This window comes from Novosphingobium resinovorum, assembly GCF_027922145.1.
Classification (GTDB): Bacteria; Pseudomonadota; Alphaproteobacteria; order Sphingomonadales; family Sphingomonadaceae; genus Novosphingobium; species Novosphingobium resinovorum.
Window position 1 is genome coordinate 175,496 of sequence record NZ_BSFC01000002.1, and the last position, 57,406, is coordinate 232,901.

Consider the following 57,406-nt stretch of genomic DNA (forward strand, 5'->3'; position numbering starts at 1 on the left):
GCTTACTCGGCCCTGGATTGCTTCGCTATGCTCGCAATGACGAGGTGGGGGTGCCAAACGGGGAGGGCGCCGCAAAGGCGCCACGAGGGATGCGAAAGACAAGTCTTATCATCGCCGGGCTGATGGCCTCGGCCTCGCCGGTTCTGGCCGAGGAAGCGCCCATCGTCGTCACCGCGCCGGGCGGCGCCATCGACCTCGACGAAGCGCGCGAAATCGACCCGCAAGCGCTCGACATCGCGGGCAAGCGCGATCTCGGCCGCGCGCTGGAACGCACCGTGCCGGGCCTGACGCTGGCCGAATCGACCGGCAACCCGTGGCAGGCAGCGATCACCTGGCGCGGGTTTTCCGCCTCGGCGCTGCAGGGCGCGGAGCAGGGGATGGCGGTCTACCTCGACGGGGTGCGCTTCAACCAGCCGTTCGGCGACGTGGTGCTGCTCGACGTGGTGCCCGAGATGGCGCTGGCGAACGCGCAGCTCAATGACGCCAACCCGGTGCTGGGCCGCAATGCGCTGGCGGGCTCGCTGCTGCTGACCACGCATGACGGGTTAAGCCTCTCCGGCCTGCGCCTGCAGGCGGACGTGGATACGGTCGGCAGCGTCGGCGGCAGCGCTTCGCTGGGGCTGGGGGACAAGGCCGACAACCTCCTGATCGTCGCCGAGGCGCGGCATGACGACGGCTGGCGCGTCGCCTCGCCCTCGACGCTCAGGCGCGTGTTTGCCAAGGGCGTCCACGATGCCGGGACATGGGGGATCGAGGTGCAGGGCCTCGCCGCCGACACCGACCTCACCGGCAACGGCGTCGCGCCGGTCGAACTGCTCGATGCCAAGTGGAACGCGGTGTTCACCACGCCCGACGTCACCCACACCCGCTTCGCGCGGCTGGTCGCCGCACCGTGGATCGCAGCGGGCGAGACCGGGCGCATCGAACTGCGCGCGCACTGGCAGACCCTCAACCGAAAGAGCGCCAACGGCGACCTCGCCGACTTCGGGCCTTGCGAGGACGATGCGGGTTACCTCTGTCTAGGTGACGACGACGAGTTCGAGGAGCCCTTGCTGGCCAACGGCGCCCGCGTGGTGAACGACCCGGCGGTGGACGACTACGCCGTGTTCAACCGCGGCCGCGAGCGCACCCGCAGCGGCGGCGCCATGCTGCAGTGGCTCGACGAGCGCGAGACCGGGAACGGCACTCGCCGCTTCGCCGTGGGCGCTTCGTGGGAACGCGCGCGCACCCGCTTCACCGCCACCACCGAACTGGGCGAACTGGAGGAGGACCGCTCGGTCGAGGGCCTCGGCCTGCTGCTGACCTCGGAAGAGGGCGGCATCACCCCGGTCGACGTCGTCACCCGCATGAGCGACCTGGCGCTTTTCGCCAGCGCCGAAGTTCCGCTGACCCCCGCGCTGACGGTCGAGGCCGGGGCGCGCTGGTCGCGCAACACGGTTAGACTGGACGACCGGCTGGGCGACGCGCTCGACGGCAGCCACCGGTTCAGCCGCCTCAACCCCTCGATCGAGTTCGATTATGCGCTGGGGGCGGATGTGCATGCGACGGCGGGCTTCGCGCTAACCAGCCGCAATCCGACGCCGGCGGAACTGTCCTGCGCCGATCCGGAATCGCCCTGCACGCTGGCGAATTTCTTCATCGCCGATCCGCCGCTCAAGGCGATGACTGCGCGCAACTGGCATGCCGGGCTCTCTGGCGGGAGAGGCGCGCTGTCGTGGCGGGTGAACGGCTGGCGGTCGGACACGAAGAACGACATTCGCATGATCGCCTCGGAAGTGCGCGGACGGGCCTATTTCGCCAACCTCGGCGAATCGCGGCGGCAGGGGATCGAGGCCTCGGCCGACTGGCGACAGGGCGGCTGGCGGCTGTCGGGAAGCTATGCCTTTACGGATGCGAAGTTCCGGCAGGATTTCGCGGCTTCGAGCCCCTCCAACCCCGAGGCGGACGAGGACGGTCTGGTCGAAGTCCAGCGCGGCGATCGCCTGCCGGGCGTGCCGCGCCATTTGGTGAACCTTTACGCAGGCCGGGCAGGCAGAGGCTGGGAACTGGGCTTGGCGATGCGCGCGCGCTCCGGGCAGGTGCTGGTCGGCGACGAAGGCAACGACAATGCGAAGACCCCGGCCTACGCGGTGTTCGACATGATGGGCCGGGTGGAAGTCGCGCCGGGGATCGAGCTGGCGGCGGAACTGCGCAACATGTTCGACCGGCACTACGTCACGATGGGCACGTTCTCCGAGATCGACGAGATCGAACTGGCCGAGGCGCCCGGTGCGGACAATCCGCGCGCCTATGCTCCGGGTGCGCCGCGCAGGCTGACGGTGTCGGTTCGGGCGCGGTTCTGAACTGCGCCTCGCCTACCTCGTCCTCACCCCCCACCTCGTCATTGCGAGCGTAGCGAAGCAATCCAGGGCGGTTTGCGCGACCCTGGGTTGCTTCGCTACGCTCGCAATGACGAACGGCGGGAACCACCGGGGCGCCCTGCGTGCTACGCTACAACCTCGGCAGCAACCGCGCCTCAAGCCCCGGATAGAGATGCGAGACGCTGCGCTGCAATTCATAGCGCGCGGCCTTCAGTCCGGCGAACCGCGCGGGTATCGGCAGTTCTCCCGCCTCGGTCATGTCGAGCCCGTCCGACACCGCCTGCGTCAGCGCGGCCTCCAGCCAGTCCAGCCAGTCACGCGTCTGCGCGATGGCGCCGCCGTCCCGGTCCAGCGGCCCGTGCCCCGGCAGCAGCAGCCTATGCTGCACCGCCGTCAGCCGATCGAGCGCCGCCCGCCACTTCACCAGATCCGCATGCGGGGTCGAGGGCGCGCGGTCGTGGAACACGAGGTCGCCCGCCAGCAGCGTCCCCGTCGCCTCGTCGAGCAGCGCGAGATCACCCGCCGAATGCCCCTGCATCGCGAAGAGCCGGAACCTGCGCCCGCCGAACAGGGCCTCCCCCTCCGCCACGTCGCCGAGCGGCAGGACGACATGGGTGCCCTTCATCCAGTCCGACAGCAGCCGGTACATGGCATCGGAGAATCCCTCGCCGTCGCGCTCCAGATCGGCGCGGGTGGCGGGCAGGGCGTGGACGATGGCGGGGTCGAAGGCCGCCGCCCCCAGCGCATGATCGGGATGCAGGTGGCTGACGTAGACCCGCCCCACCGCCTTGCCCGTCACCGCCTGCGCCAGCGCGCCGAGCGCCTTGCCATGCTCCAGCGAGACGCCCGGATCGAACAGCACCGCGCCCGCGTCGGTGGCGATGATGGCGCTGTTGGCGATCATGCCGCCGTTGTCGAACAGGATCGGCGCATCGGCGCCGCGCACCATCCACACGCCCTCGGCGACGGGCTCGGCCTTGGGGGCATAGGCTCCGGCGAAGGTCTCGGCGCGGGCGGCGACGGGCAGCGCCAGCGCGGCGCCGATCAGGCTGCGGCGGGTGAGGTTCACCTGGCTGCCAGCGTCGCGCTGCGCGGGGTGACCACGCCGTCGAACTCCAGCCCCGAACTGTCGCGCGCGGCGACCGTGAGCGGCCCCTTCGCATCGTCGACGATGAAGGTGAAGGCGGGGTCTTCGGCCACCGCTCCGAAGACCTGGAGGTCGGCGAGCGGGGTTCCGGCCGAGGAGGTCACGGTCACCCGCTCGATGTTGTAGGCGGCGATGTTCTCGACGAGGCCGGTGTCCATCGGGTGCCGTAACGTCACCCTGAGGCGCGTTTGAGTGCCGCCCAGTGCCCATGCCGCACCGTGCATTTCGCCGAGGTGGTCGGCCCAGTCGCCCTTCACCCGGCTGACCGGCGGGGCCGAGCAGCCGCCGCCCGCCGCATCGATCCAGTTCCCCGAGACGTGCCACACCCCGTCCGCCGTCAGCACCGCCGCGCGCACCGGGGTGCGCTGATCGAGCTTGATCCGCGTCGCCAGAAACGGCGCGGCGGCGCGGGGGGCATAGTCCACCGCGACGGGAATCGGGTTGAGGTCGGCGAAGATCAGGATGCGCTTCACCTGTGGCAAGGCGCGCGCATCGACGGTGACGGGAAAGACGCGCTGGTTCTCTGCGATCTCGGGGATTTCGACCTTCACGGCAGGGTCGAAGCGTACCGTGGCGCCGCCGAACAGACGCTCGGCGTGATACTCCCACATCGGCGATTTCAACGGGTCTGCGGGCAGCGCGAAGGCGGCCGGGACCGGCGCGGCGAGGGTGGCGATGAGGGCCAGCAGGATCTTCTTGCGGATCATACCAAGGGCCAATGTAGGCCGGGCCTCGCCCGCGTCATATTGGACCTTGGGAGGAGCCATGGAACGCATCGGACGAAGGCTGGCGATAGGGCTGATTCTGGCCGGAATCTGCGCTCCGGCAGCGCGGGCCGCCGGCGATTTCGACGCAGATGGTTACCGCATTACTCGTTACCGCGCGCCGGTGGACCGGCTGCCCGCGCCCGCCCGCCGGATCGCGTTGGAGGACGCGCTCGGGCTGGACGAAGCGCTGTTCATCGACGTGCTTCCGGTCGAGTCCGGCCACCGTGACCCCGCGACCGGCCAGTGGCGCCTCAGCCAGCCGCACGAGACGGTGCCCGGCGCACTCTGGCACCCGGAAACGGGGCGCAGTCCGGTCGATCCGGTGCTCTGGCGCGGGCTGGAGCAGGCGGTCGCCGAGGCGCGTCGGCGGAGGCCGCGCCTGCCGGTGGTGCTGTTCTGCCGCACCGATTGCTGGATGGGCTGGAACGCCGTACGGCGTCTGGCGAAAGGCGGTGCGCGCCACGTCTACTGGCTCGCCGAGGGGATCGAGGGCTGGCATGCCGCAGGCCGCGCGCTGGTGCGGGCGGAGCCGGTGGTGGTGGCGCCGAGCTGACCGTCACCCACCATCGTCATTACGAGCGCAGCGAAGCAATCCACGGCGGTTTATGCGGCTCTGGATTGCTTCGCTGCGCTCGCAACGACGAACGGGGGGTAAGAAAAACCCGCCCGCCGCTGGGTCGCGGCGGACGGGCCTCCTTGAGAGTCGGTCGTGAAACTCAGCGCTGCTTCTTGAGGTAGTCGATGATTTCCTTGCGCTTCGCCGCGTCCTTGAGGCCGGGGAAGCTCATGCGGTTGCCCGGCACCAGCGCGCGCGGATTCTCCAGCCACTTGTCGAGCGTGGCGTCGTCGAGCGTCAGGCCCGACTTCTTCACCGCGTCCGAGAAGGCGAACTTGCCTTGGCCCATCTTGTGGCCATAAGTGCCGAACAGGTTCGGGCCGAGCTTGTCGGGCGCGCCCTTGGCGGCGTTGTGGCATACCGCGCAGCGTGCGAACGAGACCGGCGGCGCGGCCGGAGCGGCGGGGGCGGCCTCTGCGGTCGAGGTCAGCGCGGCCTGCCCGCCCAGGCAGGCCACCAGCGCCAGCACTCCCGCAACGGCGAGGCCCATGCGCTTCTGCCTGATGTTCATGTCGTGTCTCCCGTTATGCCTGTCCTGTGGCCTGTCGCTTTCGCACGGGGCATGGCGGGTCGATATTGGACTTTGGACCGGGCCGGTATTCGACCAAGGGGCATCGTACGAAGCGGCATCGTACCAAGGGTCACTTGTCCGCCTCCGCCCCGCAGGCGCAGTCTGGCGCCGGGCAAAAGGGGGAGCGGACTTGCTGAACGAGCACGAACTGCGCCGCATGGTAGTGAGCGAGATGCACTTGCGACGCTGGCCTCTGGTCCGCGCGCCGGCGTCGATCGTGCAGTTCGTGCGGCTGCTCGATCCGGCCGATCGCGAGGAGGAACTGGCGGCGATGCGCGCGCTGCCCTCGGCCGGGCCGATAGAGCCGTGCAGTCGGCCTCGCCATCTTTCCGGGACCCTCGCGCCGGGGCTCGCCTTCACATGGGAGCGGCACAGCGAGGCGAGTACGACGACGCTGTTCGTGACCGGCGGCGCGGCGATCCGGCCTGCTCTCACCGATGCGCTGGCATGGGCGGGGAGCCTGCCGGGCAAGGTCATCCGCGCCTCGCGCGTGCAGCTGGTCGAGGATGAGGCGGCGGCGCTGGCGCTGCTGCCCGAACTGGGCTTCGCGGCGGACGACCTCGTCACCTGCTACATCGGCGATGCGCCCGGAGAACGGCAGGCGCGGATCTGGTCGGACTTCCGGCTGCGCGAGGACGGCTTCGGGGTGATTCTCGCGGCGGCGTGCGGGATGGCGCCCATTGGCGGGGGCGGTGCGCTCTCGCGCACGGTGCAGCGGCTGCAGGAGTTGGGCAACTACCGCAACCTCGCGCTGCTCGGCCTGCCTGTTGCGCGTGAGGGCTGGCGCGCGCTCGACCGGATCGAGGCAATGCTGGGCGAAACCAACCGCGCCGTCGCTCGCCCCGAAGTCACCGACGACGATCTGCTGGAGGACGTGACCCGCCTCTCGATGGAACTGGTGGCGCAGGCCAGCGCCTCCGACTTCCGCATGAGCGCCACCGCCGCCTACGCCACCATCGTCGAGGAGCGGCTGGCCGAACTCAATATCGCCGCGATCCCGGGGCAGGTCTCGCTGGCGGACTTCACCCAGCGCCGCTTCCTGCCCGCCGTGCGGACCTGCGCCGCGCACCGCCGCCGGGCCGAGCAGCTGTCGCAGCGCACGTCGCAGGCACTGGCGCTGCTGAGGGTGCGAATCGAGACGCGAATCGAGAACCAGAACGGCCTGCTGCTCGCCTCGATGGAGCGCAGCGCTTCGCGCCAGTTGCGCCTGCAACAGCTGGTTGAAGGGCTCTCGGTCGTCGCGGTGAGCTACTACGCGCTCGGCCTGATCGCCAAGATGCTGGAAGGGCTGGAGGAACTGGCACCGCGGATTCATGCGCATGTGGCGACCGCGCTGCTGGCTCCGCTGGTGCTTGCAGGGGTGTGGCTGGCCATCCACCGGATGAAGCGGCGGATACTCGGCCCGGATACTGGGGGCTGAGGAAGGAAAATGACGCTGGATGAAAATAATCTGCAAGACTCACTTGCCGGGTCCGGATTCGTGCGCTAGTGGCGCGCTCCTGCCCCGGAGCGGATGCAAATCCAGCTCCAAGATTTAGCGGTCGTGGCGGAATTGGTAGACGCGCAACGTTGAGGTCGTTGTGGGCGAAAGCCCGTGGAAGTTCGAGTCTTCTCGACCGCACCAGGCAGTATTCGAACAGCACTGATCATAGCCTTCGGGCTCCCCTCGCAAGAGGGGGATCAGCTGTTCGTGTGCCTCCTCTCTCTACTCGTCATTGCTTCGCTGCGCTCGCAATGACGAACGTGGGGGACTGAGCTGGGCACGGGCATCATCCCAGCCGATGCTCCGGAATCACCAGCGAAACCCGCAGGCCCGGCTGCGCATCGGCGAACTCCAGCGCCGCGCCGTGGGCTTGGGCGATCGCCGCGACCATGCTGAGGCCCAGCCCGTCGCCCGGTACGCCGCCCGAACCCTTGCCGCGATAGAACTGCTCGGTCACCCGCCTCGCTTCGTCCGCCGCAAGGCCGGGGCCGTCGTCGCGCACGCTGAGGTCCAGCCCTTCCGGCCGCCGCGTCGCTGAAATTTCGATCCGGCGACCCGCTCCGGCATGCTTGAGCGCATTGTCGAGCAGGTTCGACAGCGCCTGGAACACGAGGTCGAGGTCGAGATCGGCCACCAGAGGCCGCCGCGCCGAAAGCACCAGTTCGATTCCCAGCCGCTCGGCCTCGGGCTGGTAGAACTCGGCCAGATCCTCCAGTAGTTGCACCACGTCGGTGCGTTGCAGTTCGAGCGGATGGCGCCCGTTCTCCAGCCGCGAGATGCGCATCAGTGCGGAGAGGATCTGTTGCAGCCGGTTCGCCTCGACGATCGCGTCGGAGGCCGCCACGCGCATCGTCAGGTCGTCGCCCGCCGCCTGCTCCAGCCGTTCCAGCCGCCCGATCAGCCGCGCCAGCGGTGTGCGCAGTTCGTGCGCCGCGTTGTCGGAGACGCGCTGCACTGCCTGGAACAGCGTCTCGATGCGCGAGAGCATGAGGTTCAGCGTCTCGCCCAGCCGGTCGAAGTCGTCGCCGCTGCCGCGCACCTGCACGCGGCCGGTGAGGTCGCCTTCCATGACCTGCCGCGCGGTCAGTGTCACCGCCTCGATCCTGCGGCCGATGGCGAGGCTCATCAGCCAGCCGATGCCGAGGCCGAGCACCACCGTCACGCCGAAGATCCAGATCGCGGCGAAGTGCAGGATCTCGGCCTCGCTGGTCAGTTCCTCGACGTCGCGGCCGACCAGCAGCCGGGTGCCGTCGGGCAGCATCTGGTCGAGCACGAGCGCGTCGTAGTCGATCTCCACGCCGTCGACGAAAGTGTCGGCCTCGATCAGAGACATGCGTTCGATCGAACGGGCGGGCCAGCCGGGCAGGTTGGAGGTGACGACATGGCCTCCGGGGGCCAGCAGGGCGTGGAACGCCTTGGCACCGTCCGAATGCTGCGCGCGGCGGTCGAGTGCTTCAGCCGTGGCGCCGATCCCGTGGGCCTCCTCGATGGCGCGCAAGGTCTGCGCCTCGCGCTCGACCATGTGGCGGGTCTGGTCCATCGGCACGACCACGCGCAGCCAGTACCCGGCCCCCATCAGCAGAGCCACCGAGAGGCAGAACAGCCCCGCATAGATCAGCGTCAGCCGGAACGAGAGCGAGCGCAGCAGGCGGCTCATTCGGCTCTCAGGGTGTAGCCGACGCCGCGCACGGTGTGGATCAGGTCGGCCTCGCCCTCGGCGGTGATCTTCTGACGCAGCTTGCTGATGTGCTGGTCGATGATGTTGGTCTGCGGGTCGAAGTTGTAGTCCCACACGTTCTCCAGCAGCATCGTGCGCGTCACCACCCGCCCGGCATTGCGCGCGAGATAGGCGACGATGCGCAGTTCGCGCAGGGTGAGGGGGATGCGGCGGCCCGCGCGCGTCACCGTGTGGCCGCCGAGGTCGATCTCGAGGTCGGCCACGCGCAGCACGCTGGCCGCTTCCGCCACGGGTGCATTGCGGCGCGCCAGCGTTTCCAGCCGGGCGAGCAGTTCGGACATCGCGAAGGGCTTGGCCATGTAGTCGTCGCCGCCCGCCCGCAGGCCGCGCACGCGCTCGTCGACGTCGCCCAGCGCGGAGAGGATGAGCACCGGCGTCGCGTCGTCAGTGGCGCGCAGGGCGGCGAGCACCTTGAGCCCGTCCAGCGTGGGCAGCATGCGGTCGAGGATGATCGCGTCGTAGCACTCGCACGTCGCCCGCACGAGCGCGTCGCGGCCGTCGGCGCAATGCTCGACCACGTGCCCGGCCTCGCGCACGCCCGCCATGATGTGCGCCGCCAGCGCGGCATCGTCCTCGACCAGAAGTATCTGCATGTGGGGTGAGCCTTATCCCGGAGAGGGCGCGGCGTCGAGTTGGGGTGAGTGCGGCAGGGCGGCGTGGGCAAATTGCTGCGGTGGCTGTTTACGCCCCAAGGCCGTCGTTCATATACCATCGTCATCCCAGCGAAGGCTGGGACCGCTATGACCATGATGAGTGCTGTCGGCTGGGCACTGGGAGCTTCTCCCGCCTCGCCGAAACGCCGCGACATGACGATAGCGGTCCCAGCCTTCGCTGGGATGACGATCTGATTTTGAGACGGCAACTTGCCACCCTTTAGCGTCATTCCCGCGAAGGCGGGAACCCATCTCCCGAGCGTGCCTCTGGCATCGGCATCAGTTGGGCCCCCGCCCTCGCGGGGATGACAGAGATGGTTCTGGGGTGAACGTCAGTTCACCACATTTTCCGCCATTCGGGCTGTCGGACCGGCGACCCAACATGGGCAAATCTACATGAAGGCTCCACGGTCGCTCCACCTCGCTGCGGCAATGGGGCACGATGCCCCCCAAAAACGCCCATTCCCGCATCCATGTTCTCGCCATCGGCGGTGCGCATCAGTTCGGCCATATCGTGCCGGTCGCCTGTGAACTTGCCCGCCGCCATCCGGGGCAGGTGCGCCTGTTCGTGTCGACCGAGGCCGAAGTGGCGGCAGCCATGGCCTATGCGACACAGGGTGCAGCGCCAGAGGTCGTCGTCATGCACTTGCCCGCCGCAGCCGCGCTGCTGCCGGCCTCGATGCACAAGTCCGCGCGCCTCACGCTCTGGGCGAAGCGGCTGCGCGATGCGGCGATGATCCTCTGCGCCGAGCGGACCTCCACCATGCTGAGGCGCCTGCCGGGGGATTGCCCGCCGATCCTTCACATCCCTCACGGCGCGGGCGACCGCGCCGTGGGTTTCGAGCCGCGCTTCCGTCTGTTCGACCACGTTATGCTGGCCGGTCGCAAGGACCGCGACCGCCTCGTCGAAGCGGGCTTCCTGCGGCCGGAGGACTGCACCGTGACCGGCCCGGTCAAGCTGGCGAGCGTGCTGGGCGAAAGGCTGGGGGGCGGGCAGGCGAGGCCGCCGCTGTTCGATAACGCCCGGCCGACGATCCTCTACAACCCGCATTTCTCGAAGAAGCTCTCCTCGATCGAGGCGTTCGGGCGGCGACTGATCGCGGCGGTGGCGGCGGACGGGCGCTACAATCTCGTCGTCGCGCCGCACGTACGGCTGGCCAAGCGCTGGTCGGCGGCGAAGCGGCGCGCGTGGGAGGCGCTGGCGATCCCGGGGCAGGTGATCGTCGACCTCGGCTCGGCGCGCTGCAACGACATGACGTATACGCTGGGCGCGGACCTCTACGTGGGCGACGTCAGCAGCCAGGTCTACGAGTTCCTCGTCCGTCCGCGCCCGTGTCTGTTCGTCGATGCGAAGGGCGTGGACTGGCGGGACAGCGAGGACTACGCGATGTGGCACTTCGGCGAGGTGATCGCACCGGACGCGGACCCCGTCGCCGCGATCGAGCGCGCCTTCGCCACGCACGGTGCCTACGTCCAGTGGCAGCGCGAACGCATGGCCTATACGATCGACGGCATCGCCTGGCTGGCTGACGGCATGCCGACGTTCGGTTCGCACTGCCCGGTGCAGGAGGCGGCTGACACGGTGGAACGGTTCGCGGGGCTGAGGCCGAAGGCACTCCCGGCGGTGGCCTGATCCCCGTCGGCGCAATCATCCACCTACCCCGTCATTCCCGCGAAGGCGGGAACCCATCTGATGCCTTCGCAACAGGCAATGTCAGGAGATGGGTCCCCGCCTTCGCGGGGATGACAGGATGTGTTCGCAGCCTTCCCAACAGACTTCGACGCACGCTGTGGACCTGCCTTCAGAATAGGAACATAATAAGAACATAATTCCCGATTCGTAAGGCCCGTCCCATGTCCCGCCCTCAGGCCCCCGCCTGTATCGAAGATCCGCCCCCGGGCACGCTCCCACGCCTCGCCCGGGCGCAGCTGCACGAGGTCCATGCGGCGGCCGAGGACTGGGCCTCGGCGCTGGCTTTCGCCTTCGGCATGGTGGACGCAGAGAAGGCGCGCCCCGTCCTCCTGCTGCGCCCCCGCCGCAAGGGCGCGGGTTTCGTGCCGTGCGGGGAGGGGCTGCGCGCGCTTGGTGTGGACCCGGCGCGGCTGGTGATCGTCGATGCCCGTAACGACGCTGCCCTGCTGCGCGCGGGGCTGGATGCGGCGCGCAGCAGCGGTCCGGCGGCGGTACTGATGGAAAGCTGGGGGCCGATGCGCGAATACGATCTCGTCGCCAGCCGCCGCCTGATCCTTGCGGCGGAAGGCTCGCGCATCCCGGTGGTGATCCTGCGCGGCGATGCCGAGCCGCGCTCCAGCGCCGCACACACCCGCTGGACGGTTTCCAGCGCCCCCTCCGCCCCGCTGGAGATGCGCGCGCCCGGGGCAACGACGCTGCTCGTCGAACTCGTACGCAGACGCGGCGGCCCGGCGGGGCAGCGCTGGCGGCTGGAATGGAATGAAGACCATGGTGGTTTCCGCGAACTCCCCCTCGACACCCAGCCCGCCACCGAAGAGCGCGGGCCGCCGCTACCTGGCACTGTGGTTCCCCTTTCTGCCGTGCGAACGCGCGCGCCGCTCCGGCGTACTGCCTGACGGAGACGCCCCGCAGGCCCTCGTCGCGCGCGATGGGCAGGCGCTGCGCCTCGCTGCCGTGGACGCCACCGCGATGCGGCAGGGCCTGTCTTCCGGCATGACCCTCGCCGACGCGCGGGCGCGCAGCCCGGACCTTGCCACCGCGCCGCACGATCCCATCGCCGACGCGCGGGTGCTGGAGCAGCTGGCGGGGGCGATGATCGCCTTCACCCCGCTCGTCGCGCTCGATGCCCCCGATGGCCTGCTGCTCGACGTCACCGGCTGCGCGCACCTGTTCGGCGGCGAGGAGGCGCTGGTGCGCCGCGTGGTAAAGGAGGTCGGCCCGACTACCCGCCACGCCCTCGCGCCTCACTCTGCCGCTGCCCGTGCGCTTGCCCGCTTCGGTGGGAAGGACGACGTTCGCACCCTCCCGGTCGCCGCGCTGGAACTGGACGAGGGCGCGCTCTCCGGCCTGCGCCGCGCGGGGCTGGAGACGCTGGGCGACCTTGCCGCGCGGCCGATGGCGGGGCTGGCGGCGCGCTTCGGGGAGCTTGCGGTCAGCCGCCTGCGCGCCATTCTGGGAGAGACCGGCAGCCCGGTCATCCCCGTCCGCCTGACCGAGCCGATCCGGCTGGAGACGCGCTTTCCCGAACCGCTGGGCCGCACCGACGATGCGCTGGAGGTGGTCGAGGACATGCTCACGCAGGCCGGGCGCACGATGGAGCAGCGCCAGCTGGGCGGGCGGCGCTGGGCGGTCACGCTCCACCGCAGCGACAACCAGCGGCGGCGGCTGGTGGTGGAGACGGGCCTTGCGGTGCGCGATCCCGGCGCCGTCATGCGCCTGCTGCGCGAGCGGATCGACACCCTGTCCGACCCGCTCGACCCCGGCTTCGGCTTCGATGCGATCACCCTGGCGGTGCTCCACGCCGATCACCTGCCCTCGCGCCAGATCCTGCTGGAGAGCGGCAAGGAAGAAAACGCCGATAATGTTTCAGCGCTGGTGGACCAGCTCAGCGTGCGGCTGGGCGAGGACAGCGTGCGCCGCCTGATCCCGCGTGACCGCCACTTGCCCGAGAAGGCGCAGGCGCTGGTTCCTGCGCTGCGCCTGCGAGGCGCCCCATGGCCGGAGCCCGAAGACATGCCGCCGCGCCCACTGCTGCTGCTCGACCCGCCGCAACCGGTCGAGGTGATCGCCGGTGTCCCCGACAGCCCGCCCCAGCGCTTCCGCTGGAAGGGCCGCCTTCACGACGTCATTCTGGCCGAAGGGCCGGAGCGGATCGGCGCGGAATGGTGGCTGAAACGCGGCGGCCACATGCCCGGCGCGGCTGGCGAGACGCGCGACTACTACCGCATCGAGGACGGCGCGGGCCGCCGCTACTGGATCTTCCGCCACGGCCTGTTCAGCGAGAAGCCCGACCCGCGCTGGTACTTGCACGGCCTGTTCCCGTGAACTTCGCGGAACTCGTCACCGCCACCAACTTCAGCTTCCTGCGCGGCGCCTCGCCGGGGGAGGAGATGGTTGGGCGCGCGCTGGCGATGGGCATGACCGGCATCGGCATCGCCGACCGCAACACCGTGGCGGGCGTGGTCCGCGCCCACCGGGCCTGGAAGGAGATGGGGCGGGCGAAAAGCGGGCTGCGCCTGCTCGTCGGCGCGCGGCTGGTCTTCGCGGACGGCACGCCGGACGTCGTCGCCTATCCGATGACCCGCCACGGCTGGGGCCGCCTGACGCGCCTGCTCACCGTGGGCAACCGCAAGGCGAAGAAGGGCGAGTGCGAGCTGCATCTGGCGGATTTGCTTGAATACGCGCAGGATCTCGCGCTGATCGTGATGCCGGGCAGTGGCGATACGGAAGAGACGTTGCTGGCCACTTTGCAGGCACTGGCCGTTCTCTCGCATCCCGCACTCGCATCCGTACCCACACCTCGTCATTGCGAGCGCAGCGAAGTAATCCAGAGCGGTTTACGCGGCCCTGGATTGCTTCGCTGCGCTCGCAATGACGAGGGAGGGGGGCAGGACGAGGGCCTGAAAGCAGGTGAGCGTGAAGTAAGGCGCGGCGGTCAGGTCAAGCTCTGGCTCGCCGCCACGATGCCGCGCGCGGGCCGCGATGCGCGTCGGCTGGCGCAGCGCATGGCGCTGGCCGCCCGCGTGGGCGTGCCGCTGATCGCCACCAACGACGTGCTTTACGCTAGCCCTGAGGACCGCCCGATGCAGGACGTCCTCACCTGCATCCGCGAGGGGCTGACCGTCCAGACCGCCGGCCGCCGCCTCGCCGCCAATGCCGAGCGGCACCTCAAGTTCCCCGCCGAGATGGCCCGCCTGTTCCGCGCTTGCCCCGAGGCGCTGACGGCGACGCAGGACCTGATGGCCTGCGTGAAATTCACCCTCGACGATCTGCGCTATGAATACCCGCACGAACCGGTGCCCGAAGGCTGGGAGCCACAGCCGTGGCTAGAACACCTTACTCTGGAAGGAGCGAAAAAACGCTTTCCTGCTGGATTGCCGCCTGAATATCGCGAGAAGCTGGACGAGGAATTCGGCCTGATCCGAGACCAGAAGATCGCCTATTACTTCCTCACCGTCCACGACATCGTGCATTACGCGCGCGGTCTGAAAAAGCCTATCCTGTGTCAGGGACGCGGCAGCGCGGCGAATTCGCTGGTCTGCTACTTCCTCGGCGTGACCCCGATCGATCCGGTGAAGGAAAAGCTGCTGTTCACGCGCTTCCTTTCCACCGAGCGCGACGAGCCGCCCGACATCGACGTCGATTTCGAGCATTCCCGCCGCGAGGAAGTGATGCAGTACATCTACCGTCGCTACGGCCGCGACCGCGCCGGGATCGCCGCGACCACGATCTGCTACCGCCAGCGCAGCGCCATCCGCGAAGTCGGCAAGGTGCTGGGCATGAGCGAGGACGTCACCGCGCGGCTTTCGGGCACCGTCTGGGGCAGCTGGGGCGGCGACGAACTTCCCGAAACGCGGCTGACCGAGGCGGGCTTCGACCCCGGTAATCCGCAGGTCGAGCGTCTGCGCGACATGGTCGGGCGGCTGCTCAACTATCCGCGCCACCTGTCGCAGCACGTCGGCGGCTTCGTGCTGAGCGAAGGGCGGCTCGACGAACTGGTGCCGATCCACAATGCGGCGATGGAGGACCGCACGTTCATCGAGTGGGACAAGAACGATCTGGAATCGCTCGGCCTGATGAAAGTCGACATTCTGGCGCTCGGCATGCTGACTGCGATCCGCAAGAGCTTCGACCTGCTGCGCGATCATGGCCTGCGCGATCTGGAACTGGCCACCGTCCCGCAGGGCGACAAGCCGACGTACGACATGCTGTGCAAGGGCGACAGCATCGGCACCTTCCAGGTGGAGAGCCGCGCCCAGATCGCGATGCTGCCGCGCATGAAGCCGCGCATCCTCTACGATCTCGTCATTCAGGTCGCCATCGTGCGGCCGGGGCCGATTCAGGGCGGCATGGTCCATCCCTATCTGCGGCGGCGCACGGGGGAGGAGGAGGTGGTCTTTCCGGGGCCACCGGGAGAGATGGAGGATCTGCTCCACAAGACCATGGGCGTACCGCTGTTTCAGGAACAGGCGATGCGCCTCGCGATCGTCGCGGCGAAGTTCACGCCTGCAGAGGCCGACCGCCTGCGCCGCTCGATGGCCACGTTCCGGCGCAACGGTACGATCCACCAGCATCAGGAGAAGTTCGTCACCGGCATGGTGAAGCGCGGCTATCCGCAGGACTTCGCGGAAGGCTGCTTCAAGCAGATCGAGGGTTTCGGCGAATACGGCTTTCCCGAAAGCCATGCGCAGGCGTTCGGGCTGCTGGCCTATGTCTCGTCATGGCTGAAATGCCATTATCCGGCGGTGTTTACCTGCGCGCTGCTCAACAGCCAGCCGATGGGGTTCTATGCGCCCGCGCAGTTGGTCGCCGATGCGCGCCAGCACGGGGTGGAGGTGCGGCCCATCGACATCGCCGCAAGCTGCTGGGACAACACGCTGGAAGGCGAGCGCATCCTGCGTCTTGGCCTCAGGCAGATCGGCGGGTTCAAGGAGAACTGGGCCGAGGCGCTGGAGAAGGCCCGCAAGATCGCCCCCATCGCCAGCCTCGAAGATGCCGCGCGCCGGGCGAACCTGCCTTCGCGCGCCTTGCGGCTGCTGGCGGATGCCGATGCGCTCGGCTCGCTGGGGCAGAGCCGGCGGCAGGCAGGGTGGGAGGCGCGGCGGGTTCCGGCGGTGCAGCTGCCGCTGTTCGCCGCGCTCGATGCGCCCGAACTGGCGAAGGAGCCCGACGCCGCGCTCCCGGCGATGGCGCCGTCCGAGGAAGTCGTGGCGGATTACCAGACGCAGCGGCTATCGCTGAAGGGCCACCCGATGCAGTTCCTGCGCGCGCATTTCGAAGGGCAGGGTGCGCTGACTTGCGCTGGGGTCAACGCCGCGCGCGACGGGCTCAAGGTGCGCGTCGCCGGCGTGGTGCTGATCCGCCAGCGGCCGGGCAAGGGCGACGCGATCTTCATCACGATCGAGGACGAGACCGGCGTGGTCAACGCGCTGCTGTGGGCGCGCGAGTTCGAGAAGCAGCGCCGCGCGGTGATGGCCGCCCGGCTGATGGTGATCGACGGCGAAGTGCAGCACAGCAAGGAAGGCGTCGTCCACCTGATGGTCGATCGCGTGACCGATGCCAGCGAGGCGCTGTCCCGCCTCTCCGCGCCGCCCGCGCTGAAGCCGGAGCCGATGCCGGGCGATGCGGTGCGCCATCCGGTCTATGATCCGAACCGCCCCACCTCGGGGAATGCGACACGCGGCCACCCGCGCAACGTGCGCATCCTGCCGCGCTCCCGCGACTTCCACTAAGCCGCCCACCCTCGTCATTGCGAGCGCAGCGAAGCAATCCAGGGTAGTTTGACGCCGCCCTGGATTGCTTCGCTGCGCTCGCAATGACGGACTGGGCTCAGTAGATGTCCCGCAGATAGCGGCCGCCCTCGGCCATTTCCTCCAGCAGCGCATCGCCGAGCACGGCCCGCAGCGCCGCATCGACGGCGGGCGCCATGCCCAGCAGGCTGCCGCAGACGAGGATCGTGGCCCCGTCCCCTACCGCTTCGCGCAGGGCGTCGGCAACTTGCGGGATCACCTCCTGCACGTAGCGGCCGCAATCGGGATCGCGCGACCAGGTGCGCTCCAGCCGCGCCAGCGTGCCGTCCGTCAGCCAGCCTCGCAGCTCGGCGTCGAGGAAGGCATCGTGCTCCCGCGAACGCTCGCCCAGCAACAGCCAGTGACCGGCGCTTCCGGCAGCCGCCGCCTGCCGCAGGTGGCCGCGCAGGCCCGCGAGGCCAGTGCCGTTGCCGATGAGGATCAGCTGGCGCTGCTCTTCGGACACGCGGAAGCCGGGGTTGGCATGGAGCCGCAGCGCGATCTCCGTCCCCAGCGGCGCATGCGCGGTCAGCCAGCCCGAACCGAGGCCGAGGTTGCCGTCCTCGCGGCGGACCTGCCGGATGATCAGTTCGATGCGCCCATCGGTCGGGATCGAGGCGATCGAGTATTCGCGGTGCGGCAGCGGGCGCAATCCGGCGACGATCTCCTCGGGCGTCCTTGCGAGGGCTTCAGGCAGTACGGATTGGCCGATGTGGGCGGCCAGAGTGCGGTTGTGGACTTCCTGAGTGCCGTTGAGTGCCGCTGTGTGCAGCAGCGCCGAGACCGCCGCCGGATCGTTGCATGGGCGGATTTCCGCGATGTCTCCGGCCTGCCATTCAAGCGTTTCCCCGTCCAGCGGCTCAAGCACGACGAGGAATGCCGGACCGCCCTGACTGCCCGGATTGAGCAGTTCCCGCCCGGCCAAACGCCAGCGCCCGTAGCGCGCCGGGGCGAAGTCCGCCGCCATCGGATCGGCGCCGAGCGCGGTCAGTTGCTGCTGCCATTGACGCTCGGCATCGACGTCCTCGCCATCGATCTCGATCGTGTCGAACAGGCGGCGTCCTCCGCCCGCGTGAAGCCAGCGATCGACCTCGTGCCCGAAGGCGCAGAACTGCGGATATTCGCGGTCTCCGAGCGCAAGGACGGCATAATCGAGGTCCTGCGTGACGGGCGGCGAAGCCATTGTTTCCCGCGCGAAACGGCGGGCGCGGTCGGGCGGCTCGCCTTCGCCATACGTGCTGACGACGAAGAGCGCGCGGCGGGTTTCTGCCAGCACCGCGCCATCGATCGACGACAGCGGCAGCACTTTCGCACCGCCCAGAACCGCCGCCGTCTGCCGGGCCAGCCGCTCTGCGCCGCCGGTTTGGCTGGCATAGGCGACCAGCATGTCGCCGGTGTCCGCCGCGTCGTTGGCGACCAGCCCCTCGACTTGCGCCAGTGCGCGCTTGCGGCGCCGCCGGGCGATGTAGAGCAGCAGCCCGGTGACGGTGAACAGCGGCATGGCAAGGCTGGTCACGAAGATGGCGATGCGGCCGGGAAGCCCGAAGATGGCGCCGCGATGGACCTCGAACATGCTCGTCGCGACGACCTTGCCGAGCGCGCGGTCGGCATAGCGGTCGGCTTTGAGCAGGCGTCCGTCCGCAAGGTCGATGCTGAGATTGTCAGTCATGCGGTCATGCCGTGCGCCAGCCAGAAGTACGCGGAACGTCGCTTTTCTGCCACTTTCGGGCAGGTTCACCGAGACCGAATCAAAGTGTCCGCCGGTCTCGCGCTCCACCGTCTGCCACGCCCGGGCGAGCAGCAGGGCAGGTTGCGGTTCCGCTTCGTCCTTGTTCGCCCCGCCCTCGCGCTCCGCCGAACCGGTAAGCACGATCTGCGCGCCTTCGCGATACCATTCGTAGGACCACCATAGCCCGGTGAGCGCGCTCAGAAGGTAGGCGATCACCACCCAGCTGCCGATGATCACGTGCAGTTCGCGGTAGAGGTTGCGCCCGCTCTTGCGCCAGTCGAGCACCAGCCAGGCGCGCCAGTCCAGCGCGCGCCGGGGCCAGCGCAGATAGAGCCCGGACAGGGCGAAGAAAATCAGCGCGATCGTCGAGAATCCGGTGATCTGGCGACCCCAGCCCTTCGACCCGCCGGGCAGGGCGAGCCAGCGGTGGATGTCCTCCACGGTACGGAAGAACCCGGCGCCGACCGGCTGGCCAAGCAGGCGGCCGTCACGCGGGTCGACGTAGCTGCGCTCGCCGCGCCGCTCGCCAGGTTCGGGTGCGAACTGCACCTGCCAGGCGCGTGTCGGGTCGGCTTCTACGGTGAGCCGCTCAACCTTCAGTCCCTGACGAAAGGCGGAGGCGCGGCCAATCACCGTGTCGGGCGAAAGTGCGGGATTACGGCTCGTTCCGAGAGTCACGATGCCCGGGCTGAGCACGCGCATGATCTCGTTCTCGAAGCTCAGGGTGGCTCCGGTAAGGCCCATCGCGGCTAGTACGAGGCCTGCGGTGATGCCCAGGAACCAATGGATCTGGAACAGAATTCTGCGCGTCACTTCGACCATGCCCCCTATGCGGGGCACGCGGACCGGCGCTCCCCCTGGAGAAAGCACGTGCCGGTTGGCATTGCGGGCTTTCGTTTCCTCTCGTGCCGCCTTCGCTAATGCGACCCAATTGCAATTTCAAGTAATTTTGGCGCTTTTACGCGGCTTTCCGTTTGGCGGTCGAACGCTCGGACCAGGCGGCGGACGGGCATTTCGTTCGCCCGAGAAGAGCTTGGCGGCGCTCGAGATACCGCAGCGGGACATAGGCGTCCTGCCGGGCGATGGCGCGCAAATGCTGGATTTTCAGCAGCAAAACGACCGCTCCCGCAGTAACCACGCAGGCTTGCCAACGCATATCATCCAGACTGCCGAATTTCGCAGCGTGCAGACATTCCAGCAGGGTCGTGAAGGCGAGGAGCGTGCCGACGAGGTCCGCAGTCCGGATTTTCGGCGCCGCCATGGTCAGGATGCACAGGCTCACGACGAAACCGGCGGCGGCGGCTGAGGCTGAGCAGTCCATCTGCAGCACCGCCCAGGCGAGACCTCCGGGGCAAAGGGGTGTTGCGGCTCGGGCCGCGATTACCAGATGCCGTGGCGTGATTGTGGGAAAGCTCATGGCTTGTCCCTACCCGCGAATTCTGAAGATCGGGTTTAGTACCCGAATCCTCTTCCAGCTGCTGCAGCATCTTTGAAAACTGTGCGCCTCGACCCGCTTGTGAGGCCGTGCTAGAAACCTGCGCAGGTATTTATTGGACTGGTATTACGACGTTGCATGGCGGGAACTGCTGATCATGGCGGGTGATGACCCGAGGGAAGAGGGCGGCGTTGCCCCGCAGTCGCCCGCTTCGTCGGATGTCAGGCCGCATGCCGTGCAGGTCGGGGCGTCGCCGATCGCCTGGAAATGGTGGCTGTTGGCTGGCCTGTTCAGTCTGGCGATGTGGGCAGGGATCGTTGCACTCTCCACCTGATCGCGAATGGTGGATCGTTCGATTCTTTCGTGCAGGATGGCCTCTACCCGATCGAGCCAGAGCTTTGGCGTCAAGGCAAGTACGCGGGTTTTTGCATAGCCCGCTTCGCTCATTTCCCGAGTGGCTCTATCGTCTTGCATCAGGCGCCGGATGGCGGCGGCAAAGCCCGACGTATCCCTTGGATCAACCGAGATTCCGGCTCCGCGATCGACGATGTCCTGAGCGAGCAGGGCGGTTTCGGCAAGAATGACCGGCAGCCCGCTCCATGTCGCCTCGATCGCGACGAGTCCAAAGGGTTCCGGATAGCGGCTCGGCATCACCAGCATCCGCGCGCGGGCCGCGATTTCGCTGATCTGTGCGGGGGAGCGCCGCCCCAGAAGACGGGCATGCGGGTGTAGCGCGGCGACGTGATCGGCGAGTGGGCCTTCGCCGATCACGGCCAATGGCGCACCGGCCATCGCCGCTGCTTTCGCCGCAAGGTCTACGCCCTTGGTCTCTTCCAGCCGTCCGACGAACAGCACCTCGCGGTTGTGTTCTGCCGGAATCCGGTTGCGGGAAAAGGGGATGACCGGATTGGGCAGCGGAACGATAGCATCGTCCGGAATACCGCTTCGCTTTAGAAAACCTCGCATATTCTCATGAATCGCGAGTATCGGCGGAGAAGATCGCGGACGAAAGGCCTGGCGGTGGATTGCCTGACGCGCGCTGCGCCACGCCTTTTGCAGCGCGCCGTCGCGATCGCAGGGCGTGACGAGGCAGGCCCGGGACAATGGCATGTGCGGACAAACTTCCCCGGATCTGAGCCAGGCAAAAGCGCCGTTCGGACATGCGAGGAAGAAGTCGTGAGCGGAAATGACCAGCCTGTCGCGTACCGAAGCGAGGGCTCCGAACACGGCAGGCGATAGGATCTGTGCCCAGCCGTGGAGATGATAGACGGTTCCCGGTGTGTCGTTGGTGGCGATCCAGTCTCTGACCATGACCTGTGCGGCCCGGTTCCAGAGGCCGGTCACCATTGCCCGCGCGCGTCCGCCTGCCGTGAGCCGCTTCTGGCTAAGCGGCACCACATCTACTCCAGCGGTGGTCAATGCCGAGCTGATACCATCGTCACCGGTCATGAAGGTGACCCGATGGCCGCGCCCGGCAAGGCCGCAGGCTGCCTCGACTGCAAGCTTGCTAGCGCCGCCTTTGGGGTCGCTGAGATCGTTGATCTGGACGATGCGATCGATCACTGTACGGTGCTTGCTGCACAGTCCATCGCGGCTTGCAGATTAGCTGCAAATGCGCGGATTTCAGCCCTTGCGCGGGCTATGAGGAAGGATGCGTCGAAACGGTCGGCGATTGCCGCGGCGGTACGCGCGCCCAGTTCCTCGGCTGCGACCTCGGCCGGGTCCAACATGTGTTTGGTGCGTCCGGCAAGCTGGAAGAAACTGTCCAGCTTTTCGTCCCAGCGCAACCCCACCGAAGGGACACCGAAGGAGTGGGCCGCGATGCATGCGTGCATCCTGTGGCCGACGATGGCGTCGCAGCCTGACACCAGCGCGGTAAGGTCGGCAGGTGTGTCGAAGGATCGTCCAAGCACAACCGGGCCTTTGGCGTAGCGGACCCAGGGATGAAGTCGGCGGTGCAGGTACTCGCGGTCTTCGGGGCTGCCGTTGGTGAACAGGACGACCTCGAAGCCGTGCTCCACCAGCGACCGAAGCGCGGCCGGATACCAATGCTCCAGATTGGCGCTGTAAGCCGGGTCGCTGTGATAGCGCACTGCCAGTGGATCGGTGATGCACACTCCGACCTTACGGGCACCGGGCTGGCGCAGGCTTTCCGGGTAGTGGCAACTGGCGAGTATTCCGGGGTCGACCGATAGGTGCGGGGGACGGATTGCCTGGCCGGTGAAGTGCTTTTGCCAGGCACGTTGCGAGGCCGCGTCGCGTACGGAGGCCCAGATCGGCCGAGCCTGCTTCAGTGCCTGCGTGAAGATTCGCAAGCCTCGGCGCGACCAATGCGATGACACGCCGACGGCGTAGATCGCCACGGGCAATCCAAGCCGGTTCGCCTGCGCCAGTGCTCCTGCAATCTTCATCGGGAAGTTGAGATCGGCGTCGGTGAGGAGGTTGCCTCCGCCCACGACGACCGCCTCGGCGCCTTCGAGGCCGTCCCTGTAGTGTCGCTGCAGTTGCAGCGCGAGAAAGAGGCGAAGCATGGTCCAGGTCGTGAAACGGCGCAAACCAGTCGGTAGCTGTTCGAGGAGCGCGAGTGCGATGCCGCGCATCCGGCCATGTCCGGATGGATAGGAATTGCGCCCGGCAAGATCCACGGAGACGACTTTGGAGCCCGACAGTGCCCGTGCGAGTTCTCGTTCCAGGCATTCGTTCAAGAGCCCGTCGCCGAGGTTGGGACTGTACTTCACATTCAGCAGCACGATCCGCGAGAGCGCGCGGACCTGACCCCGCACGCGGTCATCCGGTGAGGTGGCCTGGCAGATCGCGGTGGGGCTGGCATGCATGCGTGAGAGGCTCCATCGCGCGGCCCAACAAGGTCCGGCAGACGGGAACGCCTAACAGAACGCACCTGAGCTGCGCAGATGGTGAATGGATTTTAACGATGAAGTGAGTGGCGGGCGTTTTATCGTCCGGACAAGGCCAAGTAATCGCCAGGTATCGGATCAAATCCGAAGCCATTCTTTTGCACGAATTCGGCATTTGCCGAAATGGATTACGAGGAAGCGTCGGTTGCCCAGCATCCATGTCGTGATCGCAACCATAGGCCGCGCGCAAGTGGTACGGCAGACGGTCGATATCCTTGCTGAGCAGACGCGCCATGCCGACGAAATCCTTGTCGTCACTGTAGGGCCGGAAGATGTCGCGGGAATTGACCAGGAACGAAGCAAGGCCCGGGTGCTGTTTTCGGAAAAAGGGCTCTGTCGTCAGCGCAACCGGGCGTTGGATGAGTTGCAGGACGCAGCCGACATCATCGTGTTTTTCGACGACGATTTCGTCCCTGCCGCCGACTACCTCGCCCATGTCGAGGCGCTGTTTGACGCCCATCCCGATATGGTCGGCATAACCGGCGAACTGTGTGCAGACGGCGTGCTGCATGGCGGCTTCACGGTCGAGGAGGCCAGGGCGATCCTGGCGAGTCGCTCTGAAGCGCACGCGCCGATGCGGCACCGGCATGAGCTCTACGGTTGCAACATGGCCATTCGCATGAGCGCGGCGCGGGGCATGCGTTTCGACGAGAACCTGCCGCTCTATGGTTGGCAGGAGGACATCGACTTTACCAACCGGCTCGGGCGGAAGGGGCGGCAAGTCTCGACAGGCGCGGTGACCGGCGTGCACCTTGGCGTCAGCGCGGGGCGTACGTCTGGCAAGCGGCTCGGCTATTCGCAGGTTGCAAATGTGGTCTACCTCCAACGCAAGGGGACGATGCGACGCGACTTCGGCAATCGCCTGATGATGCAGAACCTCGTATCCAATGCGTGGCGCAGTTTACGGCCGGAGCCGTTGATCGACCGGCGTGGCCGCCTGCTGGGCAACATGATCGCGATCCTCGATTGCCTGCGCGGACGGGTTGATCCTCGCCGGATCCTCGAAATGTGAGCGCGCTGACTTCATCCTTCGATACGGCGGGCCTAGATACGACAGGCAAACGTTCCGGCGATCACGTACGGCGGCAGGTCTTCGTTTGCGGCGACCTGAAATTGCTGTTGCAGAATCTCGCCCTGACCGATGGGCGTGGCGGGATCGTGCGCCGTTGGGCGCCGCTTCCGGCGCAAGTAGAGCGGCAGGTGGCGGAGGCCGGCGGAGAACTGTTTTCCGGCCGCGCGTTGCTGGGCTTTGCTTACAAAGCGTTCGGATCCCAGATCGTGCTAGGCGGCGGACAACTGGTGCGGGACAATGTCTCGGTCCTGGCGTTGGTCGGTCTGTTGCTTGCCGTCGTCAGTGCGCGGCTAGGTGGGGGCGGGCTCGTCACGCGCGGGCTGGGCGTGAGCATCATCCGCTCGCCATTGCGGCGGGTCCTCTGGCGCGCGATCCTTGCGCAGTGCCCTCTGGTGAACCTGCGTGACGAGGGCTCTGGTCGCAATCTGGTCCGGTTGCTTCCGGGCAAGGCGCAGGCATGTCACGCCGACATGGTGTTCCTGCCGACGGTCGGCGTGCATGCGATCACGCCTGGGCGGGGATTACGACGATGGATCGTCGTGGCACCTTGCGCCGATGCCAGCGAGGGGCGGTCGATAGAGGGTGCAGCGCTTGACGCCGTGGTCGCCGAGGCCCTCCATCGCTTGCCGAACGCGGGGCTGGCCATCGCCTGCCACGATCCGCGTGCAAACATGGATAAGGCCGTTGCTGCCCGCCTGGTCGCGCGCTGGCCGGATCGGGAGATCGTCGTGCTCGACGGTTATGATCTTGCCAGGCTGGTGGAATTGTACCGGGAGGCGGCGCTGGTGGTCACCAATCGCCTCCATGCGCTGATCTTCGCGATCCTGGCGGATGCTCCCGCGCTTGCGGTGGAGGACGGCACCGCCAAAGTGCGGGTGGTCGCCGACCACTTTGCCGTACCTCTAGTGCTTCAGGAGGATCGAACGGCGGTGGCCACTTGTCTGGAGGCGGCGCTGGGATTCGACCGCGTTCTGCGCGCCCGGACGCGGCAGGATCTCGCCCAGAAAGCAGCACGCAACCTGTGATGCGGCAGCTTACAAACCGCTTTCCTACAGCGAATCGGATGGAACATAAATCGAACATCGGTGCGCTGCGAGTCGTGCCGATCCCTTTCGACATCCAGCCGGAGCATGCCATGTCCGATCCTTTCGAGACTCAATCCGACGCCGCTTTCGCCCCTTCGCGCGCGCCTTACGCGATCGTGCCGAATGATACCGAGCAACTGGCACTGGTGCCCAAGGGCATTTACGTCGGCACCGGCGGCGACATCGTCCTTCGCGGCATCGACGGCACGACCGACGTGATATATCGCAATCTTCCCGATGCCAGCTTCGTTGCCGTGCGCGCCCTTTACGTGCGGGCGACAGGCACCACTGCCGCCGACCTCGTCGGGGAGGCATGAATATGGCCCGCCTCGTTTCCGGCGGCCGCTCCGGCGGCGTCTTCAACCGCGTAAGAACCGTGTCCGGCAGCGGTGCGCTCCTGACGCTCGGGCGCTCGCTCGGTGTCGGCTCGACCTTCACCTTGCGCTCGGGCAGTGATGCCAACCTCCAGCTTTCCGGGAGCAGCCTGATCGCCGCTACTGCCCTTTCGGCGGGAACGAGCCAGGTTGCGCTGATCCGGGAGAGCGTCGGGCTGGGCCAGTCGACGCGAGCGGTGGAGTATGCCGTTACGCTCACCGGTGCGGCATCCGATCCGGTGGAAGGAGCCTGGCTCCCGGCCAATCCCGCGCTTGCGGGCGCTTACGGCCTTGGCAAGCTCGTCGCCGGGTACGATGGACCTGCCCTGCGGGTACGCCGTGCTTCCGATGGTGCCGAGCAGGATATCGGCTTCGCGGGTCAGGCGTTTGATGCCGAGGCCGCGGCTGCCTTCAAGGGCGTGTCCACGCTGGGCGTCGCGGTCGTCTACGACCAGACCGGGCAGGGCCGCCATCTCACGCAGCCAAGCACATCCGCACAACCATCGCTGTGGCTGGGCGAGGGCGGTCCGACCGTCACCAACTACGATACCGACTGCCCGATGCTGATCCCCGCGACCCTGGCGATCCCGCGTGCGGACTGTGCGGTGTTCATGGCCGCACGCACGCCGGGGCAGGCCGCGACTTGCGGCTATTGGGCGTTTGGTTCGACGACCACCGACTATGGCCTCACCAGTCCGCGCACCGCCGGGAACCTGGCGATGCAGCCGATGGTAGCGAGCACCTCGATCCCGGCCACGGCCACCAATGCGCAGGCTTTGGGGGTCGGCAACATGGCCGTGCTCGGCCTCGTGTCGAGCGCATCCAGGCAGGTCGTCCACCGCGACGAGCAGACCGCGACATACCCGGCTGCCGCAGTTGCGATGCTGAACGTCGGGGGTGAGGTCGGTGAGGCGATCGAATACGGCGGGCGCACCGACTGGCGCGGCTTCGTGGTCTACGGGGCGGCTCCGTCCGATGCCGAAGTCACGGGCATCAAGGCCGTGCTCAAGGCGGTATTCGGCACTTGCGAGCCTGCCACGCTGTCGTTCCTCGGCGGAGGCGACAGTATCGTGTTCGGCACCGGGGGCGCGAACAACCGCACGATAACGGCGGCCATGCACCATCGCTCGGCGGCCTCGGTGCTGCTGCGCAATATCGGCATCGCCGGGCACCGGCTCGACCAGCATTACAACGATTTCGATACCGTTTCGGCCGCCTATATCACGCCGGGCGTGCCAAACGTCTATTTCGCAGACTACGGTCACAACGACATCAAGACATACGTGACTGACGCCGCGACCGCGATCTCGGCGGTGGAGGCGATGAAGGTCCAGGCGCGGAGCATGGCCGCGCGGCTGCGCATTTACGGATTCTCGATGGTCGTGTGGCAGGAGGCCTATGCCGACACCAGTTTCACCGTGGCGCAGGAAAACGCGCGCGATGCGTGGAATGCCTGGCTGCGCTCGAACCCGGTGGCCGATGACGGTTTGCCTTGCTTCGATGCGGTCGATCTCGTGGCGAGCGATGCGGGCTTCGTGCTGTCCGATGCAGAGACCGATGCAGGGCGCGGTATGGCGATGACCGCGAATTCCTCGGACGGGGTCCATCCGAACGAAGTCCATGCCGGTGCCCGCGCGGCGCACTTGCTGGCGGCATACGAGGCGATCCCGTTCACGCTGAAATATGCCACGCGGCCAGCGCAGCAGGGCCTCGCTTACACGGGTTACCTGCCTCGGCTGGTCAAGGGGACGGGACCTTTCACGTTTGCGTTGGCGTCGGGCTCATCGCCACTGCCGACGGGGCTGTCACTGGATAGCGGGACGGGCGTGATTTCGGGCACGCCGACGGTATCAGGCACGACATCCGGCGTGGTCCTGCGCGTGACGGACAGCCTTGGCGCTGCGGCGCAGGCGAGCTTCAACCTGACCGTCGCGGCATCGGCGACGATCGCGGTGACCGACCAGACCGAGACTTGGAACACTGTCGACGCCACGGCCGTGACCGTCGCCATGCCCGCTGCCGTAAATGTCGGGGACATTCTGGTCGCGGTGATGAGCGTCGATGGTACCGTCACCGTGACGTGGGACAACGCGACGGCAGGCGCATGGACCCAGCGCGCCACCTATGCGGCCAATTCCAATCAGCATCTCCTGACGATCTTCACCAGGACGGCAGACGGCACCGAAGGGGGCAAGGTGCTCAACGTGGGACTGTCGGGCTCGCAGCAGGCCGTGACGCGGGTGATGCGGGTGACGGGCGCGAGCGGTGCGGTGGAAATCTCGACTTATGCACGCGGCAATGCCGTCGCCGCCGATCCGCCCGCGCTGACGCCGAGCTGGGGCGGTGCGAGTCTGTATATCGCCGCGCTCGCTCTGGACGGGACGGCGACCATCGCGTCGGGACCGACCGGCTATGCGGGCTTCATGTCGCGCGTATCGAGTGCGAGCGGCCAATCGACCAACGCGACGGCCTGGAAGCTGGCATCGGGGACGGAGGATCCCGCTGCCTACACGATCTCGGCAACCTCGAACTGGGTCACGGCTACGCTGGCGTTGCAGGCCAGCTGACGGATCCGATGCGGCGGGGCGGTCCTCAGGCGGTGCGCAGCGACCGCACCAGGGCGGCCCCGATCAACAATGGCAGGCGGCGGAAGCGGGCCGAAGCGAGCGCGGCGGGCATGACGCTGCACAGGCTCGCCAGCATGGCCGGCCACATCGCTCGCGTCCTATCCCGCGAGATCGCACGGTAGCGTCGGAAGATTCGCAACCGCGTATAGGCATCCACAACCAGGTGAGGGGGCCGGGTGCCGCCGGTCCGCGCGATCGCGTCAAGTTCCGCGCGGACGGCGGAGCGTTCCTGTTCCTCGACATTTCCTACCGAGAGCGCCGCTTCGTGGCGGCGATAGAACAGGACGTCCACCGGTGGATTGTCGATACGGCCGAACGCTCCGGCGCGAATGAACAGGTCGTAGTCCTCGGCATGGTGGTAGTCGTCGCGGTATCCGCCCATGGCTTTGAGTGCTGCGGCCCGGATCATGATCAGCGGATGCATCGAGACCGCGACGCGCGGCGGAAAGACGGACAGGTCGGTTACTTCGTGACGTCCGCCGCTGGTGCGGGTGCTGGACGAAGTGGGATGGCGATCCGCAACGGCCTGCCCGCCGACGATGACGGTCTGCGGGTTGTCGTCCAGCCAGGCGACCTGGAATGCGAGACGCTCGGGAAAGGACACGTCGTCCGCGTCCATACGCGCGATGTATTCTCCGCGCGAATGGTCGATCGCGGTGTTGAGTGCCGCCACGATCCCGCCATTGGGCTGGCGCACCACCCGGATACGGCCATCGCCTTCCGCCATGCGCGCAAGCAGGACCGGCGAAGCGTCAGTGCTGCCGTCATCGACGATGACGAGTTCAAAATCGGTGAACGTCTGGTCCAGGATCGATCGCACGGCTTCGCGCAGAAACGCCTCACCATTGTAGCACGGCAGGATCACGGAGACGCGGGGAGGCAGCAACCTCATGCCGCTTCTCGCCATGAACGGTCGCTGAGAGCGAGGATGATGTCGAGCAGTTCGGCCCCGGCGCGGGCCCAAGTGAACTGGCGCGCCCTGATATATCCCACATCGACCTTGCTCGCAAAAAGAGGGCCGGCCGGATCGAGCGCGGCGATCGCCTGCGCCCACGATGCCGGATCATCGACGTCTGCATAGAGAACGGCATCACGACATACCTCGGGGACAGCACCGGCAGGCGCCACCACGGCAGGTGTGCCGCAGAGCATCGCCTCCAGTGGCGGCAGGCCGAAGCCTTCCGTGCGGGAGGGACACAGCAGGCACCGTGCGCCGGCGTAGAGCGCGCGCAGGGCCTGGTCATCGCACGAGCCGACGAACACGGCATCGTCCGGAACCGCCAGTCCGGCTGCGACCAGCGCGCCTCGCTGCGCACCCACGACGACCAGCGGCACGCCCGCCGGCGCCTTTTGGGCATAGGCAGCAAAGACCACCGCGTTGTTCTTGTAGGCCTTGGAACTGCCGAACATCAGCGCGTAGCCGCGCGCGGCAAGGCCATGCACGGCAAGCACTGTGTCGTTCGCTGCGTTCTCCAGGATATGGTCCACGCCGTTGTAGAGCACTTGCGTGCGGGTGGCCGGGGAGACGCCCATAATATCGAGCATGCGCCGGGAGTAATCGCTGACGGTCAATACGGTGCTGCTCGACCGGGCCATGCGCGGGGTCAGCAACCGATAGCCCAGGCGCTGGCGGAGCGGGTAGGAACTGTCGGGAAAAAGGAACTGTGCATCGTGAATCAGCGTCACCTTGCGGCGATGGCGCAGCGGCGCAAGGTTGGCGAGGTTCACCAGAACTCCGTCGGCGGCGAGCGTCGGCAGCCTTGCCTGTTCCCAGACTTGCGAGGGTCTTTCATCCAGTTCGCGCACTGCGATGTTGCGCAGCAATGGCTTCCAGTCGCCACTGTGGCGCATCGGCAGCAGCAGTGTCACCCGGGGGGCGCCGGGAACGCCCAGACGTGTATCGATCTCCCGGACAAGCCGGTCGGCGACGCGGTGAACGCCATTGAGACCGCCTGCGTAGAACTTCCCGTTGATATATACCGGTAGCATCGACATTCCCGAACAATCGAGCCGCAACATAATATTGCGTTGCAGCGAACTCGACGGTCGATCCTTCGCCTTGCCAAGTTTTAATGGTCGTCGGGTGCCGGCCCATCTTCCCCGTACTGGCCGCGCAAGCCATTCAAGGCGAAGAGAGGGGGGCTTCGATGTCGCGGCCTGGTGATGCGATACTGATCAATGGGCGATTCCTCATGCAGCCGGTAACAGGCGTGCAACGGGTCGCGCGCGAACTGGTGTCCGAGATGGACCGGCTGGTGGGCACCGGAGAAACTCCGCTGCATCTGGCGCTTGCCTGCGAACCGGATGCGGACACATCGGACCTGGACTTGCGGCATATCCGGGTGGAACGGCGCGGCGGGGTGAGCGGGCATGCCTGGGAGCAATTCGTATTGCCGCGTATGGTCGCCGATCGTCGCCTGTTGTGCCTGGGAAATACTGCACCGCTTGCGTCGGCGCTGGGCGGGCAGCGCCTGTCGGTGATGATCCACGACGTGTCGTACCTGTCCCTGCCGCGCGCCTATTCCCTGCGCTATCGCGCAGCGCATCGCGCACTGCTGCCGATACTCCTGCGACGTTCCGAACCCCTCTTCACCGTCTGCGATGCCGAGGCGGAGCAGCTGCGCCGCCTGCATCGCCGCACGCACGTCGTTGCAGTGCAGAATGGCGCCTGGACCCGTGACAGGGTCGACCGGACTGCAGGCTATGAGCGGGAGCGCATGGTCCTTTATGTCGGGTCGCTGTCGCGCAGGAAGAATGTGGAACGGGTGATCGAGGTCGCCCAGCACCTTGCCCGGGAAGACGGCGTGCGCACCGTTCTCGTGGGCTCGAGCCATAAGATCCTCGCGCCCATTCGCGCCGGCGTGGCTTCCGATGTAGCGCATATGCTCGAATTCATCGGACAGGTCCCGGATCTAGAGATCCTCGCAGATTATTATCGCCGCGCCGCCTGCCTGCTTTTCCCGTCGCTCTACGAAGCGTCGCCGCTGCCGCCGGTAGAAGCGATGAGCCATGGCTGTCCGGTGATTGCCTCGGCAATCCCGTCGATGACCGAACGCTGCGGTTCCGCCGCGCTCTATTGCGATCCGCTCGACAGCGGGGACATCCTGTCTGCGGTGCGCCGCGTCCTCTACGATCCCGGCAAAGCCGATGCGCTGCGCGAGGCCGGTTTCGAGCGCGTCGCCCGCTTTACCTGGCGCGATCAGGCAAGAAGCCTTCTGGCAGCCATGACCGGGAGTTAATTTGTCCCGTCCAGGAAGCCCGGCAAAGATCGCGTCATGAGCCAAGCGCACGCTACCAATGCCCGTCGCAGGCAACCCGTCCATGGGCTGGACCTCGTGCGCTTTGCGGCGGCGAGCCTTGTCGTGCTCTATCATCTCGGCTTCAAGGCATGGGCGCTGGAAGACAGCAGCTTACATGCAGTTCTAGGCCGTCATCAGGACTTTCCGATCGGCTATGCGTTGAGCTGGTGCGGCTGGATCGGCGTGCAGGTGTTCTTCGTCGTTTCCGGGGCAGTCATCGCCTATTCCGCACGCGGCGTCAGCGCACGCGGCTTTGCGCGCCGCCGCGTGGCCAGGCTGCTGCCGGCGGTGCTCATCGCCGTGGCCATCGCGCTGCCGGTCGCGGTATTCGTGTTCGGCAGCGCACCGGGGCAGGCGATCGTGCTGACTCTGAAGACCTTGGCGTTCGTCCCCTTGGGACCGTGGATCATCGGCCAGTTCTGGACGATCCCGATCGAGTTGGCGTTTTACGCCCTCGTCTGGGCGATCCTTGCATCGGGCGTGCCCGAACGCCCGATGCACGCGCTGGCGTGGCTGCTGGGTGTCGCCAGCGCGAGTTACTGGCTGACCGTGACATTGGGCGTTCGGGGCGCCGGGGGGCGGCTTGGTGAACTTTTGCTGCTGCAGCATGGGATATATTTTGCGCTCGGAATGCTCTGCGCGCGGTTGGGCGGCAGCGGCCTCGGGTTACGCCACGTCGGCCTGTCGATTGCCTGCATCTTTGCCGCATCGGTGCAGGTGCGCACGACCGCACAATGGGAGATGGGCGCGCGGGTCGATCTGTCGGCCGGCTGGCCTTGGGCCTATGTGCTGTGGCTTTGCCTGACCGCGATGATCGCGGCGGCATTCCGGTGGCAGGCGCAAGTCGCGACCATCCTGGGGCGCTTCGGCGAAGCGCTGCGCCTTGCAGGGCTGGCTACCTATCCTCTCTACCTCGTTCACATCCACGTGGGCGGTGCGATCCTGCTGCTGACGGCGGAACTGGGCATCATTCCGGCGCTCACTCTCGCATATGCAGGTTCGGTGGTCGTTGCTCTCGCCATCGCCAGATGGCTCGAGCCGCCGCTCCATGCTGCAGTCGATATGGGGCTGCGTCGACTGGGGCGAGGGATGCCGCGTTATCGGCGGACGGGGTAGCCTCCTTTCATAGCGGCTCCAGCGAGGCGGACGCTTCGGATCGTGAAAACTCCCAAGTGTCGTAATGGTTTGATCGCCCCCCCCGATGAGCCGGGCGCATCGGGGGGGCGATATCAGGCCGCCACGCGCTCGGCGCTTGCCGAGCGTGCCCAGGCGACTGCTTCCTCGATGTCCTCGGCGCGGTGCACCAGCGCAGACCCTTGCGTGAACGCATCCAGGAAGCGGGCAATTTTTCCGTAGTGGTTGTCCAGCACGGCATGGGGACGGCCGAGAAGCAGCGAAAGAATATGGACATGGAGTCGGTCGGTGACGATCGCCCGCCCTCGCGCCAGTTGTCGAAATCCGCGCTCGACCCGATGGCGCGCCGCAGCCTCGTAGGCGGATGCACGCGCGCTAGCGGGGGAAAGCGAGGTCCACGCGCGCATCACGCCACCGGCCTTGGCGCGGCGCACGGCCGCCGTATCGTCGATCAGCCAGTCCTCGACGGTTGCATGATCGGGAAGCTTGTCGGATTGCGCACGTTCCTTGTCGGTGCGCAGCATGGCGAGCACGTCGATGGAGGGCGCCGCGCCGGATCGCGCCCCCATGGCAAAGGCACTGTCGGGGCAGAGTTCGACCGTGCAGTCGAAATGGCGGCGGGCCAGCTCCAGAGAGGGAACGTCGCGCACCAGCAGGGTGAAGTCGGGGTGCGCGGCGATGATGCGCGCAGTCCGGTCTATCCTTGCCGGGTCGCCATAATGGATCGATTGGGGCAACTGGACGATCCGGCGATCCCGCAACCGCGCGATCACGTCCTCCCGAAATGTCTGGTGATGGTTCCAGATGTCGCCGAAGTTACCTCCTCCATGCAGGAATACGGTGCCTTCAGGCACCGCTGTACGCATCGCCTGTTCGTCGAAATTGTCGAATGCGCAGACGTAGCCGGGGCCTGCGCCACCAAGCGATTTCAGCAGTTGCACTTCACCCAGCCAGATGGCGGAATCTCCGACATTGGCATGGTTTGGAAAGTCCAGAAGTGAGAAACTTGAAGAAGCGTAAGGAGCTATCGTCGTCCACAGTCGTTTTTCGAGATGATCGATTGATGGATTAAAAGAATTTAATCGAGTATTCACGCGATTCAAATCCCAATTACATGAACTGGGTATTGTCTCGCATCTGCGGCAATTCTATTCAAGTCCGTTATGGCAGGGCATCCGGAAATCGCAGGTGGCACTCGTTTGAGCCGGCGCGCCGCCGGTGCCGTGGGGTGGAGCGTGGTCCGTTTCGGTGGAGATCAGGTGTTCGGCTTCGTGGTCTTCGCCGCGTTGGCGCACCGACTGGATCCGGCGACCTTCGGTGTCTTCATCGTCGGTCTCGCCGTGGCGGAAGTGGGCAAGATAGTAGCGCAGGGCGGATTGGTCAGCAGCCTCTACCGTGCGCCAGAGATCACGCCGCGCCTTGCTGACACCGTGTTTTGGGGCAACCTCGGCATGGGAGTTCTGGTTGCGATCGCCTGCTTCGCGCTGCGCCATCCGCTGGCCAATGCCATGGGCAGTCCCGCCGCTGCGCCTGTCATTGCTGCGCTTGGCTGCGTTGTGCCGGTTTCTGCGGCAGGCGCTTCGCATATGAGTCGGACGCTTCGCGCCTTTGGCCATCGTGCGCTGGCGATCCGTTCGTTCGGCGCGGGGCTGATCGGTGGGACGCTCGCGCTGCTGTCAGCCCAGGCGGGGTGGGGGGTGTGGGCGCTGGTTGTACAGCGCTTTGCAAGCGAGGCGGTCGGTACGCTCGTTGCCTGGCATGCGTTTCGCTGGCGGCCGGGACTGCACTTCTCGTGGACGACGCTGCGGGCACAATGGCGACTGGGCGTAGGCGTCGCCACTTCGCAATTGTTGCTCGTAGCGCTCAACCGCACGCAGGACATGATCCTGGGGCGAGCGACCGGGCCCGTAGGCGTGGGCGTCTATCGCACGGCGTGGAAGTCGATCGAAGTCGTCGCGCAGGGCGTGATCAGCCCGTTTGCCACTGTCGCGGTGCCGACGCTGGCCAAGCTGCGGCATGACATGCCTGCGTTTCGGCGCGGCTATGTGGAGATGGTTTCGGCCAGCGCGATGGTCGCCTTTCCCGCTATAGCGGGGATAGGCGTGCTCGCCGACGCGCTGATACCCTTGTTGTTCGGCCCGCAGTGGGGCGAAAGCGTGCCGGTGGTGCGGGTACTGTGCCTGCTGGCACCGCCGTTCGCATTGAATTTCTTCGCCGATCCTGCACTGACGGTTCTCGGCAAGGCCGGGATCATGGTCAGGCTGGCCGGGATACAGCTTGCCCTTACCCTGCTGTTCTGCCTTGTCGCGGCGCCATACGGGCTTGTCTGGTTCGCGGTCGCCTACGTCATGCGGGCCTATGTGACGCTCGCGTTGCAACTGGCCCTGCTGCAGCGCGCCACCGGCGTTCTTGCACGAGAGGTGCTGGGCGGGATCGCTCCGGCACTGGGAGCAGCGCTGGTCATGGCGATCGTCGTGTGGGGGACAGGCGATACGATGCCCGTGGAGGGAGATTCCAGGAGCCTGGGTGCCCTGGCTCGCATAGCGTTCCTGGTGACGCAGGGCGGGCTTGTCTACGTGGCCGTCGTTCTGGCGTTCATGGGACGCTCGCGGCGCATGCAACTGGCGGCCTTCCTGCGTCGACTGCGCCTGCAGCGGCAACCGACCTGAAGATTCAGGCCGTAGCCGCCGGGTAAGGCCACGGACCTTGGATGGCAGCCTTCCCGGAACGATGCCTGTCCCCGGGCTTGCCCCCGGTGCGTAACGCGATCGCGCTGCCGGACAGGACTGCGAAGGCAAGCCCGGGATCGCAGCTTGGCGACGACACCGAAGCGACGCCGATAGCCACGACGACCGACCATGCCGCGGCGGCTGCGACGTCGCGATCGCGATCCCCGCTGCGGCTCCAGGTCGATGCCGCGAGCGGGGCGACGGCCCGAACGGCGTGGAGCACGAATGCGCAGGCGCCGACGATGCCGGTCGATCCCAGTATCGCCGTGGCAAGGCTTGACGAGCGGAACGAGCCCGGACCAATGCCAAGCCCGTGCGAGGTGATGAACGCTGTTATCCCTTGCCCCGCCCAGAACAACCGCTGCCTGCCGGAGAAGGATTCGGCTTTGTCCAGCGTCATGTGCTCCAGCAATCGGCGCATCGCTGCCGCAAGAGCAGGTTCGAGCACCAACAGCGCGCTGGCGAGGATACCGGCGGCGATGCCCGCGAGCGACAGCCACGCAAGCCGGTCGAGAGGCAGCAGGCGCGGGGTCGTGAGGGTGCGCAGCGCCATGAGCGCGCCGAACAGCACAAGCCCGACGTAGGCCGTAGATGAAGTGCTGGTGAGCAGGGCGACGGCGAGAAGCAACGCGGCCGCTCCGGTCCAGCGGGGCTCGACGCGGCGCAGCCAGCACTCGAAGGCGAAGACGAACCAGACTACGGCGAAGCTCGCAAAGGAGGACGCTTCGGGCCACAGGCCATTCATTCGCACGAAGCCGCCCCATTCGTGATCGAGCTGCGCGTAATTGTTGTTGCGGAAGAAATGGAAAGCAGCTTCCGCAGGCGTCCCGCGCAGGATGACACCGGCAAAGCCGGACAGCGCATGGATAATGCCGATCACGGCGCCGGTGCGAGCCAGTATGCGCCCGCCATCCGGCCTGTGGCGCATTACTGCGTGGGTCGCCAGCGCCATCACCATCGTGCCGACCATGTACACGGCGGTCGTCAGGTTCTGCGTGGTGAAGCGCAGGGGTTCGGCGGCGAGGATCCGGCCGAGCTGGGTTCCGTACCGGGCGCGAATCTGGCCGCGGAGAGGGGTGACGTCGATCTCCCCGGCAAAGATACGCGGCAGAAGCAGTGCGGCAAGGACGCTGTAAGCGACGAAGACGATCAGCCAGACATTGCCGCGCAACGCCGAGCCGAGATCGGCCGTCCCGACACCTCCGGGAGCCAGGCAGCGCAGCAGCAGGAAACCCAGCGCGAAGTGCGCGGGCGAGACCGACGATCCTCCCAGCGCCGTGAGATTGATCGCTGCCGAGCCGCCCAGCAGCGTCGCGCATATCACCAGCACGAACAGTGCGCGCACCGATCCCAGGATGAACAGGGCGAGCGCGATGATCAGCTCGATCGCCCCGATGAGGGTCAGTTCCATGTCCGTCTCCCCGTCACATTAACGATCGCAGTATCCCGGCGTCGAAGGCGGCGGGGGAAAAGCGGCGGGCCTGCAGCATGGCCAGTTCGGGTTCGAAGGAAGGTAGCCAGTCCTCGAACCTCGACACCGCTTCGGTGAGTGCCTCGACGGTCTGCTCATCGAAGAACAGTCCGGTCTGGCGGTCGACGACCGTGTCGAGAGCGCCGCCTTTCCCGAAGGCCAGTACCGGCCGTCCCGAGGCCATGACCTCGACCGGGACGATCCCGAAATCCTCCTCGGCGGTGAAGACGAATCCGCGGCAGCGCGCGTAGTGTCGGCGCAAGTTCGCGAAATCGAGCCGGGGGATGATCGTTACCGTAGGGCCCGCCATGCGGCGCAGGCTCGCGGCCATGGGCCCGTCCCCCACCACGGTCAGTGGCAAGCCGAGGCGGTTGAACGCTTCTACCGCAAGGTCCGGGCGCTTGTAGGGCACCAGTTGGCCCACCCACAGGTAGTTGTCGTCGACTTCGCGGGACAGGGCGAAGAGGTCCACATCGACGGGAGGGTGAACCACGGTCGAAGGCATTCGCCAGGCGCGTTCGATACGGCGCTGAATGAAGTGCGAGTTGGCGACGTAGCGGTCGACGCGCGAGGCGGATGCGACGTCCCAGGTGCGCAGGCGGTGGAACAGGAAGGGCATCACCGCACGGTTCAAAGGCCCGGTCCCTTCGCGATACTGGTGGTAGTGGTCCCACAAGTATCGCATCGGCGAATGGACGTAGCACACGTGAAGAGCGTCGGGATCGGTGATGACGCCCTTGGCCGGGCCGCTCTCGCTGCTGATGACCAGATCGTAGCCGCGCAGGTCCATTTCCTCGAGCGCCATGGGCATGAGCGGCAGGTATTTCTGGTAGTGCCGGCGCGCTCCGGGCAGCTTCTGGATGAAGCTGGTGGTCACCTTGCGCCCGGCGATGGTGCGCGAGACGCGCGCGGGATCGTAGACGTGGGTGAAGATGTCGGCTTCGGGGAAAAGGCGCAGCAGCCGTTCGATTACCCGCTCCCCGCCGCGCATGGTGACCAGCCAGTAGTGCACGATCGCCACCTTGCGGAAGCGCTGGCGGACATGGTGGAGCAGGCTGTCGTCGCCGTCCTCCGAGACCGGGCGCAGGTTAAGCATAGTAGTCCTTGTACGCCTTGTAGAATGCGTTCTCGTCGAGGCCGAACGCGGCCTGCTTGCGCACGTCCACGCGGGTGAGGATTACCCCGGCAAGGCCGACCGCACCTTCCGGCAGCAGCCGGAGAAGCGAGCGGATCGCGGCTTCCGGTGTCCGGCGCCAGCGCGCGGCGATGACGGCGGCGTCGGCCTTGCCCAGCAGCAGCCGGGCATCGGCCATCGGCAGTACCGGCGCGGTGTCCATGATGACGGCGTCGAAGCTCTGCGCGGTCGTAGCGAGCAGGGCGTCCATCGCGGGACCGGTGAGCAGCGCGTGGTCTTCTTCGCGCCCGGCGCTCAGCGGCAGGATCGAGAGCCTTGTACGCGGGTCGGTGACGATCGCGTCCTCCAGCCTGGCATCGCCGCGCAGCACTTCCAGCAGCCCGATGTCGCGCGTGCCGCCGACCCACCGGCTGACGCCCCGTCGCCGCACGTCGCAGTCGATGAGCAGGATCGCGTCCGTGGCCCCGTTTCCGTCGCCCGCCATCGACCGGGCGAGGCACAGGACCACGGTCGTCTTGCCCTCGGCAGGCAAGGCGGAAGTCACCGCTATGATCCGTGGATTCTCGACCGCGAAGGCGATCGAGGCGCGCAAGTTGCGGAATGCCTCCGCGAAGGCCGAGCGTGGCTGATCGACGATTGCCTCAACAGGGGCGGCCAGCGCCCTGCGACCCGTGACCGAAGCCAGTTCGGGGATCGAGCACAAGTAGCGCAGCCCCAGACGCCTCTCGATCTCCTCGCCGGTGGCAAAACCGCTGAACATCAGTTCCGCCGCGATGGCGCAGGCAAGGCCAAGGCCGAGGCCGATCGCGCCGGCCAGCACCATGTTGAGCAGGACGTCGGGGCGGGCCGGCCTGTCGCTGGGCTGTGCCGGATGGAGTACCCGGGCTTCCGGCTGACGGATGCCGATGCGGGCGGCAAGTTCCTTGTAGCGGCCGAGGTAGCTTTCGTAGAGCTGGCGCGAGGCCTGTGCCCGTTGATCGAGGTCCTGGAGGTCGACCATGGCCATATTGTCCCGCCGAAGGGCGCCTTCGGATGCGTGCAGCGAACCAGAGAGCGAAGCCAGGCGACGCTCGGAAACCGCTGCCCGGGCGGAGAGGTTCGACACCACGCGACCAATCTCCTCGGCGATCCGGGCATCCACAGATGCGAGCTGATTGCGCGCGCGAGCGAGGTCGGGGTGGCGCGGGCCGTACTTGCCGGAAAGCGAAGCGATCTCGGCGGCATATGCGGCCTGCTGCTGGCGCAAGGACGCGATCACAGGCGAGCCGAGCGATTCGCCGACATCCTCGCCGCTCGATCCCGAACCGAGTTGCTGTCGCGCTGTCGCCAGCCGGGCGGCATCTTCCGCTGCCTGCGCGCGGGCTGAAGTGACTTCCTGGTTGTAGGCGGAGATTTCCTGTTCGGTGAGCGAGCGGTCGCTGGTGCTCGGTAGGTCGTGCGCGAGGCGGTAACGGGAAAGCGTGGCGGCGTCGGCGGATGCCTGCGCGCTTGCCTTGTCCATCCGTGCGCCGACTTCGCGCAGGGCACGAGTGTCGGCGGCATCCTTCTCGGTGACGCTGCCTTGCGTGTACTGCGCAGCGAAGGCGTTGGCGATGCGCGCCGCTTCCCGGGCATCCTCGCTCTCGAAACTGATCGAGAGCGTATAGGTCGCGCCGGAGCGGAAGGCGGAGACTCCGTCGGCGACATAGTCAATCGCTGCCTGTCGCGCTTCGGCGCCGCTGCGCCCGTCAGTGGCGAAGCGGCGGGCGAGAGCCAGGCGGTCGACCACGGCCGCGATGTTGGCGCTGGACGTGATGACCTCTACTTGCGTGTCGATCCAGGTCTCGCCCATGCCGCCCTGAGCGGCGAGACGATCCTCTTCGGTCAGGGGGGCGATCGGCTCGACTTTCGGGTCGAGCGTGACCTCGGCGGTCGAAAGGTAGGTGGGGGTCTGGGTTGTTGTGACGACAAAGCCAGCGGCGAGTGAAGTCAGGAGCGCTCCCAGTATGATGTGCCATCGACGACGCAGAAAGCCGATCAGGGCGCCGGGATCAATCCGGTCTGTATCGATGGCAAGGGCCGGTCGCGACACGGGAACGAGGGCGCCGGGCGGCGGCGCAAGGACGATAGGTTGATTCACGCTGACACCACCCCTGTTTTCCGGCGGCGCTGCAATGGCCTGCTGGAATCGAGTGCAATTTCGGCTGGTTTGCACTGGGCACGCAAGTAACAGTTGCGCGATTTCAAAAATGTAACGGTTTCAAATTTGAAATTAACGAAGTTAATGGTGAAATAAATTATTTATAACCTGAATTTCATTTTTGTAATTGGAGTATTCTGTGAGGGCCGGTTTTCATCGCCGTACTTGGTGCGATGCACGGCGAAATGGAGATTGGGCAAGTGTCGAAGGTCTGCAATCCGCATCGGCGCTTGATCGATGCCGTCGTGGCAAGCGTATTCGCTGTGCTCGTGCAGGGGTGCGCGACTTCGGGCGCCTCGCCCCTGACTGCGGCCGAAGCCCGCATGGGGATGGAGGCGTACCGCCTTGGAGCCGGCGACAAGGTGCGTGTCACCGTCTACAACGAACCCAACCTCTCCGGTGAGTACGCCTTGTCCAGCGCGGGCAGGATCGCTTTTCCGCTGGTCGGGACGATCGATGCCAACGGACAGACGGTGGAAGACCTGTCACGCATGCTGACGAACCGGATCGCGGATGGTTACATGACTGACCCCAAGGTCAGCGTCGAAGTTCTGACCTACCGGCCCTACTATATTCTGGGTGAAGTCCAGAGGCCCGGGCAATATCCTTATGTCGCTGGCATGTCGGTCGAACAGGCCGTCGCAGCGGCGGGTGGTTTCAGCTATCGTGCGAATGCGCGGCGCGTGAACCTGCGTCGTGGGCCGCAACCAGGCGAAAAGTCGGTAGAACTCAACGCCGGACTGGTTGTTATGGTAATGCCGGGCGATACCATACGTATTCTGGAGCGGTACTTTTGATATTTTGAAATGGGTTCTTCGGGTAAGTAAAGCCAAGGCGTCGTGAATTGTGATGGCTCGGTCTCGAGCAGGACTTGAGTGTAATTTCAGTAACGAGCTGTCGTGTCCGTTGGGCAAAGGGGGCATGCGCCACTGTATCGAGCCGTGAGATGCAGTTTGAGCCAAAGTCCATGATGCTACCGCATGTGCTCAGGCGAGCTATGGGATGCCACACATAATTCCCGGCGGATTAAGGGCGTGAAACTGGCGGATGGTCATAGGGACGTCGTGTGACGTTCAGCAGATGCTGGAGTGGAGCCGCCAGTAGTCGGATCAACGTGCCGGGGTCGCCTCTGTCCGCATCACGGCCATCGCCAACCGCATGCTTGTGGATTTACTGGTAACAGCGGGTCGGCATCATAGGGTGTACCTAAGCGACACCGACATCCGCCTGCGATCAAACTCACGCCCGCCAGCGCCATTGCTGCGGGTGCTCTGTAAGCCCAACTGGGCTGCAAGCCGCAAGTTGCGACGGAGAAGCCAGTCGGCGCCCAGGCTGCCCGAGAGATCGCTTTGTCTACGCTCGGTCCCCGCATATTCGCTGACGGTACGATCCAGGCGCCCCCACATGAGCAGATTGCGCCGGGCTTCGTAGTCAATGCGGGTGCCATATCGCCTCTGCCGGATGCCTGCGATGCCGACGAGGGGCGAGCGCTGGATCGACCGGCGTGCCTCGATCGTCCAGGTCATCAGGCGGGTTGGGCTCCATTCGAGACCGGCGCTGAAGTCGAGCCCCTTGATGTGTGGAAAGGCCGTGTCGTCGTAGCGCTGGTCCTGGTAGCCGACTGCGGCACGGCCCCGGATCAGGCGCGTGACCCCGAAGGCGAGGCCGCCGCGCAGCGACCAGCCGCTGGAACTGCGGTCGAACGTGCCCGTATCGTCCGGATAGCGGGCTTGATTGTAGCTGCCCTCCACGAATGCCGCGACGCCGGGCGCCACGGCATAGCCCGCACTCGCGCCAAGGCTCCAGGTCCGATAGTCGCGGTCGCCCTGCCCGATTTGCACGCTGTCGGTTCGATAGGGCGCGTAGCGGTAGGAATCGAGACTTGCCTGAGTTCCGAGGATCAGGCGTCCTGCGGTGTGCTCGGCCTCCAGACCCAGTTCCAGTGCATTGTAAGCGATGCGCGGGCCGCGCAGCGTGGTGTCCCCGATCGTGCCGCGCGCTTCGTAGGCGCGCGAATAGCTCGCGCGGGCGGACAGGCGGGTCCGGGTGCCCAGATCGAGGCGGCCGCCAAGCCGGGCGTCATAGGTTTCGGTATCTTCGTTGGTCTGCGACAGGCCGCGAGCCAGCGCTGCATCGGTGTCCAGCGAGAGGGCGTGGCGGCTCCAGGTGGAGTGCGCGGAGAAGCTGCCCGATACCACCGCCAGCGCATCGTGCACCCTGTCATCGCGCGTGGCATAGATGTTGTCGTCCCAGGCGATGCGCGCTTCGCTTGAGGCCAGGCCTTCGAAACTGCCGAGGCGGATGGGGACTGGATCGAACTCGGGACGGGCGCGCTTCTGGACGGAGATCGCCACATCGCCGTAGAGGTGGTTTGTGGAGGCGTCCTGCGCCTGCACGTTCGGCGCCGCACAGGCGCCGATCAGGCCCAGTAGATACGGCATCAGCGCCGGATTCGTTCCGAACCGACCCAGCCTGTTCGCCGCTTTTCGCCTCAAGGTCGCCCGCGCTCCAAGATTCGTGCCCCCGCGAGAGTTGATGCCCGCTTGACGGTGTTTGCGGGCACGGCACGCGCGCAGCAAATGAACCATTTGTCACGGGTGAAGCATTCGCCACGGGCTGGGCGCGTCCTCCTGCGAGGAGGGCGTTCAGATCAGTCGGGCTTCCAGCCGATCTCTGCAGCGGAAGCGGACTTGGGGATGTCGGTCAGCGCTTCGTTGACGGTGATCGTCTCGCCGGGTGCAAGGCGGTTCTTCGCAGGCACCACTTCCTTGGCGTAGACGACGGTTTCGCGCCGGTCGCGCAGGACGACGAGAAGCGAGGGGACCTTGCGGGTCTCGGCGCCGATGTTGGTGATCGTGCCGCTGACGCTGAAGAACTCGGTGCCGTCGGGCAGCGGCTTGCGATCCTGGCGGCCGCGCGGAAAGTCCAGCTTGAGGTCGGGCTGGGCTTGGCTGAACGTCGCGCGCGGGATCGGCAGCCAGTCGGGCAGCCCGCCCACGGCGACGGCGACGGCGAGGCCTAGCGTCGCCACCGCAAAGGCGATTGCGGCGAACGTGCCGATCCGCGACCAGTTGCGGCGCGGACGGAACGGCGGTGAGAAATCGAAGCTCGATGGGCCTTCGTCGGAATAGGGCTTGATCGAGGTGTCGTCGTAATAGACCGGACCGGGGCGACGCGAGGGTGCCGGCGGCGGCATCGGTTCGGAGCGCGGGGCCTCGGCAGCCGGTTCCGGGGCGCGGGGAACCACGACGGCGGGGCGCGGCGCCGGTCGTGCTGCAGCCTGAGGGATCGGTTGGGAAACCGGCTCCGGAGCTGGCTGCACGGGCGCGGCATGTACCGGCGGCGGGCTGACGGCCGCTTCGGCCTCGACCGGCGCGGCGAAAGCGCCTTCGGTTTCCAGTTCAGCCGGTTCCTGGAACCAGCTGTGCCGGCACTTGGCGCAGCGCACGGTCCGACCTTCCACGCCGATGGCGCTGTCGGGGACAGCGTAGCGCGTGGAACAGGCAGGACAGGCGATGATCATGATCGCATCCATAAGCACGGCTTGCTCGCGCGCGACAAGCGCCTCGCCTGTGGGTTCGCGCCATGACGCTCTTTTTTCCACATGCATGGATGGCTATAGGCATGAAGGTCGCCCGTTCGGCCCGACTGGAACACAGTAGTTCTGCAACACGATCCTTGACGAGCATGACCAGCGACGGGGAAATCATCCACTTCGACAATGTCGGCCTGCGCTACGGCACCGATCGCGAGGTGCTGAGCGACCTGACGTTCACGCTCTATGCCGGGCGGTTCTATTTCCTCACCGGCGCGAGCGGCGCGGGCAAGACGTCGCTGCTGCGGCTGCTCTATCTGGCGCAGCGGCCGTCGCGCGGGGCGATCCGCATGTTCGGGACCGACGCGATCACCCTGCCGCGCGCGCAGTTGCCGGTGATGCGCCGCCGGATCGGCGTGGTGTTCCAGGACTTTCGCCTGATCGAGCACTTGTCCGCCTTCGACAACGTGGCGCTGCCACTGCGCGTGGCGGGCCATGCCGAGAAGGACATCGCCGGGCCGGTGCGCGACATCCTCGAATGGGTGGGTCTGACCGACCGTATCGACGCCAGCCCCGCCACGCTTTCGGGCGGCGAGCAGCAGCGCGTCGCCATCGCGCGGGCCGTCATCGCCCGCCCTGCCATGCTGGTGGCGGACGAGCCGACCGGCAACGTCGATCCGGACATGGCCGCCAAGCTGATCCGCCTGTTCGAGATGCTCAACCGGCAGGGCACGACGGTGGTGGTCGCCACCCATGACCTAGATCTGCTGCGCAAGGTGCCCGACAGCCTCATCATGCGGCTGGACAAGGGGCGGCTTTCCGATCCCACCGGCGCGCTGCGCTATCCGCCGAGGAAGCTGACGTGAGGCGCTCCTCGGTTTTGGGCCGCTGGTTCACCGCCGGAAGCCGGGTCGAACTGATCCCGCAGGGGCGCATGTCCGGGCCGATGCCCTGGGTCATCGCGATCATGGTGGCGATGACTGCCATTGCGCTCGCGGCGGGGCTGGCGCTCGGCAATGCGGTCTCGGCGGCCAAGGCCGAGATCGACGGCGGCGTCACCGTGCAGATCATCGAGCCGCGGGCTGACGTGCGTGAAGCGCAAGCCGCGCGCGCGGTCGAGGCGATCAAGACGATGCCCGGCGTCGCGGGGCTGCGGCAGGTTCCGCAGGCGGAATTGGACGCGCTGATCGAACCCTGGCTGGGCACCGGCATCGCGGCGGCGACCGGCTCGGCGATCCCCGTTCCGGCGCTCATCGACGTGCGCCTGAACGGCCCTGCGAGCGCGGCGCAACTGGCCGCGATCGCGAAGCGGGTGACGCCGGTGGCGCCGTCCGCCCGGATCGATGCGCAGTCGAACTGGCTGCGGCCGGTGTTCGACGCGATGGTGTCGCTGCAGGTCTTGGCGATGGTGATCGTCGCGCTGCTGGCGGGCGCGCTGGCGGCGGCCGTGCTGCTGGCGGCACGATCGGCGCTGGGGGCGAACCGGGACACGATCGAGATCGTCCACCTGCTCGGCGGCACCGACGCGCAAGTGGCGCGGGTGTTCCAGCGCTCGATCGGCTATGACGCGGCAGGCGGCGGTGCAGTGGGCCTCGCACTGGCGATGGTGGTGATCCTCACCCTCGGGCGACGGTTCGAGGGGCTGGGTGCGGGGCTGGTCGACAGCGGCGCGCTGGTGTGGAGCGACTGGCTGATCCTTGCGGTCGTGCCGGTGCTGGCGACGCTGCTCGCCATGCTGACGGCGCGACTTACCGTGCTGCATGCGCTGCGAAAGATGCTGTAACCGGCGCAAACCCCTATATAGCTATTCATCTATGTTCCGCCGCTTCACCGCCTCTGTCGTGCTGCTCTGGGCCTTCGGGTTCCTGTGGTTCGCCGTTTCCCTGCCCGGGCCTTTGCCCGCGAGCGTGAAGACCGACGCGATCATCGTCCTCACCGGCAGCCAGGGCCGCATCGAGCATGCGGTCAAGGTGCTGGAGGCGGGCAAGGCACCGGACATGCTCGTCTCCGGCGTCGATCGCGAAGTGCGCCCGCGCGAATTCGCGCACCAGTTCCGGGTGCCCGCGCGCCTGATGCGCTGCTGCGTGACGTTGGGCTACCGGGCCTACGACACCCGCTCCAACGCGGTCGAGGCGGTGCAATGGGTGACCGAGCATAACGCCAAGTCGGTGCGCCTCGTCACCGCCGACTGGCACATGCGCCGCGCCGCACTGGAGATCGCGCGCGAGTTTCCCGATGACGTGCGGCTGGAACTGGACGGCGTACCTTCGCATCCCAGCCTGAGCACGCTGTTCCTCGAATATCACAAGCTGCTGGCCCGTGCCGCGCTCAACCTCTGGGAAGCCCTGCGATGAATTCCGAAAGGGCGAACCCGCTCGACGTCGTGCGTTCGCTGCTGTTCTATGTCGTGTTCTATCCGGGCACGATCGTGATGGTCACCGCATGTTTCGTGGGGTCGCTGTTCGGCGAGGAGCCGCTGCGCCGCGCCGTGCGCGGCTGGGGCCTATTCCACCGTTGGTGCGCCCGCTGGCTGCTCGGCATCCGCCTTGTCATCGAAGGGGAACTGCCGAACGAGGGCGTGCTCGTCGCGATCAAGCACGAGAGCTTTTACGAGGCGATCGACCTGCCCGCGCAGATGCAGCGTCCGGCCCCTTTCCCCAAGGCGGAACTGGCCGAAATCCCCGGCTGGGGATGGGCCTTGCGCCGCTATGGCGCGGTCGTGGTGGAACGTGGCGAAGGCGCCAAGGCTCTCCGCACCATGGTGTCGAGCGCGCGCGGTCTCGCCGCGCAGGGCCGCCCGCTGGCGATCTTCCCCGAAGGCACGCGGGTGAAGACGGGAGAACAGCCGCCGCTGCAGTCCGGTTTCGCGGGGCTCTACAAGCTGCTGGGGCTGCCGGTGGTGCCGGTGGCGGTCGACAGCGGGCGGCTTTACCACCGCCGCTGGAAAAAGCCGGGGACCATCACCCTGCGCGTCGGCGAACGCATCGCCCCCGGCCTCCCGCGGGACGAGGTCGAGGCGCGCGTCCACGCCGCGATCAACGCGCTGAATATCTAGGCCGCCGCGCTGACCTGGACGGTCTGCGAGAGCATTTCCACCTCGCCGAAGCTGGAGAGGAACGAAACGTCCGCCGCGTCGCGCCCGACGCCGATCTTGGCGACGCGGTCGGGCGTGGTCATCCCGGTGGCATCGACGAGATGCCAAGCGCCGTCGAGGAAGACTTCCGCGATGGCGTGGAAATCCTGCGGCTCGACGCCGATGCCGTAGGCACTTGCGAAGCGGGCCGGGATGGCACTGGCGCGGACCAGCGCGATCATCAGGTGCGCGTAGTCGCGGCAGACACCCTTGCGGCTCTGGAACGTGTCGGCGGCAGTGGTGAAGGCGTCGCTGGAGCCCGGTTCGTACGTGAGCGTTCCGGCGATCCAGTCGCGGATCGCGCCGACGCGCGCGCCTCCCTGCAATCCGGCGAACTCGCTTTCCACGAAGTCGTGGAACGTGTCGGAGGTGCAGTAGCGCGAGGGCATCAGGTAATCGACCGTCTCGCCCGGCAGCCTGTGCGGGGGCACGGCCGGGAGCCCGTCCACCGGGGCGAGGAAGCGATCGACCTCTACCGTGGCCTCGTAGCGGACCGTCAGCGGCGCGGAGGTGCGCAGCCAGATGCGTTCGCCGATGCAAGCCTGCGCGGGAACGCGGGCGAAATGTTCGAGCGGCGGCAGCTCGATGTGAGCGTGCAGCACGCGCTGTTCCGGGATAATCGCAGCCTCGATCTGGAGCAGGACGTCGACGGGGCCGGGCACGGCGTATTCAAGCATAGTCTGGATGGATAGCTGCATGGCGTCGGGCTCTCGAGCAGGAGGTTCGCCCGCTCAAAGCACGAGATGCCCGGTAGCTCCAAGCCCCCATAAACAAAGTGGCCCTCATCCCGGCCTTCGCTGGGATGACGTGCTTTACCGGCCCTCGTGATCCCCGCGGCCGAAGTCCGGCCGCGCGTCGTCCTGGCCTTCCTCGATGATCGAGCGGCGGATCGCGCGGGTGCGAGCGAAGGTATCGAACAACTGCTCGCCGTCGCCGACGCGGATCGCGCGTTGGAGGGCGGTCAGGTCTTCGGTGAAGCGCTGCAGCATCGTCAGCACCGCGTCCTTGTTGGACAGGAAAACGTCGCGCCACATCGTCGGGTCGGAAGCGGCGATGCGGGTGAAGTCGCGGAAGCCGCCGGCCGAATACTTGATGACCTCGCTTTGCGTCACGTCTTCCAGATCGGAGGCCGTGCCGACGATGGTGTAGGCGATGAGGTGCGGCAAGTGGCTGGTGACCGCGAGCACGAGATCGTGGTGCTCAGGCGTCATGATCTCGACGTTGGCGCCCAGCGCTTCCCAGAAGCCGACGAGCTGCGACAACCGCACCATGTCCACCTTGGCGGGCGGGGTGACGATGCACCAGCGGTTGCGGAACAAGTGCGCGAAGCCTGCGTCCGGCCCCGAGTTCTCGGTGCCGGCGACGGGGTGGGCGGGGATGACGACGTGGTCGGGCAGCGCTTCGCCCAATGCCTTGGCGATGGCCTGCTTGGACGAGCCGACGTCGCTGACCAGCGCGGTCGCGGGCAGGGCGCCGCGCACCTGCTCGGCGGCGATGCCCATCGCGCCCGGCGGCACGCAGAAGATCACGAGGTCGGCATCGCGCACAGCTTCGCTGGCAGTGGCGCAGACCTTGTCGACGAGGCCGCGCTCGGCGGCGCGGGCGCGGTGGTCGGGGCTGAGGTCGAAGCCGGTGGTGCGTGCCTCAGGCAGGAACTCGCGCACGGCGAGGCCGATCGAACCGCCCTGCAGGCCGAGCCCGATGATGGCGATGTTCGCGAAGCTCATTTCGGGCTTTCCGCCATTTCGCGCAGGGCCTCGGCGATGGCGTCCATGTCGGCGCTCTTGCCGATGGTGATGCGCAGCGCCTGCGGCAGACCTTGGCCCGGCAGCCAGCGCACGATGTAGCCGCGATCCGCAAGGCCTTCGAACGCCGTTTCGGCGGTGAGGGCGCCTTCGAACAGGATCAGCACGAAGTTCGCCTGGCTCGGCAGCGGGCGCAACCCGTGGTTGCCCAGCGCTTCCAGCTTCGTGACGAAACGGCCGCGCTCGTCACGGTTGTGGACTCGGCTCGCCTCGACGAAGGCGGTGTCGGCCAGCGCCGCCTCCGCCATCGCCTGCCCGGTGGAGGAGACGTTGAACGGGCCGCGAATGCGGTTGAGCGTGGCGACGATCCCGGGCGCGCCGGTGCCCCAGCCGATCCGCTCTCCGGCAAGGCCGAAGATCTTGGAGAACGTGCGCGTCACCAGCACGTTGTCATGCACGGCGGCCAGCGCCAGCGCGCCGTCCTCGTCCTCGGGCGCGACATATTCGCCGTAAGCCTGGTCGAGCACCAGCAGCACGTCGGAGGGAAGGGCAGCGTGCAGGCGCGCGATCTCGCCCTTGGGCAGGTAGGAGCCGGTGGGGTTGTTGGGGTTGGCGACGAAGACCACGCGGGTCTTCTCGGTGACCAGTGCCAGCAGCGCATCGACGTCGGTGCCGTAGTCGAGATCGGGCGCGACCACGGGCGTCGCGCCGCAGCGGCGCGCGGCGATGTCGTAGACCGAGAAGCCGTAGCGCACGTAGATCACCTCGTCGCCGAGGCCCGCATAGCCTTGCGCCGCAAGGTTGAGCAGTTCGTCCGAGCCCGTGCCCATGACCACGCGCGCCGGATCGATGCCGTGGCGCGCGCCGATCGCGGTGCGCAAGGCGGTGCTGTCGGGGTCCGGATAGAGCGCGGGCGCGGCGGCCTTCGCGGCCAGCGCGGCCTCGCTGGTGCCCAACGGGTTCTCGTTGGCGGAGAGCTTGATGAGCGAGCGGCCGTCCTTGCCTTTCGACTTGCCGGGCACATAGGCGTGGATCGCCTCGATCCAGGGCTTGGGAGTCGGGGCTTTCGGAGTGGTGATCGTTTCGCTCATGACGGCCGGCCCCATAACGCACCATGGCGGCTAATGACAGAGTCCGATTGAGCCTCTATTGGGGCTCGGATCATGGCAACCGTGCTCAATCCCCCTATCGAGAACCGCCACCTCGACCTCGACATGCCGCTGCTGCTCGACGGCGGGCAGATGCTGCCCTGCGCGCGCATCGCCTACGAGACCTGCGGCACGCTGAATGCGGCCAAGGACAATGCGATCCTGATCTGCCACGCGCTGACCGGCGACCAGCATGTCGTGTCGAACCACCCCAAGACCGGCAAGCCCGGCTGGTGGGTGCGCATGGTCGGCCCTGGCAAGCCGATCGACACCGACCGTTTCTTCGTGATCTGCGCCAATGTGATCGGCTCGTGCATGGGTTCGACCGGCCCGGCCAGTGACGGCCCGGACGGTACGCCCTGGGGCATGCGCTTCCCGGTCATCACCATCCGCGACATGGTACGGGGGCACATCGCTGTGCTCGATTCTCTGGGGATCGACAGCCTTCACGCGCTTGTCGGCGGATCGATGGGCGGGATGCAGGTGCTCAGCCTTGCCGCCAACTTCCCGGAGCGTACGCGCGCGGTGCTGGTGCTGGCTTCGACTGCGCGGCATTCGGCCCAGAACATCGCATTCCACGAAGTCGGGCGTCAGGCGATCATGGCCGACCCCGAATGGCGCGAGGGCGATTACTATGCCTTCGGCAAGGGGCCGGAAAAGGGCCTCTCCGTCGCCCGCATGGCCGCGCACATCACCTATCTGTCGGAAGCGGGCCTGACCGAGAAGTTCGGCCGCCGCCTGCAGAACCGCGAGGAGAAGACCTTCGGTTTCGACGCGGATTTCCAGATCGAATCGTACCTGCGCTATCAGGGGCTGTCGTTCACCGACCGCTTCGATGCGAACTCGTACCTCTACATCACCCGCGCGATGGACTACTTCGACCTCGCCGAAGAGCACGGCGGCATGCTCGCCAATGCCTTCGCGAAGTCGAAGGCGCGGTATTGCCTCGTCAGCTTCGATACCGACTGGCTTTATCCCACGGCGGAATCGCGCAATGTCGTCCACGCGCTCAACGCGGCGGGCCTGCCGGTGAGCTTCGTTGAGCTTTCCGCACCGTTCGGGCACGACTCGTTCCTGCTCGACGTGCCCGCGCTCGACCGTGTGGTGCAGGGGTTCATCGGATGATCCAGCTTTCCGACGACAAGACCCGCCTCGACGTGGCGCGCGTGCATGGCTGGCTCGCTTCCAGCTACTGGACGCCCGACATCGCGATCGAACAGGTCGAGCGCCAGATCGCGGGCTCGCACTGTCTCGGGGCCTATCACCCCGAACATGGGCAGGTCGGTTTCGCCCGCATGATCACGGATTACGCCAGCTTCGCCTGGCTCGCCGACGTCTGGGTGGATGAGCCTGCACGCGGGGCGGGCCTCGGCCGCCGCATGGTGCAATGGTTCCTCGACCATCCTGGCTACGAGACGGTGCGCCGTTTCGCGCTGACCACCGCCGACGCGCACGGTGTCTACGCCGCGCTCGGCTTCAATCCGCTGATGCGGCCCGAGCGGCTGATGGAGCGTCTCTCGCCCGCCTTCGCCGTGCAGTTGCAGGTGGCGTCATGACCCCCGCGATGAAGACCGGCCTGCGCCCGGACCTTGCGATCATCGCCGAGAACGTCGCGCTGGATTCCAGCGTACTCGACGTCGGCTGCGGCGACGGCACCTTGATGCAGGCCCTGCGCGACGGTTCAGGCTGCGCCACGCGCGGTATGGAGATCGACGCGCTGAACGTAGGCGCCTGCGTGGCCAAGGGCCTCTCGGTGATTCAGGGCGATGCCGACAAGGACCTTGCGTTCTATCCCGACAAGTCGGTGGACTACGCGATCCTGTCGCAGACGCTGCAGACGACGATGCGGCCGGACATGGTGCTGGAGGAACTGCTGCGCATCGGCCGCAAGGCCTTCGTCAGCTTCCCGAACTTCGCGCACTGGCGGGTCCGCACCTCGCTGCTGTGGAACGGCCGCATGCCGGTGACGCGCCTGCTGCCGATCGCCTGGTACGAGACGCCCAACATCCACCACCTGACGGTGAACGATTTCCGCGCGCTGCTGCAGGAACGCGGGATCACGGTGGAGGGACGCTGGTTCCTTTCAGGCGATACCCAGTGCAGCGCGGCGGCGGCGAACTTCCGCGCCGAGCACGCGGTGTTCCTGCTCTCGCGCGGGGGCTGAGCCGCGAGGGTTGCCTTGCTGGGCGAGGCATGATTCTCTCTCGGAACCGGCGGGCCGGGTTGCCCGCGCTCTTCCGGGAGACGACCCTTGCGAATTGACGCCTCGAAAGCCGTCGGAGCCTATGCTGCAGTGATGACGCTGGCGACGGTGTGGCTCGGCCTCACCGCCGTTTCGGCGCCTGCCACCAAATTCGAAACCATCGACGTCCAGCGCATCAACGTGCGCGAACCCGACGGCACCTTGCGCATGACGATCTCCGGCAAGGCCCGCATTCCCGGCCTGATCCTTGGCGGGGTCGAGCATCCGCACCCGAACCGGCAGGAAGCGGGGATGATCTTCTTCAACGATCAGGGCGACGAGAACGGCGGCCTCGTTTTCGACGGCGGGATGAAGAACGGCGTGCCCACAAACGGCGGCAGCCTGACCTTCGATCGCTACCACCAGGACCAGACGCTGCAGATGGTGAGCACTGAGGAGGGCAAGGCGCGCCGTGTCGGCGTCATCGTCACCGATCGCCCGGACAGGCTGATGGACGTGGCGGCGGGGCGCCGCCTGCGCGACATGGCGCCGGGGCCGGAGCGGGCCCGGCTGCTGGCCGAGGCAGGCTTCGAATCGGCCCGTCGCATCTGGCTCGGCCGCGATGCGACGGGAGAGGCATCGCTGGTGCTGAGCGATGCCGAAGGCCGCCCGCGACTGACACTGGGCGTGGGTGCAGACGGGACGCCGGGGGTGAGGCTGCTCGATCCCGCAGGCAACGTCACCCGCGAGATCAAGTGAGCGTCAGTGCGGCCGCGCTTTCAGCAGCGCCAGCCCAAAGCCGATGAAGAACACGCCGGTCACCCGGTTGAACGCCTGCTTGATCGCGGGGCGCGTGAGGTAGCCCGCCAGCGAACGGCCGCCCAGCGCATAGGCGCAGTACCACCCGGTTTCGATGACGGCGAACGTGCTGAGCAGGATTGCGAACTGCGGCACTTTGGGCAGCGCGGGGTCGATGAACTGCGGGAAGAAGGCTGCCGCAAAGAGGATCGCCTTGGGATTGCTGATGGCGATCGTGAAGCCGCCCCGGAACACCGCGAGGCTCGAAGGAGCGGGCGGCAGTTCGCCCTCGGTGGGGTCGAGCGGTGCCACGGGCGAGCGCCAGGACTTCACCCCGAGGTACACCAGATAGGCCACACCGGCATAGCGCAGCACTTCGAACGAACCCGGGAGCGCCAGCAGCAGCGTCGTCAGTCCGGCGGCGGAGGAACCCATCAGCAGGAAGATCGCGCAGAGGCACCCCGCCATCGCGATCGTGCTGCGCCGCGCGCCCATCTCGACGCTGCGCGACAGGACGTGGAGCATGTTCGGCCCCGGCGTACCGGAAACCACGAAGACGGCGGCGACGAAAAGCCACCAGGTATGAAGCGTCACGGTGCGCAGGTCCTTGCACGGGATTGAAGAAGGCGCGGCTTATGCCCGAGGTGCGGACAAGGCAACACCAGTGGCACAAGCTGCAAGATAATCGCTGCCCTTTCGCTTGACCGGAGCCTGCCCGGCTGCGAGGTGCGCCGCCTTCTGCCGGGCGCCTCGCCGCGCCCGCAGCTGACAGACCGGCCAAGGGCGCAGCATCGCCCCCTCCATGCCGAGCCGGTCGTCCATCCCGTGGAGACGATTCCCGACCAGGCCGACGGCCGCGTATCCCATTCGTATTCGGGAGGGCGTCCGGCGACCGTGACCCGAATCGACGAGTATGACATGACCCTGAAGACCACTCCCGCCGCGCACGCGGTGCAGCTTATCGACGCCGTTTTTCCCGGCGACACCAACCACCATGGCACCCTGTTCGGCGGCGTCGCGCTGGCGCACATGGACAAGATCGCCTTCCTCGTCGCCGCCCGCCATGCCCGCGCGCCTTTCGTCACCGCGCGGACCGAGCGCATCGACTTCGAGAACCCCGGCCGCATCGGTGATCTGATCGAGGCGACCGGCCTGATCACCCGCGTCGGCACCCGATCGGTCGATGTCGAAGTGGAACTGGTCGCCGAAAACCCGCTCACCGGCGAGCGCCGCCTTTGCACGCGCGGCCTTTTCGTCCTCGTCGCGCCCAAGGGGCCGGATACGAAGCTCCCGTTCCCGCCGCTGCCCGAGCCCGCGCCTTCGGTGGAGACCGGGCGGCTGCACATGGTCGACATGGTGTTCCCGGCGCAGACCAACCACTACGGCTCGCTGTTCGGCGGCGACGCGCTCAAGATGATGGGGCGCGCCGCCTTCATCGCATCGAGCCGCCACATGCGCCGCCCGATGATCATGGGCACGTCCGACCGCATCGATTTCAAGTCGCCGATCCGCGAGGGCGAGATGATCGAGCTGATCTCCGAGGTCGTCATGGCAGGCCCCGATTCGGTGCTCATCCGCGTCGAACTCTGGGCCGAGAACCTGATGAACGGCGAACGCCGCCACTCGGCAACCTCGACCTTCACGATGGTCGTGGTGGACCGGGCGGCGTGATCACCCTCTTCGACATGCTTCCAATTTTCGTCATCCCCGCGAAGGCGGGGACCCAACTGATGCCCGTGCAACATGAAGCATCGGGAGATGGGTTCCCGCCTTCGCGGGGATGACGGCGGCATAGTCGCAGGCGATCACACTTCAGCCCATGCTCAGCCCGGAATAGACGCCGAGCTTGTTGCCGTCGGGGTCGCGCAGGTAGGCCCCGAAGGCGCCGCGCGCCTGCGGCTTGGCCTCGGGGGCGCCTTCGTCGGTGCCGCCGTTGGCCAGGCCCGCCGCGTGCCAAGTCCTGACCGCATCCTGATCCGGCGCGTCGAACAGGATCGTGCCGCCATTGCCGTGCGTGCACGCCTCGCCGTCGCGCGCCGGGCCGAGCAGGAAGCGCACGCCGCCAAGGTCCCACATTACGATCGGGTACTGATCGGGCGTCGAGCAGGGTGCGAGGCCCAGCGCACCGAAGGTCGCGTCATAGAACGCGCGGGTTCTGGCAAGGTCGTTCGACCCGAGGCGGATTGACTTGAGCAGCACGGTTTCCTCTCCCTTTCCCGTTTGCGGAGAGAGTGTCGGCGCGCACGGCAGGGGTCAACGAGCGGAGGCGCAGGGGCGCGAGATATCGCGCAACGGATGGAGCGCGGACTTATCCACCTGATTCCCGCCTCCGTGAAATGGACGGGGCCGTGCCCTTTCGGCATTCCGGATCGCCATGTGGCACATCTATCAGTTCCCGCTCTGCCCCTTCAGTCGCAAGGTCCGGCTGCTCATGGCAGAAAAGGGCATCGCGTACGAACTCCAGACCGCGCGACCGTGGGAAGGCGAGGATCGCCTCTTCGCGATGAACCCGGCCGGACGCACGCCGGTGATCCGTGAAACCGACAAGGGCCTCGTGCTGTCGGACAGTCGCGCGATCTGCGAATACTTCGAGGAGACGGTGGATCGCTATCCGCTGATCAGCGGCACCCCCCAGCAGCGGGCCGAGATCCGCCGCCTGATCGCGATGTTCGACGAGAACTTCTACAACGACGTTTCCGGCCCGCTGCTGCTGGAGCGGATGAAGAAGCGCCTCGTGTTCCGCCAGGCGCCCGATGCCAAGGCGTTGCGCGAATCGATGAAGCTGGCGCACGACTACATCGACTACATCGACTACCTGATCGACAACCGGCCCTGGCTTGCCGGCGCGACGATGACGCTGGCGGACCTCGCGGCGGCGGCGCAGCTGTCGGTGGCGGACTATCTCGGCGGCCTCGACTGGTCGAGCCACGAGCAGGCGCGCGGCTGGTATCTGGTGATGAAGTCGCGGCCCTCGTTCCGGCCGCTGCTGTCGGAGCGCATGGAAGTGATCCAGCCGCCCAGCCACTACGCTGAAGTGGACGCCTGAGCGGAACTGCCACGCAGACGATTGCCTTCAATTCCACCGCCGTCATTCCCGCGAAGGCGGGAACCCATTTCCTGACTGAGCCTGTTGCACCGGCATCAGATGGGTCCCCGCCTTCGCGGGGATGACGATGAGGTTACTTGTCGAGGCGAACGGTGCGCTCTTCCTTGGGCACCTGACGCACCGGCACGGCGGCGAGCCACTGCTGGAACGCCTCGTTGTCGATCATGCCGCGCGTGATCTCGGTGCCCTGCTTGAAGGTCGCGAAGCCGTCGCCGCCTTCGGCGAGGAAGTTGACCACGGTGACGCGGTACTTCGCGGCAGGGGCGAGCGGCTTGCCGTTCAGCGTCAGCGACACCACGCGGCTGCCCGAGGGACGGCGCATGTCGTACGAGAACTTCAGGCCGGCCGAGGGCGCCAGCGCCTGCTTGTCGCCCGCGTCGTCGAGCCCGTCCTCGATCACCGCGCGGACCTGCGCGCCGGTCAGCGTCATCGTCACCAGTTCATTGTTGAAGGGCTGCGTCGCGTAGACCTGCCCGAAAGTGACGGTGCCGTCCGGCGCCGGGTCGATCGGGGCGCGGATGCCGAAGGGGTTGGTGAAGGCGATCTGCGCGCCCGCAGCCCGGGTGCCCGCGAGCTGCGAATCGGCAACCAGGTTGCCGAGGTCGCCGCCGCTGGCGCTCTCGCTGCTGCCCTTCGCCGCCGGGCCTGACATCTTGCCGACGGGGCGCTGGATCAGCCCTGCCGCATCCTTCACGTAGCCCGCGACATAATCGGCCACGTCCGCACGCGGCTGGAACTGCGGGTAGGCGGTGGTATTCGGCACGTCGCCCCGGCCGCTGGTGTAGCCCGGCGACTGGACGATCACGTTGCGGGCCTTCTTGGCGATGACCTTGTGGCTGGCGGGGTCGATGGTGAGGGTGATGTCGGTCACCAGCTTGCCGTAGACGCCCGCGCTGGTCAGCAGGATCGGCGAGCCGTCGCCCGACTGGCCGTACTGGCACACGTACTGCCAGTGCGTGTGCCCCGAGACGACGAGATCGACGCCGGGGTTCAGCTTGTCGAGGATCGGCTGGATGTCGCCCGCGAAGCCCTCGCACGAATTGGGGTCCTTGGCAGCCGTCTTGCCGCCCTGGTGGATCAGCACGACGACGGCGTCGGCGCCCTCGGCCTTGAGCACGGGAATCGCCTTGTTGATCGCCTCGGCCTCGTCACCGAAGGTCAGTCCCTTGACCATGTCGGGCTGGACGAGCGTGGGGATCGACTTGAGCGAAAGGCCGACGAAGCCGATGGTCACTTTGCTCGCGCCCTCACCGAAGGTCTTCAGGCCGGTGGCGGGGAACAGCGTCGTGCCGTCGTCCCTGTAGGTCGCGGCGGAGAGATACTTGTAGCTGGCGCCCTTGAACTGCTCGAGCTGGCAGGGCTGCAGGCGCGTGTTCTTCTCGCAGCCGCCGTTCTGGAGGCGCTGGAGTTCCTTCCAGCCGCGGTCGAACTCGTGATTGCCGACCGCGTTGAACTCCAGCCCGATACGGTTCATCACGCCGACCGCCGGTTCGTCGAGGTGGAGCGAGGAGGCCAGCTGCGAGGCGCTGGTGAGGTCGCCCGCCGCGACGACGACGTTGTTCGGGTGTTCGGCCTTGAGCGAATCGACCGCCGATGCCAGCCACGCGCCGCCGCCTGCGGGCACGTTAACCGTCTTGCCATCAGGGCCGGGGGCCTCGACCGAGGCCTTGGGCGGTTCGAGCGCGCCGTGGAAGTCGTTGATGGCGATGATGCCCACTTCCACCGGGGTGGTCGCCGTGACGGGCGCTCCCGGGCGGG

General features: G+C 67.0%; 48 protein-coding genes and 1 tRNA gene (1 of these 49 only partly in view). 26 read left to right on the plus strand and 23 right to left on the minus strand.

The annotated features are described in order from the left end of the window. Positions 1-89: 89 nt before the first annotated feature. Positions 90-2,342, plus strand: coding sequence for a TonB-dependent receptor (locus PKE80_RS01030; RefSeq protein ID WP_271180899.1), 2,253 nt, complete (start codon positions 90-92; stop codon positions 2,340-2,342). A gap of 148 nt (positions 2,343-2,490) precedes the next feature. Here the strand turns inward: PKE80_RS01030 and PKE80_RS01035 are convergent, their stop codons facing one another. Together PKE80_RS01035 and PKE80_RS01040 are read right to left on the minus strand one after the other, a co-directional pair. Further along, on the minus strand, positions 2,491-3,429 hold the full coding sequence (locus tag PKE80_RS01035; RefSeq protein ID WP_271180900.1) for a quinoprotein relay system zinc metallohydrolase 1: 939 nt from the start codon (positions 3,427-3,429) through the stop codon (positions 2,491-2,493). Continuing rightward, a complete protein-coding gene (locus tag PKE80_RS01040; protein WP_271180901.1) occupies positions 3,426-4,214 on the minus strand; it encodes a quinoprotein dehydrogenase-associated SoxYZ-like carrier in 789 nt (262 codons plus the stop codon). Before PKE80_RS01040 ends, PKE80_RS01035 begins: the two co-directional genes overlap by 4 nt. 58 nt (positions 4,215-4,272) lie before the next feature. On the opposite strand from PKE80_RS01040, the gene PKE80_RS01045 reads away from it, so the two are divergent. After that, positions 4,273-4,827 (plus strand): rhodanese-like domain-containing protein, encoded by a 555-nt coding sequence (locus PKE80_RS01045; RefSeq protein WP_271180902.1) that lies wholly within the window; start codon positions 4,273-4,275, stop codon positions 4,825-4,827. A 163-nt stretch (positions 4,828-4,990) separates the two neighbouring features. Here PKE80_RS01045 and PKE80_RS01050 read toward each other — a convergent pair whose 3' ends face one another. Next, positions 4,991-5,401: a c-type cytochrome gene (locus tag PKE80_RS01050; protein ID WP_271180903.1), complete on the minus strand. Its 411-nt coding sequence runs from the start codon at positions 5,399-5,401 to the stop codon at positions 4,991-4,993. 190 nt (positions 5,402-5,591) lie between these two features. On the opposite strand from PKE80_RS01050, the gene PKE80_RS01055 reads away from it, so the two are divergent. Together PKE80_RS01055 and PKE80_RS01060 are read left to right on the plus strand one after the other, a co-directional pair. Then, positions 5,592-6,881 (plus strand): DUF3422 family protein, encoded by a 1,290-nt coding sequence (locus PKE80_RS01055; protein ID WP_271180904.1) that lies wholly within the window; start codon positions 5,592-5,594, stop codon positions 6,879-6,881. 117 nt (positions 6,882-6,998) lie between these two features. Further along, a tRNA-Leu gene (locus PKE80_RS01060) sits at positions 6,999-7,085 on the plus strand. A 145-nt stretch (positions 7,086-7,230) separates the two neighbouring features. Here PKE80_RS01060 and PKE80_RS01065 read toward each other — a convergent pair. Further along, positions 7,231-8,601: a sensor histidine kinase gene (locus tag PKE80_RS01065; protein WP_271180905.1), complete on the minus strand. Its 1,371-nt coding sequence runs from the start codon at positions 8,599-8,601 to the stop codon at positions 7,231-7,233. After that, entirely contained in the window at positions 8,598-9,275 is a 678-nt protein-coding gene (locus PKE80_RS01070; protein WP_271180906.1) for a response regulator transcription factor, read from the minus strand. The genes PKE80_RS01065 and PKE80_RS01070 overlap by 4 nt, the downstream gene beginning before the upstream one ends. A gap of 502 nt (positions 9,276-9,777) precedes the next feature. Here PKE80_RS01070 and PKE80_RS01075 point away from each other — a divergent pair. The 4 genes from PKE80_RS01075 to PKE80_RS01090 all read left to right on the plus strand — a co-directional run bounded on the left by PKE80_RS01075 (position 9,778) and on the right by PKE80_RS01090 (position 16,760). Further along, on the plus strand, positions 9,778-10,968 hold the full coding sequence (locus tag PKE80_RS01075) for a glycosyl transferase (RefSeq protein ID WP_271180907.1): 1,191 nt from the start codon (positions 9,778-9,780) through the stop codon (positions 10,966-10,968). A gap of 221 nt (positions 10,969-11,189) precedes the next feature. Next, on the plus strand, positions 11,190-11,924 hold the full coding sequence (locus tag PKE80_RS01080; protein ID WP_271180908.1) for an ImuA family protein: 735 nt from the start codon (positions 11,190-11,192) through the stop codon (positions 11,922-11,924). Then, positions 11,917-13,353 carry a Y-family DNA polymerase gene (locus PKE80_RS01085; protein WP_271180976.1) on the plus strand — a complete coding sequence of 479 codons (1,437 nt, stop codon included), beginning with the start codon at positions 11,917-11,919 and terminating at the stop codon, positions 13,351-13,353. The genes PKE80_RS01080 and PKE80_RS01085 overlap by 8 nt, the downstream gene beginning before the upstream one ends. Then, on the plus strand, positions 13,350-16,760 hold the full coding sequence (locus PKE80_RS01090; protein ID WP_271180909.1) for an error-prone DNA polymerase: 3,411 nt from the start codon (positions 13,350-13,352) through the stop codon (positions 16,758-16,760). Before PKE80_RS01085 ends, PKE80_RS01090 begins: the two co-directional genes overlap by 4 nt. Positions 16,761-16,857: 97 nt before the next feature. On the opposite strand, the gene PKE80_RS01095 is transcribed toward PKE80_RS01090, so the two are convergent. The 4 genes from PKE80_RS01095 to PKE80_RS01110 all read right to left on the minus strand — a co-directional run bounded on the left by PKE80_RS01095 (position 16,858) and on the right by PKE80_RS01110 (position 22,815). After that, positions 16,858-19,386 (minus strand): PepSY domain-containing protein, encoded by a 2,529-nt coding sequence (locus PKE80_RS01095; protein ID WP_309298972.1) that lies wholly within the window; start codon positions 19,384-19,386, stop codon positions 16,858-16,860. 118 nt (positions 19,387-19,504) lie between these two features. Then, on the minus strand, positions 19,505-19,963 hold the full coding sequence (locus PKE80_RS01100; RefSeq protein WP_271180910.1) for a hypothetical protein: 459 nt from the start codon (positions 19,961-19,963) through the stop codon (positions 19,505-19,507). 144 nt (positions 19,964-20,107) lie between these two features. Beyond that, positions 20,108-21,544 (minus strand): glycosyltransferase family 4 protein, encoded by a 1,437-nt coding sequence (locus tag PKE80_RS01105; RefSeq protein WP_271180911.1) that lies wholly within the window; start codon positions 21,542-21,544, stop codon positions 20,108-20,110. After that, a complete protein-coding gene (locus tag PKE80_RS01110; protein WP_271180912.1) occupies positions 21,541-22,815 on the minus strand; it encodes a polysaccharide pyruvyl transferase family protein in 1,275 nt (424 codons plus the stop codon). The genes PKE80_RS01105 and PKE80_RS01110 overlap by 4 nt, the downstream gene beginning before the upstream one ends. Before the next feature lie 226 nt (positions 22,816-23,041). On the opposite strand from PKE80_RS01110, the gene PKE80_RS01115 reads away from it, so the two are divergent. From PKE80_RS01115 to PKE80_RS01130, 4 genes are all read left to right on the plus strand, one after another. Then, positions 23,042-23,908 (plus strand): glycosyltransferase family 2 protein, encoded by an 867-nt coding sequence (locus PKE80_RS01115; protein ID WP_271180913.1) that lies wholly within the window; start codon positions 23,042-23,044, stop codon positions 23,906-23,908. Further along, a complete protein-coding gene (locus PKE80_RS01120) occupies positions 23,905-24,993 on the plus strand; it encodes a polysaccharide pyruvyl transferase family protein (RefSeq protein WP_271180914.1) in 1,089 nt (362 codons plus the stop codon). Before PKE80_RS01115 ends, PKE80_RS01120 begins: the two co-directional genes overlap by 4 nt. Before the next feature lie 110 nt (positions 24,994-25,103). After that, positions 25,104-25,370 carry a spike base protein, RCAP_Rcc01079 family gene (locus PKE80_RS01125; protein ID WP_417629279.1) on the plus strand — a complete coding sequence of 89 codons (267 nt, stop codon included), beginning with the start codon at positions 25,104-25,106 and terminating at the stop codon, positions 25,368-25,370. A 2-nt stretch (positions 25,371-25,372) separates the two neighbouring features. Next, entirely contained in the window at positions 25,373-27,994 is a 2,622-nt protein-coding gene (locus tag PKE80_RS01130; protein WP_271180916.1) for a putative Ig domain-containing protein, read from the plus strand. 25 nt (positions 27,995-28,019) lie between these two features. Here PKE80_RS01130 and PKE80_RS01135 read toward each other — a convergent pair whose 3' ends face one another. Both PKE80_RS01135 and PKE80_RS01140 read right to left on the minus strand, forming a co-directional pair. Beyond that, the gene (locus tag PKE80_RS01135) at positions 28,020-28,946 is read right to left on the minus strand and encodes a glycosyltransferase family 2 protein (protein WP_271180917.1); all 927 of its coding nucleotides are present in this window, start codon (positions 28,944-28,946) and stop codon (positions 28,020-28,022) included. Further along, the gene (locus PKE80_RS01140) at positions 28,943-30,043 is read right to left on the minus strand and encodes a glycosyltransferase family 4 protein (protein WP_271180918.1); all 1,101 of its coding nucleotides are present in this window, start codon (positions 30,041-30,043) and stop codon (positions 28,943-28,945) included. Before PKE80_RS01140 ends, PKE80_RS01135 begins: the two co-directional genes overlap by 4 nt. 158 nt (positions 30,044-30,201) lie before the next feature. Here PKE80_RS01140 and PKE80_RS01145 point away from each other — a divergent pair, with 158 nt between their 5' ends. Both PKE80_RS01145 and PKE80_RS01150 read left to right on the plus strand, forming a co-directional pair. Next, on the plus strand, positions 30,202-31,293 hold the full coding sequence (locus tag PKE80_RS01145; RefSeq protein WP_271180919.1) for a glycosyltransferase family 4 protein: 1,092 nt from the start codon (positions 30,202-30,204) through the stop codon (positions 31,291-31,293). A 36-nt stretch (positions 31,294-31,329) separates the two neighbouring features. Then, positions 31,330-32,469 carry an acyltransferase family protein gene (locus tag PKE80_RS01150; RefSeq protein ID WP_271180920.1) on the plus strand — a complete coding sequence of 380 codons (1,140 nt, stop codon included), beginning with the start codon at positions 31,330-31,332 and terminating at the stop codon, positions 32,467-32,469. A gap of 113 nt (positions 32,470-32,582) precedes the next feature. Here the strand turns inward: PKE80_RS01150 and PKE80_RS01155 are convergent, their stop codons facing one another. After that, positions 32,583-33,581, minus strand: coding sequence for a polysaccharide pyruvyl transferase family protein (locus PKE80_RS01155; RefSeq protein WP_271180978.1), 999 nt, complete (start codon positions 33,579-33,581; stop codon positions 32,583-32,585). A gap of 141 nt (positions 33,582-33,722) precedes the next feature. Here PKE80_RS01155 and PKE80_RS01160 point away from each other — a divergent pair, with 141 nt between their 5' ends. Continuing rightward, the gene (locus PKE80_RS01160; protein WP_271180921.1) at positions 33,723-35,156 is read left to right on the plus strand and encodes a lipopolysaccharide biosynthesis protein; all 1,434 of its coding nucleotides are present in this window, start codon (positions 33,723-33,725) and stop codon (positions 35,154-35,156) included. A 4-nt stretch (positions 35,157-35,160) separates the two neighbouring features. Here PKE80_RS01160 and PKE80_RS01165 read toward each other — a convergent pair whose 3' ends face one another. The 3 genes from PKE80_RS01165 to PKE80_RS01175 are packed head-to-tail and all read right to left on the minus strand — an operon-like array spanning position 35,161 to position 39,941. Beyond that, a complete protein-coding gene (locus PKE80_RS01165) occupies positions 35,161-36,627 on the minus strand; it encodes a hypothetical protein (RefSeq protein WP_271180922.1) in 1,467 nt (488 codons plus the stop codon). Positions 36,628-36,640: 13 nt separating this feature from the next. After that, positions 36,641-37,783 (minus strand): glycosyltransferase, encoded by a 1,143-nt coding sequence (locus PKE80_RS01170; protein ID WP_271180923.1) that lies wholly within the window; start codon positions 37,781-37,783, stop codon positions 36,641-36,643. After that, a complete protein-coding gene (locus tag PKE80_RS01175; protein ID WP_271180924.1) occupies positions 37,776-39,941 on the minus strand; it encodes a GumC family protein in 2,166 nt (721 codons plus the stop codon). The genes PKE80_RS01170 and PKE80_RS01175 overlap by 8 nt, the downstream gene beginning before the upstream one ends. 233 nt (positions 39,942-40,174) lie before the next feature. Here PKE80_RS01175 and PKE80_RS01180 point away from each other — a divergent pair, with 233 nt between their 5' ends. Continuing rightward, positions 40,175-40,798: a polysaccharide biosynthesis/export family protein gene (locus PKE80_RS01180; protein ID WP_271180925.1), complete on the plus strand. Its 624-nt coding sequence runs from the start codon at positions 40,175-40,177 to the stop codon at positions 40,796-40,798. A 396-nt stretch (positions 40,799-41,194) separates the two neighbouring features. On the opposite strand, the gene PKE80_RS01185 is transcribed toward PKE80_RS01180, so the two are convergent. Then, positions 41,195-42,442, minus strand: coding sequence for an outer membrane beta-barrel protein (locus tag PKE80_RS01185; protein ID WP_271180926.1), 1,248 nt, complete (start codon positions 42,440-42,442; stop codon positions 41,195-41,197). Between the two features lie 209 nt (positions 42,443-42,651). Then, positions 42,652-43,524 carry a zinc-ribbon domain-containing protein gene (locus PKE80_RS01190; protein WP_271180927.1) on the minus strand — a complete coding sequence of 291 codons (873 nt, stop codon included), beginning with the start codon at positions 43,522-43,524 and terminating at the stop codon, positions 42,652-42,654. A 164-nt stretch (positions 43,525-43,688) separates the two neighbouring features. Between PKE80_RS01190 and ftsE the strand changes: the two genes are divergently transcribed. Genes ftsE through PKE80_RS01210 form a run of 4 tightly spaced genes read left to right on the plus strand, consistent with a single transcriptional unit; the run spans position 43,689 to position 46,591 of the window. Beyond that, entirely contained in the window at positions 43,689-44,402 is a 714-nt protein-coding gene (gene ftsE, locus PKE80_RS01195) for a cell division ATP-binding protein FtsE (RefSeq protein WP_271180928.1), read from the plus strand. Next, positions 44,399-45,319, plus strand: a complete 921-nt coding sequence (locus PKE80_RS01200; protein ID WP_036525963.1) for a cell division protein FtsX — start codon at positions 44,399-44,401, stop codon at positions 45,317-45,319. Before ftsE ends, PKE80_RS01200 begins: the two co-directional genes overlap by 4 nt. Before the next feature lie 31 nt (positions 45,320-45,350). Next, complete coding sequence (locus tag PKE80_RS01205) at positions 45,351-45,890, plus strand: YdcF family protein (RefSeq protein ID WP_008829997.1); 540 nt, start codon at positions 45,351-45,353, stop codon at positions 45,888-45,890. After that, the gene (locus PKE80_RS01210; RefSeq protein WP_271180929.1) at positions 45,887-46,591 is read left to right on the plus strand and encodes a lysophospholipid acyltransferase family protein; all 705 of its coding nucleotides are present in this window, start codon (positions 45,887-45,889) and stop codon (positions 46,589-46,591) included. The genes PKE80_RS01205 and PKE80_RS01210 overlap by 4 nt, the downstream gene beginning before the upstream one ends. On the opposite strand, the gene PKE80_RS01215 is transcribed toward PKE80_RS01210, so the two are convergent. The 3 genes from PKE80_RS01215 to hisC all read right to left on the minus strand — a co-directional run bounded on the left by PKE80_RS01215 (position 46,588) and on the right by hisC (position 49,520). Beyond that, entirely contained in the window at positions 46,588-47,367 is a 780-nt protein-coding gene (locus PKE80_RS01215; protein WP_271180930.1) for a transglutaminase-like domain-containing protein, read from the minus strand. The two genes, PKE80_RS01210 and PKE80_RS01215, sit on opposite strands and share 4 nt — an antisense overlap. A 114-nt stretch (positions 47,368-47,481) precedes the next feature. Then, positions 47,482-48,396 carry a prephenate/arogenate dehydrogenase family protein gene (locus PKE80_RS01220; protein ID WP_271180931.1) on the minus strand — a complete coding sequence of 305 codons (915 nt, stop codon included), beginning with the start codon at positions 48,394-48,396 and terminating at the stop codon, positions 47,482-47,484. Further along, the gene (gene hisC, locus PKE80_RS01225) at positions 48,393-49,520 is read right to left on the minus strand and encodes a histidinol-phosphate transaminase (protein WP_370424431.1); all 1,128 of its coding nucleotides are present in this window, start codon (positions 49,518-49,520) and stop codon (positions 48,393-48,395) included. Before hisC ends, PKE80_RS01220 begins: the two co-directional genes overlap by 4 nt. Positions 49,521-49,577: 57 nt before the next feature. On the opposite strand from hisC, the gene metX reads away from it, so the two are divergent. The 4 genes from metX (at position 49,578) to PKE80_RS01245 (ending at position 52,503) form a co-directional block, all read left to right on the plus strand. Beyond that, positions 49,578-50,687, plus strand: coding sequence for a homoserine O-acetyltransferase MetX (metX, locus tag PKE80_RS01230; RefSeq protein ID WP_008829992.1), 1,110 nt, complete (start codon positions 49,578-49,580; stop codon positions 50,685-50,687). Continuing rightward, positions 50,684-51,118 (plus strand): GNAT family N-acetyltransferase, encoded by a 435-nt coding sequence (locus PKE80_RS01235; RefSeq protein ID WP_271180933.1) that lies wholly within the window; start codon positions 50,684-50,686, stop codon positions 51,116-51,118. Before metX ends, PKE80_RS01235 begins: the two co-directional genes overlap by 4 nt. Next, positions 51,115-51,726 carry a methionine biosynthesis protein MetW gene (gene metW / locus PKE80_RS01240; protein ID WP_008829326.1) on the plus strand — a complete coding sequence of 204 codons (612 nt, stop codon included), beginning with the start codon at positions 51,115-51,117 and terminating at the stop codon, positions 51,724-51,726. Before PKE80_RS01235 ends, metW begins: the two co-directional genes overlap by 4 nt. Positions 51,727-51,813: 87 nt before the next feature. Continuing rightward, positions 51,814-52,503, plus strand: a complete 690-nt coding sequence (locus tag PKE80_RS01245; protein WP_271180934.1) for a hypothetical protein — start codon at positions 51,814-51,816, stop codon at positions 52,501-52,503. A gap of 3 nt (positions 52,504-52,506) precedes the next feature. Here the strand turns inward: PKE80_RS01245 and PKE80_RS01250 are convergent, their stop codons facing one another. Then, the gene (locus PKE80_RS01250) at positions 52,507-53,136 is read right to left on the minus strand and encodes a LysE family translocator (protein WP_008829328.1); all 630 of its coding nucleotides are present in this window, start codon (positions 53,134-53,136) and stop codon (positions 52,507-52,509) included. A 132-nt stretch (positions 53,137-53,268) separates the two neighbouring features. Here PKE80_RS01250 and PKE80_RS01255 point away from each other — a divergent pair, with 132 nt between their 5' ends. Next, a complete protein-coding gene (locus tag PKE80_RS01255; protein WP_271180935.1) occupies positions 53,269-54,213 on the plus strand; it encodes an acyl-CoA thioesterase in 945 nt (314 codons plus the stop codon). Positions 54,214-54,354: 141 nt separating this feature from the next. Here the strand turns inward: PKE80_RS01255 and PKE80_RS01260 are convergent, their stop codons facing one another. Beyond that, the gene (locus tag PKE80_RS01260) at positions 54,355-54,741 is read right to left on the minus strand and encodes a VOC family protein (protein ID WP_008829330.1); all 387 of its coding nucleotides are present in this window, start codon (positions 54,739-54,741) and stop codon (positions 54,355-54,357) included. A gap of 175 nt (positions 54,742-54,916) precedes the next feature. Between PKE80_RS01260 and PKE80_RS01265 the strand changes: the two genes are divergently transcribed. After that, entirely contained in the window at positions 54,917-55,588 is a 672-nt protein-coding gene (locus PKE80_RS01265; protein WP_271180936.1) for a glutathione S-transferase family protein, read from the plus strand. Between the two features lie 133 nt (positions 55,589-55,721). Here the strand turns inward: PKE80_RS01265 and PKE80_RS01270 are convergent, their stop codons facing one another. Beyond that, a protein-coding gene (locus PKE80_RS01270; protein ID WP_271180937.1) for a bifunctional metallophosphatase/5'-nucleotidase crosses the window boundary here: on the minus strand, positions 55,722-57,406 show its 3' portion. It continues 76 nt past the right edge of the window; 1,685 of the gene's 1,761 nt are visible here — the last part of the coding sequence; the start codon falls outside the window, past its right edge; it ends in the stop codon at positions 55,722-55,724.

Excerpts from the sequence above, each read along its gene's own strand:
- PKE80_RS01030 (WP_271180899.1), top strand. The coding sequence starts at position 90 with ATGCGAAAGACAAGTCTTATCATCGCCGGGCTGATGGCCTCGGCCTCG.
- PKE80_RS01040 (WP_271180901.1), bottom strand. The coding sequence starts at position 4,214 with ATGATCCGCAAGAAGATCCTGCTGGCCCTCATCGCCACCCTCGCCGCG.
- PKE80_RS01045 (WP_271180902.1), top strand. The coding sequence starts at position 4,273 with ATGGAACGCATCGGACGAAGGCTGGCGATAGGGCTGATTCTGGCCGGA.
- PKE80_RS01050 (WP_271180903.1), bottom strand. The coding sequence starts at position 5,401 with ATGAACATCAGGCAGAAGCGCATGGGCCTCGCCGTTGCGGGAGTGCTG.
- PKE80_RS01065 (WP_271180905.1), bottom strand. The coding sequence starts at position 8,601 with ATGAGCCGCCTGCTGCGCTCGCTCTCGTTCCGGCTGACGCTGATCTAT.
- PKE80_RS01070 (WP_271180906.1), bottom strand. The coding sequence starts at position 9,275 with ATGCAGATACTTCTGGTCGAGGACGATGCCGCGCTGGCGGCGCACATC.
- PKE80_RS01075 (WP_271180907.1), top strand. The coding sequence starts at position 9,778 with ATGCCCCCCAAAAACGCCCATTCCCGCATCCATGTTCTCGCCATCGGC.
- PKE80_RS01080 (WP_271180908.1), top strand. The coding sequence starts at position 11,190 with ATGTCCCGCCCTCAGGCCCCCGCCTGTATCGAAGATCCGCCCCCGGGC.
- PKE80_RS01100 (WP_271180910.1), bottom strand. The coding sequence starts at position 19,963 with ATGAGCTTTCCCACAATCACGCCACGGCATCTGGTAATCGCGGCCCGA.
- PKE80_RS01110 (WP_271180912.1), bottom strand. The coding sequence starts at position 22,815 with ATGCATGCCAGCCCCACCGCGATCTGCCAGGCCACCTCACCGGATGAC.
- PKE80_RS01125 (WP_417629279.1), top strand. The coding sequence starts at position 25,104 with ATGTCCGATCCTTTCGAGACTCAATCCGACGCCGCTTTCGCCCCTTCG.
- PKE80_RS01130 (WP_271180916.1), top strand. The coding sequence starts at position 25,373 with ATGGCCCGCCTCGTTTCCGGCGGCCGCTCCGGCGGCGTCTTCAACCGC.
- PKE80_RS01135 (WP_271180917.1), bottom strand. The coding sequence starts at position 28,946 with ATGAGGTTGCTGCCTCCCCGCGTCTCCGTGATCCTGCCGTGCTACAAT.
- PKE80_RS01140 (WP_271180918.1), bottom strand. The coding sequence starts at position 30,043 with ATGCTACCGGTATATATCAACGGGAAGTTCTACGCAGGCGGTCTCAAT.
- PKE80_RS01145 (WP_271180919.1), top strand. The coding sequence starts at position 30,202 with ATGTCGCGGCCTGGTGATGCGATACTGATCAATGGGCGATTCCTCATG.
- PKE80_RS01150 (WP_271180920.1), top strand. The coding sequence starts at position 31,330 with ATGAGCCAAGCGCACGCTACCAATGCCCGTCGCAGGCAACCCGTCCAT.
- PKE80_RS01165 (WP_271180922.1), bottom strand. The coding sequence starts at position 36,627 with ATGGAACTGACCCTCATCGGGGCGATCGAGCTGATCATCGCGCTCGCC.
- PKE80_RS01170 (WP_271180923.1), bottom strand. The coding sequence starts at position 37,783 with ATGCTTAACCTGCGCCCGGTCTCGGAGGACGGCGACGACAGCCTGCTC.
- PKE80_RS01180 (WP_271180925.1), top strand. The coding sequence starts at position 40,175 with ATGCACGGCGAAATGGAGATTGGGCAAGTGTCGAAGGTCTGCAATCCG.
- PKE80_RS01185 (WP_271180926.1), bottom strand. The coding sequence starts at position 42,442 with ATGCCGTATCTACTGGGCCTGATCGGCGCCTGTGCGGCGCCGAACGTG.
- PKE80_RS01190 (WP_271180927.1), bottom strand. The coding sequence starts at position 43,524 with ATGATCATCGCCTGTCCTGCCTGTTCCACGCGCTACGCTGTCCCCGAC.
- ftsE (WP_271180928.1), top strand. The coding sequence starts at position 43,689 with ATGACCAGCGACGGGGAAATCATCCACTTCGACAATGTCGGCCTGCGC.
- PKE80_RS01205 (WP_008829997.1), top strand. The coding sequence starts at position 45,351 with ATGTTCCGCCGCTTCACCGCCTCTGTCGTGCTGCTCTGGGCCTTCGGG.
- PKE80_RS01210 (WP_271180929.1), top strand. The coding sequence starts at position 45,887 with ATGAATTCCGAAAGGGCGAACCCGCTCGACGTCGTGCGTTCGCTGCTG.
- PKE80_RS01215 (WP_271180930.1), bottom strand. The coding sequence starts at position 47,367 with ATGCAGCTATCCATCCAGACTATGCTTGAATACGCCGTGCCCGGCCCC.
- PKE80_RS01220 (WP_271180931.1), bottom strand. The coding sequence starts at position 48,396 with ATGAGCTTCGCGAACATCGCCATCATCGGGCTCGGCCTGCAGGGCGGT.
- hisC (WP_370424431.1), bottom strand. The coding sequence starts at position 49,520 with ATGGGGCCGGCCGTCATGAGCGAAACGATCACCACTCCGAAAGCCCCG.
- metX (WP_008829992.1), top strand. The coding sequence starts at position 49,578 with ATGGCAACCGTGCTCAATCCCCCTATCGAGAACCGCCACCTCGACCTC.
- PKE80_RS01235 (WP_271180933.1), top strand. The coding sequence starts at position 50,684 with ATGATCCAGCTTTCCGACGACAAGACCCGCCTCGACGTGGCGCGCGTG.
- metW (WP_008829326.1), top strand. The coding sequence starts at position 51,115 with ATGACCCCCGCGATGAAGACCGGCCTGCGCCCGGACCTTGCGATCATC.
- PKE80_RS01265 (WP_271180936.1), top strand. The coding sequence starts at position 54,917 with ATGTGGCACATCTATCAGTTCCCGCTCTGCCCCTTCAGTCGCAAGGTC.